This window comes from Azonexus sp. R2A61 (assembly GCF_021401135.1).
Classification (GTDB): domain Bacteria; phylum Pseudomonadota; class Gammaproteobacteria; order Burkholderiales; family Rhodocyclaceae; genus Azonexus.
The window spans coordinates 507,906-561,450 of the sequence record NZ_JACBFO010000001.1; the positions used below are offsets into that span (position 1 = coordinate 507,906).

At 63.8% G+C, this 53,545-nt stretch carries 59 protein-coding genes, 1 other RNA gene and 1 riboswitch (2 of these 61 only partly in view); of the genes, 39 read left to right on the top strand and 21 right to left on the bottom strand.

The annotated features are described in order from the left end of the window. The 4 genes in view from L0962_RS02515 to ruvB are tightly spaced (at most 2 nt apart) and all read left to right on the top strand, a layout consistent with a single transcriptional unit that may run on beyond the window. A protein-coding gene (locus L0962_RS02515) for a prenyltransferase (RefSeq protein WP_234083762.1) crosses the window boundary here: on the top strand, positions 1–715 show its 3' portion. 239 nt of this gene lie to the left of the window's left edge; only the last 715 of its 954 coding nucleotides appear in the window; its start codon lies beyond the left edge, outside the window; the stop codon is at positions 713–715. Then, a complete protein-coding gene (gene ruvA, locus L0962_RS02520; RefSeq protein ID WP_234083770.1) occupies positions 712–1,290 on the top strand; it encodes a Holliday junction branch migration protein RuvA in 579 nt (192 codons plus the stop codon). Before L0962_RS02515 ends, ruvA begins: the two co-directional genes overlap by 4 nt. A gap of 2 nt (positions 1,291–1,292) precedes the next feature. Further along, entirely contained in the window at positions 1,293–2,348 is a 1,056-nt protein-coding gene (locus L0962_RS02525) for an AI-2E family transporter (RefSeq protein WP_234083772.1), read from the top strand. Next, positions 2,345–3,403 (top strand): Holliday junction branch migration DNA helicase RuvB, encoded by a 1,059-nt coding sequence (gene ruvB, locus L0962_RS02530; RefSeq protein WP_234083774.1) that lies wholly within the window; start codon positions 2,345–2,347, stop codon positions 3,401–3,403. The genes L0962_RS02525 and ruvB overlap by 4 nt, the downstream gene beginning before the upstream one ends. Positions 3,404–3,405: 2 nt before the next feature. Here ruvB and L0962_RS02535 read toward each other — a convergent pair whose 3' ends face one another. Beyond that, entirely contained in the window at positions 3,406–4,875 is a 1,470-nt protein-coding gene (locus L0962_RS02535) for a sensor domain-containing diguanylate cyclase (RefSeq protein ID WP_234083776.1), read from the bottom strand. Positions 4,876–4,984: 109 nt separating this feature from the next. On the opposite strand from L0962_RS02535, the gene ybgC reads away from it, so the two are divergent. The 15 genes from ybgC to L0962_RS02610 all read left to right on the top strand — a co-directional run bounded on the left by ybgC (position 4,985) and on the right by L0962_RS02610 (position 16,939). Next, positions 4,985–5,407, top strand: a complete 423-nt coding sequence (ybgC, locus tag L0962_RS02540; protein WP_234083784.1) for a tol-pal system-associated acyl-CoA thioesterase — start codon at positions 4,985–4,987, stop codon at positions 5,405–5,407. Next, the gene (gene tolQ / locus L0962_RS02545; RefSeq protein WP_234083786.1) at positions 5,404–6,081 is read left to right on the top strand and encodes a protein TolQ; all 678 of its coding nucleotides are present in this window, start codon (positions 5,404–5,406) and stop codon (positions 6,079–6,081) included. The genes ybgC and tolQ overlap by 4 nt, the downstream gene beginning before the upstream one ends. Positions 6,082–6,084: 3 nt before the next feature. After that, on the top strand, positions 6,085–6,480 hold the full coding sequence (locus L0962_RS02550) for an ExbD/TolR family protein (protein WP_234083787.1): 396 nt from the start codon (positions 6,085–6,087) through the stop codon (positions 6,478–6,480). Positions 6,481–6,484: 4 nt separating this feature from the next. Then, positions 6,485–7,282, top strand: coding sequence for an energy transducer TonB (locus L0962_RS02555; protein WP_234083789.1), 798 nt, complete (start codon positions 6,485–6,487; stop codon positions 7,280–7,282). 32 nt (positions 7,283–7,314) lie between these two features. Next, positions 7,315–8,586 carry a Tol-Pal system beta propeller repeat protein TolB gene (gene tolB / locus L0962_RS02560; protein ID WP_234083791.1) on the top strand — a complete coding sequence of 424 codons (1,272 nt, stop codon included), beginning with the start codon at positions 7,315–7,317 and terminating at the stop codon, positions 8,584–8,586. A 29-nt stretch (positions 8,587–8,615) separates the two neighbouring features. Next, positions 8,616–9,161 (top strand): peptidoglycan-associated lipoprotein Pal, encoded by a 546-nt coding sequence (gene pal / locus L0962_RS02565; RefSeq protein ID WP_234083800.1) that lies wholly within the window; start codon positions 8,616–8,618, stop codon positions 9,159–9,161. Between the two features lie 2 nt (positions 9,162–9,163). Beyond that, positions 9,164–9,916 (top strand): tol-pal system protein YbgF, encoded by a 753-nt coding sequence (gene ybgF / locus L0962_RS02570; RefSeq protein ID WP_234083802.1) that lies wholly within the window; start codon positions 9,164–9,166, stop codon positions 9,914–9,916. Then, positions 9,917–10,555, top strand: a complete 639-nt coding sequence (gene queE / locus L0962_RS02575) for a 7-carboxy-7-deazaguanine synthase QueE (protein WP_234083804.1) — start codon at positions 9,917–9,919, stop codon at positions 10,553–10,555. Between the two features lie 16 nt (positions 10,556–10,571). Beyond that, complete coding sequence (locus L0962_RS02580; protein ID WP_234083806.1) at positions 10,572–10,931, top strand: PilZ domain-containing protein; 360 nt, start codon at positions 10,572–10,574, stop codon at positions 10,929–10,931. A 71-nt stretch (positions 10,932–11,002) separates the two neighbouring features. Beyond that, positions 11,003–11,680: a 7-cyano-7-deazaguanine synthase QueC gene (queC, locus tag L0962_RS02585; RefSeq protein WP_234083808.1), complete on the top strand. Its 678-nt coding sequence runs from the start codon at positions 11,003–11,005 to the stop codon at positions 11,678–11,680. A gap of 1 nt (position 11,681) precedes the next feature. After that, on the top strand, positions 11,682–12,782 hold the full coding sequence (locus tag L0962_RS02590; RefSeq protein WP_234083810.1) for a YeeE/YedE family protein: 1,101 nt from the start codon (positions 11,682–11,684) through the stop codon (positions 12,780–12,782). 23 nt (positions 12,783–12,805) lie between these two features. Then, positions 12,806–13,468 carry a response regulator transcription factor gene (locus L0962_RS02595; RefSeq protein ID WP_234083812.1) on the top strand — a complete coding sequence of 221 codons (663 nt, stop codon included), beginning with the start codon at positions 12,806–12,808 and terminating at the stop codon, positions 13,466–13,468. Further along, complete coding sequence (locus L0962_RS02600; protein ID WP_234083814.1) at positions 13,417–14,775, top strand: ATP-binding protein; 1,359 nt, start codon at positions 13,417–13,419, stop codon at positions 14,773–14,775. The genes L0962_RS02595 and L0962_RS02600 overlap by 52 nt, the downstream gene beginning before the upstream one ends. A gap of 95 nt (positions 14,776–14,870) precedes the next feature. Next, positions 14,871–15,179 carry a DUF485 domain-containing protein gene (locus L0962_RS02605; protein WP_234083816.1) on the top strand — a complete coding sequence of 103 codons (309 nt, stop codon included), beginning with the start codon at positions 14,871–14,873 and terminating at the stop codon, positions 15,177–15,179. Continuing rightward, positions 15,179–16,939: a cation acetate symporter gene (locus L0962_RS02610; protein ID WP_234083818.1), complete on the top strand. Its 1,761-nt coding sequence runs from the start codon at positions 15,179–15,181 to the stop codon at positions 16,937–16,939. The genes L0962_RS02605 and L0962_RS02610 overlap by 1 nt, the downstream gene beginning before the upstream one ends. A 46-nt stretch (positions 16,940–16,985) precedes the next feature. Here the strand turns inward: L0962_RS02610 and L0962_RS02615 are convergent, their stop codons facing one another. Further along, the gene (locus L0962_RS02615; protein WP_367398006.1) at positions 16,986–17,228 is read right to left on the bottom strand and encodes a hypothetical protein; all 243 of its coding nucleotides are present in this window, start codon (positions 17,226–17,228) and stop codon (positions 16,986–16,988) included. 46 nt (positions 17,229–17,274) lie between these two features. On the opposite strand from L0962_RS02615, the gene L0962_RS02620 reads away from it, so the two are divergent. After that, positions 17,275–18,285 (top strand): MBL fold metallo-hydrolase, encoded by a 1,011-nt coding sequence (locus L0962_RS02620; RefSeq protein ID WP_234083820.1) that lies wholly within the window; start codon positions 17,275–17,277, stop codon positions 18,283–18,285. Positions 18,286–18,343: 58 nt separating this feature from the next. Here L0962_RS02620 and L0962_RS02625 read toward each other — a convergent pair whose 3' ends face one another. The 6 genes from L0962_RS02625 to L0962_RS02650 all read right to left on the bottom strand — a co-directional run bounded on the left by L0962_RS02625 (position 18,344) and on the right by L0962_RS02650 (position 24,771). After that, complete coding sequence (locus L0962_RS02625; RefSeq protein ID WP_234083822.1) at positions 18,344–19,210, bottom strand: Tim44 domain-containing protein; 867 nt, start codon at positions 19,208–19,210, stop codon at positions 18,344–18,346. 100 nt (positions 19,211–19,310) lie between these two features. Next, positions 19,311–20,594 (bottom strand): cobyrinate a,c-diamide synthase, encoded by a 1,284-nt coding sequence (locus L0962_RS02630; protein ID WP_234083824.1) that lies wholly within the window; start codon positions 20,592–20,594, stop codon positions 19,311–19,313. 5 nt (positions 20,595–20,599) lie between these two features. Beyond that, positions 20,600–21,190, bottom strand: a complete 591-nt coding sequence (gene cobO / locus L0962_RS02635; RefSeq protein ID WP_234083826.1) for a cob(I)yrinic acid a,c-diamide adenosyltransferase — start codon at positions 21,188–21,190, stop codon at positions 20,600–20,602. Between the two features lie 3 nt (positions 21,191–21,193). Beyond that, positions 21,194–21,967: an ABC transporter ATP-binding protein gene (locus tag L0962_RS02640; RefSeq protein WP_234083828.1), complete on the bottom strand. Its 774-nt coding sequence runs from the start codon at positions 21,965–21,967 to the stop codon at positions 21,194–21,196. Continuing rightward, positions 21,964–22,938: an iron ABC transporter permease gene (locus L0962_RS02645; RefSeq protein WP_234083830.1), complete on the bottom strand. Its 975-nt coding sequence runs from the start codon at positions 22,936–22,938 to the stop codon at positions 21,964–21,966. Before L0962_RS02645 ends, L0962_RS02640 begins: the two co-directional genes overlap by 4 nt. A 3-nt stretch (positions 22,939–22,941) precedes the next feature. Further along, the gene (locus tag L0962_RS02650; protein ID WP_234083832.1) at positions 22,942–24,771 is read right to left on the bottom strand and encodes a TonB-dependent receptor; all 1,830 of its coding nucleotides are present in this window, start codon (positions 24,769–24,771) and stop codon (positions 22,942–22,944) included. Between the two features lie 103 nt (positions 24,772–24,874). Then, a riboswitch (cobalamin riboswitch) is annotated at positions 24,875–25,079 on the bottom strand. A gap of 114 nt (positions 25,080–25,193) precedes the next feature. Between L0962_RS02650 and L0962_RS02655 the strand changes: the two genes are divergently transcribed. The 5 genes from L0962_RS02655 (at position 25,194) to L0962_RS02675 (ending at position 27,256) form a co-directional block, all read left to right on the top strand. Beyond that, entirely contained in the window at positions 25,194–25,394 is a 201-nt protein-coding gene (locus L0962_RS02655; protein ID WP_234083834.1) for a hypothetical protein, read from the top strand. Then, complete coding sequence (locus L0962_RS02660; protein WP_234083836.1) at positions 25,391–25,714, top strand: cell division protein ZapA; 324 nt, start codon at positions 25,391–25,393, stop codon at positions 25,712–25,714. The genes L0962_RS02655 and L0962_RS02660 overlap by 4 nt, the downstream gene beginning before the upstream one ends. Positions 25,715–25,737: 23 nt before the next feature. Beyond that, positions 25,738–25,917: non-coding RNA, 6S RNA (gene ssrS, locus L0962_RS02665), on the top strand. 50 nt (positions 25,918–25,967) lie between these two features. Then, on the top strand, positions 25,968–26,447 hold the full coding sequence (locus L0962_RS02670; protein ID WP_234083838.1) for an EVE domain-containing protein: 480 nt from the start codon (positions 25,968–25,970) through the stop codon (positions 26,445–26,447). Positions 26,448–26,449: 2 nt separating this feature from the next. Beyond that, positions 26,450–27,256 (top strand): sulfite exporter TauE/SafE family protein, encoded by an 807-nt coding sequence (locus L0962_RS02675; RefSeq protein ID WP_234083840.1) that lies wholly within the window; start codon positions 26,450–26,452, stop codon positions 27,254–27,256. Here L0962_RS02675 and L0962_RS02680 read toward each other — a convergent pair whose 3' ends face one another. Beyond that, complete coding sequence (locus tag L0962_RS02680; protein ID WP_234083842.1) at positions 27,257–28,033, bottom strand: enoyl-CoA hydratase/isomerase family protein; 777 nt, start codon at positions 28,031–28,033, stop codon at positions 27,257–27,259. Between the two features lie 129 nt (positions 28,034–28,162). Between L0962_RS02680 and L0962_RS02685 the strand changes: the two genes are divergently transcribed. Beyond that, positions 28,163–28,483, top strand: a complete 321-nt coding sequence (locus L0962_RS02685) for a DUF485 domain-containing protein (protein WP_234083845.1) — start codon at positions 28,163–28,165, stop codon at positions 28,481–28,483. After that, positions 28,480–30,144, top strand: a complete 1,665-nt coding sequence (locus L0962_RS02690; RefSeq protein ID WP_234083848.1) for a cation acetate symporter — start codon at positions 28,480–28,482, stop codon at positions 30,142–30,144. The genes L0962_RS02685 and L0962_RS02690 overlap by 4 nt, the downstream gene beginning before the upstream one ends. Before the next feature lie 101 nt (positions 30,145–30,245). Here L0962_RS02690 and L0962_RS02695 read toward each other — a convergent pair whose 3' ends face one another. Further along, the gene (locus L0962_RS02695) at positions 30,246–30,911 is read right to left on the bottom strand and encodes a GntR family transcriptional regulator (RefSeq protein ID WP_234083850.1); all 666 of its coding nucleotides are present in this window, start codon (positions 30,909–30,911) and stop codon (positions 30,246–30,248) included. A gap of 166 nt (positions 30,912–31,077) precedes the next feature. Here L0962_RS02695 and scpA point away from each other — a divergent pair, with 166 nt between their 5' ends. The 4 genes from scpA to L0962_RS02715 are packed head-to-tail and all read left to right on the top strand — an operon-like array spanning position 31,078 to position 37,844. Further along, the gene (scpA, locus tag L0962_RS02700; RefSeq protein WP_234083852.1) at positions 31,078–33,228 is read left to right on the top strand and encodes a methylmalonyl-CoA mutase; all 2,151 of its coding nucleotides are present in this window, start codon (positions 31,078–31,080) and stop codon (positions 33,226–33,228) included. A gap of 7 nt (positions 33,229–33,235) precedes the next feature. Then, positions 33,236–34,246: a methylmalonyl Co-A mutase-associated GTPase MeaB gene (gene meaB / locus L0962_RS02705; protein ID WP_234083862.1), complete on the top strand. Its 1,011-nt coding sequence runs from the start codon at positions 33,236–33,238 to the stop codon at positions 34,244–34,246. Between the two features lie 28 nt (positions 34,247–34,274). Next, positions 34,275–35,810, top strand: coding sequence for an acyl-CoA carboxylase subunit beta (locus tag L0962_RS02710; RefSeq protein WP_234083864.1), 1,536 nt, complete (start codon positions 34,275–34,277; stop codon positions 35,808–35,810). A gap of 21 nt (positions 35,811–35,831) precedes the next feature. Beyond that, positions 35,832–37,844 carry an acetyl/propionyl/methylcrotonyl-CoA carboxylase subunit alpha gene (locus tag L0962_RS02715; protein ID WP_234083866.1) on the top strand — a complete coding sequence of 671 codons (2,013 nt, stop codon included), beginning with the start codon at positions 35,832–35,834 and terminating at the stop codon, positions 37,842–37,844. Positions 37,845–37,897: 53 nt separating this feature from the next. Here L0962_RS02715 and L0962_RS02720 read toward each other — a convergent pair whose 3' ends face one another. Next, positions 37,898–39,409, bottom strand: a complete 1,512-nt coding sequence (locus tag L0962_RS02720) for a hypothetical protein (RefSeq protein ID WP_234083868.1) — start codon at positions 39,407–39,409, stop codon at positions 37,898–37,900. A 23-nt stretch (positions 39,410–39,432) separates the two neighbouring features. On the opposite strand from L0962_RS02720, the gene L0962_RS02725 reads away from it, so the two are divergent. Then, positions 39,433–39,678: a hypothetical protein gene (locus L0962_RS02725; RefSeq protein ID WP_234083870.1), complete on the top strand. Its 246-nt coding sequence runs from the start codon at positions 39,433–39,435 to the stop codon at positions 39,676–39,678. Between the two features lie 119 nt (positions 39,679–39,797). Here the strand turns inward: L0962_RS02725 and ccmI are convergent, their stop codons facing one another. From ccmI to L0962_RS02775, 10 genes are all read right to left on the bottom strand, one after another. After that, positions 39,798–40,637, bottom strand: coding sequence for a c-type cytochrome biogenesis protein CcmI (gene ccmI / locus L0962_RS02730; protein ID WP_234083880.1), 840 nt, complete (start codon positions 40,635–40,637; stop codon positions 39,798–39,800). Beyond that, entirely contained in the window at positions 40,634–41,110 is a 477-nt protein-coding gene (locus L0962_RS02735; protein ID WP_234083882.1) for a cytochrome c-type biogenesis protein, read from the bottom strand. The genes ccmI and L0962_RS02735 overlap by 4 nt, the downstream gene beginning before the upstream one ends. Then, positions 41,107–41,691, bottom strand: a complete 585-nt coding sequence (locus tag L0962_RS02740; RefSeq protein WP_234083884.1) for a DsbE family thiol:disulfide interchange protein — start codon at positions 41,689–41,691, stop codon at positions 41,107–41,109. The genes L0962_RS02735 and L0962_RS02740 overlap by 4 nt, the downstream gene beginning before the upstream one ends. Beyond that, a complete protein-coding gene (locus L0962_RS02745) occupies positions 41,688–43,673 on the bottom strand; it encodes a heme lyase CcmF/NrfE family subunit (RefSeq protein ID WP_234083886.1) in 1,986 nt (661 codons plus the stop codon). The genes L0962_RS02740 and L0962_RS02745 overlap by 4 nt, the downstream gene beginning before the upstream one ends. A 2-nt stretch (positions 43,674–43,675) precedes the next feature. Continuing rightward, a complete protein-coding gene (ccmE, locus tag L0962_RS02750) occupies positions 43,676–44,164 on the bottom strand; it encodes a cytochrome c maturation protein CcmE (protein ID WP_234083887.1) in 489 nt (162 codons plus the stop codon). Next, positions 44,161–44,349 carry a heme exporter protein CcmD gene (gene ccmD / locus L0962_RS02755; protein ID WP_234083889.1) on the bottom strand — a complete coding sequence of 63 codons (189 nt, stop codon included), beginning with the start codon at positions 44,347–44,349 and terminating at the stop codon, positions 44,161–44,163. The genes ccmE and ccmD overlap by 4 nt, the downstream gene beginning before the upstream one ends. Continuing rightward, on the bottom strand, positions 44,346–45,092 hold the full coding sequence (ccmC, locus tag L0962_RS02760) for a heme ABC transporter permease CcmC (RefSeq protein WP_234083891.1): 747 nt from the start codon (positions 45,090–45,092) through the stop codon (positions 44,346–44,348). The genes ccmD and ccmC overlap by 4 nt, the downstream gene beginning before the upstream one ends. Next, positions 45,089–45,757 (bottom strand): heme exporter protein CcmB, encoded by a 669-nt coding sequence (ccmB, locus tag L0962_RS02765; protein WP_234083893.1) that lies wholly within the window; start codon positions 45,755–45,757, stop codon positions 45,089–45,091. The genes ccmC and ccmB overlap by 4 nt, the downstream gene beginning before the upstream one ends. A 7-nt stretch (positions 45,758–45,764) precedes the next feature. After that, positions 45,765–46,382, bottom strand: coding sequence for a cytochrome c biogenesis heme-transporting ATPase CcmA (ccmA, locus tag L0962_RS02770; RefSeq protein ID WP_234083895.1), 618 nt, complete (start codon positions 46,380–46,382; stop codon positions 45,765–45,767). Positions 46,383–46,509: 127 nt separating this feature from the next. Next, positions 46,510–47,514, bottom strand: coding sequence for a cytochrome-c peroxidase (locus L0962_RS02775; protein WP_234083897.1), 1,005 nt, complete (start codon positions 47,512–47,514; stop codon positions 46,510–46,512). Between the two features lie 163 nt (positions 47,515–47,677). On the opposite strand from L0962_RS02775, the gene L0962_RS02780 reads away from it, so the two are divergent. The 7 genes from L0962_RS02780 to L0962_RS02810 form a co-directional block, all read left to right on the top strand. Beyond that, positions 47,678–48,583: a hydrogen peroxide-inducible genes activator gene (locus L0962_RS02780; protein ID WP_234083899.1), complete on the top strand. Its 906-nt coding sequence runs from the start codon at positions 47,678–47,680 to the stop codon at positions 48,581–48,583. 228 nt (positions 48,584–48,811) lie between these two features. Continuing rightward, positions 48,812–49,906: a hydrogenase small subunit gene (locus L0962_RS02785; protein WP_234083901.1), complete on the top strand. Its 1,095-nt coding sequence runs from the start codon at positions 48,812–48,814 to the stop codon at positions 49,904–49,906. A gap of 1 nt (position 49,907) precedes the next feature. Further along, a complete protein-coding gene (locus L0962_RS02790) occupies positions 49,908–51,704 on the top strand; it encodes a nickel-dependent hydrogenase large subunit (RefSeq protein ID WP_234083903.1) in 1,797 nt (598 codons plus the stop codon). 22 nt (positions 51,705–51,726) lie between these two features. After that, positions 51,727–52,431 (top strand): Ni/Fe-hydrogenase, b-type cytochrome subunit, encoded by a 705-nt coding sequence (gene cybH, locus L0962_RS02795; protein ID WP_234083905.1) that lies wholly within the window; start codon positions 51,727–51,729, stop codon positions 52,429–52,431. A gap of 114 nt (positions 52,432–52,545) precedes the next feature. Further along, on the top strand, positions 52,546–53,169 hold the full coding sequence (locus L0962_RS02800; RefSeq protein WP_234083907.1) for a HyaD/HybD family hydrogenase maturation endopeptidase: 624 nt from the start codon (positions 52,546–52,548) through the stop codon (positions 53,167–53,169). Beyond that, on the top strand, positions 53,169–53,471 hold the full coding sequence (hypC, locus tag L0962_RS02805) for a HypC/HybG/HupF family hydrogenase formation chaperone (protein WP_234083909.1): 303 nt from the start codon (positions 53,169–53,171) through the stop codon (positions 53,469–53,471). The genes L0962_RS02800 and hypC overlap by 1 nt, the downstream gene beginning before the upstream one ends. Further along, a protein-coding gene (locus L0962_RS02810; RefSeq protein WP_234083912.1) for a hypothetical protein crosses the window boundary here: on the top strand, positions 53,468–53,545 show its 5' portion. It continues 381 nt past the right edge of the window; 78 of the gene's 459 nt are visible here — the first part of the coding sequence; the start codon lies at positions 53,468–53,470; its stop codon lies off the right edge, out of view. Before hypC ends, L0962_RS02810 begins: the two co-directional genes overlap by 4 nt.

The following is a 53,545-nucleotide window of genomic DNA, read 5'->3' on the forward strand; positions in this document are numbered from 1 at the left end:
TGCGGTGAATACCGAGCGCTTGTTTCCGTTTACCGGCGGTAGCCGTTTCATCCAGAACGGCGTGTTGACCGTGCGCGAGGTCGGCGTGTTCGGACACGCGCTGCTCGCTTCGGTGATTCCGCCCGGGCTGTGGCTGGCCTGGCAGTCGGCGCCGGGGCTGCTCGGCATCGGGCTGACCGGCCTGCTGATCGGCTGGGCCTACTCGGCACCACCGTTCAAGCTGATGGCGCGCGGCGTCGGCGAACTGGCGATTGCCGCCGGCTGGCTGCTGGTCGTCGTCGGCACCGACTACGTGCAGCGCGGCGCCTTCGCCTGGCTGCCGGTGCTGGCCGGGCTGCCGTTTGCGCTGCTGGTCGCCAACCTGCTGTTCATCAACCAGTTTCCCGACCGCGCCGCCGATGCGCAGGCCGGCAAGCGCACGCTGGTCGTCCGTCTTGGCACGCGGCGGGCGCGCTGGGGTTACTGGCTGATCGCCGCGCTGGCCTACGGTCAACTCGCCGCCGGCTGCATTTTTGCCGTGTTGCCGGCGTGGACCGCAGCCGGCCTGCTCACCGCGCCGTTGTCCTTTGCCGCCGGTCGCCGTTTGCTGGCCCATGCCGGCCAGCCGGCCGGGCTGACCGGGGCGATCAAGCTCACTATCCTCGCCGCCAACCTGCACGGTCTGCTGATCGCCGCCGCGCTGGCCAGCGTCGTGCTGTTTCAGGGAAACCCATGATCGGAAGACTGACCGGCCTGATCGCCGAAAAGAATCCCCCGCAGATCGTGCTCGACGTCAATGGCGTCGGCTACGAACTCGACGTGCCGATGAGCACGTTCTACAACCTGCCGTCGGCGGCCGAGCGGGTGACGCTGCTGACCCATTTCGCGGTGCGCGAGGACGGGCATTTCCTGTACGGCTTCCTCAGTGAGGCCGAGCGTTTCGCCTTCCGCCAGTTGCTGAAGATTTCCGGTATTGGTGCGCGGACTGCGTTGTCGGTGCTGTCCGGTCTGTCGGTCGGCGATCTGGCGGCGGCGGTGGCGCGTCAGGAAGTCGGCCGGCTGGTCAAGGTGCCGGGCATCGGCAAGAAGACCGCCGAGCGCCTGTTGCTCGAGCTCAAGGGCAAGCTGGCCGAGGCGTTGCCGGCCGGCACGCTGCCGGCGGTCGACGATGCTTCGCAGGACATTTTGAACGCCTTGCTGGCGCTCGGTTACAACGAGAAGGAAGCCGGCGCCGCGCTCAAGCAGTTGCCGCCCGATCTGTCCACGTCGGACGGCATCCGTCAGGCGCTGAAGTTGCTGTCGAAGGTCTGAACATGCTGACCGACAAGGATCACAAGTCGCTGGCGCAGATCGCGCTGGTCGTGTTGCTCATCGTCGGCTGCGTTGCGGTCCTGCTGCCTTTCGTCGGTGCGGTGCTGTTCGCCTTCGTGATCTGGATCTGCACCTGGGAACTGTACGCGACGCATGTGTTGCCGCGGATCGGCAACCGCGACATGGTCGGTGCCTCGCTGATGGTCTTGCTGCTGGTGCTGATCCTGCTGTTGCCGACGGTGTTCCTGGCCGGGGCGCTGGTCAGCGGGACCGATCGCCTGATCGAGGTGGTCAAGCCCTATGTCGAGCAGGGTCTGCCGACCGATCCACCATCATGGTTTGTCGGCGTGCCGTTGTTCGGCGATCTGATCGTCGATTTCTGGCATGAAGTGGCGAGCAGCCGCGAAGCGTTGAATGGTCTGCTGACCCAGGCGGTCGGCCCGGTCCGCCAGATGCTGCTGGCGGCCGGCGGGGTGGCGGCCAACGGCCTGCTGCAGTTGGCGCTGGTGCTGTTCGTCGTGTTTTTCCTGTATCGCGACGGGACAAGCTTGTCGAACGCACTCTATGTGGGGGCCCGCAAGCTCGGCGGCGATCTCGGCGAAGGCATGATCGAAAAGGCGCGTGGCACAGTGGTCGGCGTCATGCTCGGCATCGTCGGTACGGCGGTGGCGCAGGCCTCGGTCGCCATGCTCGGTTTCTTCATTGCCGGTACGCCAGCGCCGGTACTGCTGGGTGTGGCCACCTTCTTCCTGTCGATGGTGCCGGTCGGCCCGCCGCTGATCTGGGGCGGTGCCGCGGCCTGGCTGTACGGCGAGGGGCAGACCGGCTGGGCGATCTTCCTGGTGCTGTACGGCCTGTTCGTGATCAGCAGCATCGACAATCTGGTCAAACCCATCCTGATCGCCCGCGGTGCCGGCCTGTCCATCCTGCTGATCGGTCTCGGCGTGCTGGGTGGCGTCTGGGTCTTCGGCTTCATCGGCATCTTCCTCGGCCCGGTCCTGCTGGCCCTCGGGCAGATGCTCCTGACGCGCTGGTTGCGCGAGGAAACCTCCCAATGATCGAAACCGACAAGCTGGCTGCGGTCGACCGCGTCATCGCGCCACAATCCAAGTCGGCGCAGGAAGAAGCGCTTGAACGCGCGCTGCGCCCCAAGCGCCTGGCCGACTACACCGGCCAGCAGAAGATCCGCGAACAGCTGGAAATCTTCATCCAGGCGGCCAAGAAGCGCGGCGACGCGCTCGATCACGTGCTGCTGTTCGGTCCGCCGGGCCTGGGCAAGACGACGCTGGCCCACATCGTCGCCGCCGAGATGGGCGTCAATCTGCGCCAGACCTCCGGCCCGGTGCTGGAGCGGGCCGGCGACCTGGCCGCCATCCTGACCAACCTCGAACCGCACGACGTGCTGTTCATCGACGAAATCCACCGCCTGTCGCCCGTCGTCGAGGAAATCCTCTACCCGGCACTCGAAGACTTCCAGATCGACATCATGATCGGCGAAGGCCCGGCCGCCCGCTCGGTCAAGCTCGATCTGCCGCCGTTCACGCTGGTCGGTGCGACGACGCGCGCCGGCATGCTGACCAATCCGCTGCGCGATCGCTTCGGTATCGTCGCCCGCCTGGAGTTCTACAACGCCGAGGAACTGCAGAGCATCGTCAGCCGCTCGGCGACACTGCTCGGCGCGCCCATCGACCCGGCAGGCGCGCTGGAAATCGCCAAGCGCTCGCGCGGCACGCCGCGCATCGCCAACCGGCTGCTGCGCCGCGTGCGCGACTACGCCGAAGTGAAGGCCGACGGCGCCATCACCCGGGAAGTCGCCGACAAGGCGCTGCACATGCTTGACGTAGACCCGGCCGGCCTCGACCTGATGGATCGCAAGCTACTGTCGGCGGTGATCGACAAGTTCGGCGGCGGCCCGGTCGGTGTCGACAACCTGGCGGCGGCCATCGGCGAGGCGCGCGACACCATCGAGGATGTGCTCGAACCCTACCTGATCCAGCAGGGCTATCTGCAGCGCACGCTGCGCGGCCGCATCGCCACGCCGGCCATCTACCGCCATCTCGGTCTGCAGGAGCCGGCCGGCGCAGCGGTGCGCGACCTGCTGGCCGACGAGTAAATTCAGCCGTTCGCGGCCTCGGCGCGGCGGACCGTGTTGCGGCCGGACTGCTTGGCCGCGTACAGCGCCTTGTCGGCCCGGTTGATCGACTGGTCCGGGGTTTCTCCGTCGGCCAGTTCGGCGATGCCGATGCTGATCGTCACCCGTAATGCCGGGTTTTCGGGTTCGGGCTGGGCCTGGGCTACGGCAGCCCGCAGCTTTTCGGCCACGCTCAGGCCTTCGGCCGCGGTGCAACCGGGGAGCACGAGCAGGAACTCTTCGCCGCCCCAACGCACGGCAAAATCGGCTTCGCGCAGCGTTGACCGCAGGATGTCGGCGATCCGGGCGAGGACCTGATCGCCGACGCGGTGGCCGTGGCTGTCGTTGATCGATTTGAAGTGATCGATGTCGGCGAGCAGAAAGCTGATCGGTTGCGGATGGCGTCGAGCGGCTGCCAGCAATTTGTCGATCAGTACCGCGAAGGCGTGCCGGTTGAGCAGGCCGGTCAGCTTGTCGGTGACGGCCATTTTCTCGATCCGCGATTGATAGCGGGTCAGCGTGAAGTAGGTCAGCGACAGCACGACCAGCGTCACCGCGAAACTGATTGCCAGGTTGATGTAGAGCGTCCGGCGAATCCCGGCCAGCGCCTTGTCCTCGTTCTGCTCGACGAACAGGTGCCACTTCAGCTCGGGCAGGAAATTGACGTTCAGGATGTGGTTGTCGCCGCGGTCGACGAACTGGTACGAACCGCCGCTGCGGTCGCCCAGGATCGTGGCAAGCTGGGCGGAGAGTCCCGGGCGCTCGGCCGGATCGACGACCGGCTGCTCGGCGCCGCCGTACAGCACCACCCGTCCCCGATCGTCGACAAAGTAGATGGTGCGCTGGAACTGCGTCTGGTAATCCCGGATCAGCCGCCGCACCGAATCGACAGTCAGGCCGATGCCGGTGGCGCCGATGTAATGGCCGTCGAAATCGAAGACGCGGTAGTTGATGAAGATGGTCAGTGCGTCGCGGTTGGCGAGATCGGGGTCGACGTTGATCTCGTAGTCGTCCGCCATGGCGCGGACGCGGTAATACCAGGCGTCGCGCGGTTCCTGCTCGGAAACCTGCTTGAGGATGCCGTCGGCGGTGTAGTAGTTGCCGCTGTTCTCGGCGACGAAGAAGCTGGCGAACGCGCCGTGCCGATGCCTGACTTCGGCCAGGTAGCGAGCCATCTCGGCCACCGGCCGCTCGCCGCGCAGGATCCAGTCGCGAACGAAGGTGTCGTGGGCCATCGTCGATGAAATCAACACCGGTCGAACCAGGTCCTTCTGGATTTCGGAGTAGATGTTGCTCGACGTGAGCGGCAGGTCCTGGCCGATGATCGCGTCGCGGATCGCCTGTTTGGAAACGAAATAGCCGAATAGCGTCGTGGCGAAGAAGCCGCAACTGAGCAGCAGCGTGAGCAGGAACAGCAGCCGGTGACGGCTCGCGATCTGGATGGGGCCGAGCATGCGCGGAATTATGGGCCAGCGGCAGGCAAAGACCAAGCGATGAGCGGGATTGCCACGATGAAACACGTCGTTACAAAACAATTGCTGCGCCGCACGGTAGAATTCCGCAATGAAATACGAACCCAGCCCGCGTGCCTTCACCATTCCGGTTCGCGTCTATTACGAGGATACGGATGCGATCGGCGTCGTTTACTACGCCAATTACCTGCGTTTCTTCGAGCGCTGCCGGACGGAATGGATGCGTGCCGCCGGCCATGACCAGTCCCGGCTGGCCGATGAGGTCGGCGTCGGCTTCGTGGTGCGCAAGGCGACCTGCGAATATCTGCGACCGGCCCGGCTCGACGATGTGCTGACCGTCGGACTGGAAGTCGAGAAGCTGACCCGCGTGCGGGTCGTCTTCCGGCAACATGTCCGGCGGGGCGACGAGGAACTGGTGACCGGTACCGTCGAGATCGCCTGTGTCGACATGGCGACGATGCAGCCGGCGCCGATTCCCGATTTTCTCCATTCCCGACTCGAAACGCTGAAATGAACGTTACCCAGGACCTTTCCATCCTCCACCTGATCCTGCAGGCGAGCGCCGTCGTGCAGCTCGTCATGGCACTGCTGGCCAGCGTTTCCTTCATGTCCTGGTACTACATCGCGATGAAATGGTTCGCGGTGCGCCAGGCGCGCAGCAAGACCGAGGATTTCGAGCGTGATTTCTGGTCCGGCGGCGACCTCAACAACCTCTACAACAGCGCGGTCAACGACCGTCACCATGCCGGTTCGATGGAACGCATCTTCGAGGCCGGTTTCCGCGAATTCAGCAAGCTGCGCGGCCAGAAGAACCTGGATGCCAAGGACGTGGTCGACGGTTCGCGTCGTGCCATGCGCGCCACCTACCAGCGCGAGATGGATACGCTGGAATCGCACCTGGCCTTCCTCGCTTCGGTCGGTTCGGTATCGCCCTATGTCGGCCTGTTCGGTACCGTCTGGGGCATCATGCATGCCTTCCGCGGCCTGGCCAACGTCGGTCAGGCCACGCTGTCGACCGTCGCACCGGGCATTGCCGAAGCGCTGGTTGCTACCGCCATCGGCCTGTTCGCGGCGATTCCGGCGGTGCTCGCCTACAACCGCTTCTCCCACGACATCGACCGTCTTGCCGTGCGCTACGAGTCGTTCATGGAAGAGTTCTCCAACATCATCCAGCGTCAGCTGCGCTAAACCATGCGCCAGCGTCGTCTGAAAAACGAGATCAACGTCGTCCCCTACATCGACGTGATGCTGGTGCTGCTGGTCATCTTCATGGTGGCGACGCCGATGATGACGACCGGTTCGGTGGAGTTGCCGTCGACCGGCACGGCGCCGCAAAAACCGGAGAAGTACCTGAAGGTTCAGGTGACGGCGGACGGCGATCTTTCCGTGTTCGATGTCGATGGCAAGGAACGTCGCGTCGACGGCCTGCGTAGCCTGAAAAGCGAATTGAATGCGGCACAGCATGGCGAACTGCCGGTACTCGTCGCCGGTGACAAGGAAGCGCCCTACCGGCGTGTGATCGAAGTGCTCGACGAGGTCAAGAAGGCCGGATTTTCCAGGGTAGCCCTGGAGACCAGCATCAAGTGATCCGATGATTCCGGAAAGACCCGAGGAACCCGGCAAGAAGAAGGCGATCGCCTTTACGGCGTTCGTGCATCTGGCGCTGATCGGCGCGTTGTTCTTCGGCGTCCAGTGGAAACGCAGCGAGCCGGAGACGATGCAGGTCGAGTTGTGGTCGGCCGTGCCGGTCCAGGAAAAACGTGCGGCACCGCCATTGCCGCCACCGCCGCAACCGGAACCGCCCAAGGTGGAAGCGAAGCCGCAACCGCGGCCGGAGCCGAAGGTCGAACCGGCACCGAAGAAGCCGGATATCGCGATCAAGGAAGAAAAGAAAAAACCGGAGCCGCCGAAGCCCGAGCCGAAGAAGCCCGAACCCAAGCCGGAGCCGAAAAAGCCGGAAGCCAAGGTGGAGCCGAAGCCACAGCCGCAGCCGGCCAAGGATCCGTTCAAGGAAATGCTCGAGCGCGAGGATCGTCAGCGCCGGCAGAGCGAGATCGACGCCCGTCTGAAAGCCGGCGTCGAAGCCGAACAGCGTGCGGCGGCCGGCCGCAAGGGCCTGGAAAGCTACGCCGCGAAGATCCGCGGCAAGATTCGCGGCAACATCGTGCTGCCGCCCAACATCCAGGGTAATCCGGAAGCGGTTTTCGAGGTCACCCAGTTGCCGTCCGGCGAGGTGCTGAACATCCGCCTGAAGCGTTCGAGCGGCAATGCCGGCCTCGATGCGGCGATCGAGCGTGCGATCCACAAATCGTCGCCGTTGCCCAAACCGGACGACCCCAGCCTGTTCCAGCGTGTGCTGGAAATCAAATACAAACCGTTTGAAGAGTAGAATCGCGCTTCAATCCATTGAATATGAACGTAATGTCCAAAATTTCACGCCGCATTTTCCTGCTTGCCGGCCTGTTGACCGCAGGTTTCGCCCAGGCCCAGCTCTCCATCGAGATCACTGGCGCAGGTGCCAACCGGATTCCGGTGGCGATCGCCGATTTCGCCGGTGACCCGACGCTGGCCCGCATCGTGGTCGGTACGGCGCGTGCCGATCTGGAGCGCAGCGGCCTGTTCAAGATGATCGATGCGAGCGGTGCCACCCTCGACGAAAACAGCCCGGTCGATCATGCCGCCTGGCGTTCGCGCGGCGCCGATGCGCTGGCGGCCGGCAGTCTGGTGCGTTTGCCGGACGGCCGCATCGAGGCCCGCTTCCGGCTGAACGACACGCAGAAGGCGGTGGCGCTCGGTGGCGCGGCTTATGTGACCAACAACGCGCAACTGCGTCTGGCGGGTCACCGCATTGCCGATTTCATCTACGAGAAACTGACCGGCGAACCGGGTGTTTTCTCGACGCGCATCGCCTACGTCGTCAAGTCGCGCGGCCAGTACCTGTTGCAGATTGCCGATGCCGACGGTCAGGGCGCCGCGACCGCGTTGACTTCGAGCGAGCCGATCATTTCGCCGGTCTGGTCGCCGGATGGCGGTCGGCTGGCCTATGTGTCCTTCGAGAAGAAAAAACCGGTGATCTACGTGCATACGCTGTCCACCGGGCATCGCCACATTGTCGCCAACTTCAAGGGGTCGAACTCCGCGCCGGCCTGGTCGCCGGATGGCAACCGGCTGGCCGTCGTGCTGTCCAAGGACGGCAATTCGCAGATTTACTCGGTCAATGTCGATGGCAGCGGCCTGCGCCGCCTGACGCAGTCGGCCGGCATCGATACCGAGCCGCGCTTTGCGGCCGACGGTACGTCGATCTTCTTTACCTCCGACCGCGGCGGCAGTCCGCAAATCTACCGCGTCGATGCGGGTGGCGGTGCCGCCCAGCGGGTGACCTTCGAAGGCAGCTACAACGTGTCGCCGCGTCCGTCGCCGGACGGCCGCAGCCTGGCCTTCATCACCCGCCGCGAAGGTCGTTTCCAGCTCGCCATCATGGACCTGGCGAGCCGTCAGGTGCAGGTGCTGACCGATTCGAACAAGGACGAATCGCCCAGCTTTGCACCGAATAGCCGAATGATCCTGATCGCCACCGAAGTCGGCGGTCGCGGGCTGCTCTCAGCCGTCTCCAGCGACGGTCGGATCAAACAGCGCCTCTCGGTGTCCGCGGGCGACGTCCGCGAACCGGCCTGGGGGCCTTTCATCAAGTAAGCATGTCGTACCTCGTCGGAGAACAAATCATGAAAAAACTGCTTATCCCCGCCCTCCTCGCCGTCATGGTCGCTGCGTGCAGCACCACTCCGCTGCCGGAGGACAACAACGCACCGGTCGAAAACCGCACCGGCGGCAGCAATACCGGTGTGGCACCGGTGGTCGCCGGCGATCTGGACGCCAGCGGCCTGCCGCGCGAACTGACCGATCCGAAGAGCCAGCTGGCCCAGCGCAGCATCTACTTCGATCTCGACAAGTACGAGGTCAAGGGTGACTACCAGGCGCTGGTTGCTGCTCACGCCAAGTACCTGGTCGCCAACAAGGGCTTCAAGGTTCTGATCCAGGGCAACACCGACGAACGCGGCAGCCGCGAGTACAACCTGTCCCTCGGCCAGAAGCGTGCCGACGCCGTCAAGCGTGCGCTGATCCTGCTCGGCGTCAAGGAAGACCAGATCGAATCGGTCAGCCTGGGCGAGGAAAAGCCGAAGAACCCGGGGCACGACGAAGCCGCTTATGCTGAGAACCGTCGCGCCGACATCCTGTACCGCGCTCCTGACGGCCGCGGCGAGTTCTGATCATGCGCCGCCTGACCCTGGTGCTCCTGCTCGCCGGTCTGGGTTGCTCGGCAGCCCACGCCGGCGTGTTCGACGATGACGAGGCCCGGCGCCAGATCGCCGACCTGCGGATCAAGACCGAAGCCCGCTTCGATCAGCAGTCCCGCGCCCAGCTCGAACTGTCGGCGCAGATCCAGCGTCAGGCCGAGGAGATCGCCCAGTTGCGCGGTCTCCTCGAAACGCTGATGTACAAACAGGAAACCGGCGATAAGCGGGTCCAGGATTTCTACCTGGATCTCGACAGTCGCCTGCGCAAGCTCGAGCCCCAGGCACAGCCCGCGGCCGCGCCGGCGGACGGTGCCGACGTGCCGGGCGACGTCAAGACGGCCATCGGCACCGATCCGGCCAAGGAAAGCGCCGATTATGACGCTGCGCTGGTGCATTTCAAGGCCGGTCGCTACAAGGAGGCGGCCGCGGCGTTCGCCGCCTTCGTCGGCAAATATCCGAACGGTTCGCTGGCCGCCAACGCGCAATACTGGCTGGGCAACGCCTGGTACGCGCAGCGCAACTGCGCCAAGGCGATCGAGGCGCAGACCGTGGTCACCACCAAGTATGCGGCGACCCAGAAGGCGCCCGATGCCTGGCTGGCGATCTCGACCTGCCAGCAGGAAATGGGCAACCCGAAGGCTGCGAAGGCCTCACTGCAGACCCTGATCGACAAGTACCCGACCGCGCCGGCCGCCGAAACCGCCCGCGAACGCCTGAAGAAGAAATAATTGGCACTGCGTCTCACGGAAATCTTTTACTCGCTGCAGGGCGAGGCGTCCCGGGTCGGCCTGCCGACCGTGTTCGTGCGGCTCACCGGCTGCCCATTGCGCTGCGTCTGGTGCGACACGACTTACAGTTTCACCGGCGGCGAGCCGGCGACGGTGGAGGCGGTGCTTGCCGAAGTGGCGAAGTATCCGGCGCGTCAGGTCTGCGTGACCGGTGGCGAGCCGCTGTCGCAGAAGGCTTGCCCGGCCTTGCTCAGCGCCCTGTGCGATGCCGGCTACGAAGTGTCGCTGGAAACCTCGGGTGCGCTGGACATCGGCGGCGTCGACCCGCGCGTGTCGCGGATCATGGATCTGAAGGCGCCGGATTCCGGCGAGTGCGACAAGAATCGCTGGGAAAACCTGCCATTGCTGACGCCGCGCGACGAGGTGAAGATCGTCATCGCGTCGCGTGCCGATTACGAGTGGGCCCGGCAGATTCTGGCCGATCTTGCGGTCGACCGCAGATGTCCGGTACTTTTCTCGCCGGCCCAGGGCAGCCTGGCGCCTCGCGAGCTTGCCGAATGGATACTGGAAGACGGCCTGCCCGTGCGCTTTCAGCTGCAGTTGCACAAGCTGCTTTGGGGTAACATGCAAGGCAAATGACGCCGAGGAGTTGGCCATGCCAGAGAATCGCCGGCAATTCACCCGCATCCGTTTCGAAAGCCCTGCCCGCCTGTCGCTGAGCGACGGCGAGCACGCGGTCGAAATTCTCGACCTGTCGCTGCGCGGCGTCCTGCTGCGCCCGCTACAGCCGCTGTTCGTCGGCGTCGGCAACCGGGTCACCCTGCATCTGCCGCTGGCGGCGGATGGTGCCGAGATCGCGCTGTCGGCCGTGGTGGTGCATCACCGCGGCGAGCATTACGGCCTGGCGACCGAAGAACTCGATCTGGACAGCGCAACGCATCTGCGGCGTCTGGTCGAGCTGAATCTGGGCGACGAGGCGCTGCTCGAACGCGAGATCGGCATGTTGTTGCGCTAGGCGCATTTTCCGAATCGGAACAAATGGATAAGGGCGCGGTCGACGACCGATTTCAGGTATATTCGCGCCCCATGAATCGCAAAGCCATCGTCCTTCTCTCCGGCGGCCTGGACTCCGCCACCTGCCTCGCCATTGCGCGCGACCAGGGTTACAGCGGCTACTGTCTGTCCTTCGATTACGGCCAGCGTCACAGCGCCGAACTGCGTGCCGCGGAACGCGTGGCCAGGGCACTGGGCGCCGCCGAGCATCGGGTGCTCAATTTCGGCCTGGCCCAGTTTGGCGGCTCGGCCCTGACCGACACCTCGATCGCCGTGCCGACCGAAGGCGTCCAGCCCGGCATTCCGGTCACCTACGTGCCGGCGCGCAACACCATCATGCTGTCGCTGGCGATGGCCTGGGCCGAGGTCCTCGAATGCCGCGACATCTTCGTCGGCGTCAATGCAGTCGATTACTCCGGCTATCCGGATTGTCGCCCCGAATACATCGCCGCGTTCGAAACCATGGCCAACCTGGCGACCAAGGCCGGCGTCGAAGGCCATCGACTGCACATCCACGCCCCGCTGATGAATCTGTCCAAGGCCGACATCATCCGTACCGGTAGCGCGCTCGGCGTCGATTACGGGCTGACCGTTTCCTGCTACCAGGCCGACGACGCAGGCCATGCCTGCGGCGTTTGCGATTCCTGCCGCCTGCGCGCCGAAGGTTTTGCCGCCGCCGGCCTTGCCGATCCCACGCCCTATCGTCGCTGACATGGACAACTTCGTTTCCCCGACTACCGTGCTCTGGGCCGTCTTCGCCGTTGCCTTCGTCTTCGGCGCGATCGGCCAGAAAACCCATTTCTGCACCATGGGTGCCGTTTCCGACATCGTCAACATGGGCGACTGGAATCGCATGCGCATGTGGATGCTGGCCGTCGGCATCGCCATTCTGGGGGCCGGCAGTCTCGATCTGGCCGGCCTGATCGACCTCGACAAGTCGATCTATCGCGGCAGCAGTTTCACCTGGCTGTCCTATCTGGTCGGCGGTTTCTGTTTCGGCGTCGGCATGGTGCTGGCTTCCGGTTGCGGTTCGAAAACGCTGATCCGCATCGGTGCCGGCAATCTGAAGTCGCTGGTCGTCTTCATCGTTCTCGGCGTGGCGGCTTACATGACGATGCGCGGCCTGTTCGGCGTGTTTCGCGTCAATGTGCTCGAGAAGTTTGCGGTCGACCTGCCCGGCGGCCAGGATATTCCGGCCCTGCTGGTGGCCGGAGGGATGGACGAAAGCCTGGCGGCCCGGCTGGCGGTTTTCGGCATCGGCGGCGGGTTGACCGCATGGTGTCTGGCCAGGCGCGAGTTCTGGACGCTCGACAACCTGCTCGGCGGTCTGGGTACCGGTCTGCTGGTGGTTGCCGCCTGGTATGTCAGCGGTCATCTCGGCTATCTCGCCGAACATCCCGATACGCTGGAGGAGGCCTTCCTGACGACCAACAGCGGCCGCATGGAATCGCTGACCTTCGTTGCACCGGTCGCCTACTCGCTGGAACTGCTGATGCTGTGGTCCGACGCCAGCCGGGTCCTGAGCTTCGGCATTGCCAGCGTGCTCGGCGTGATCGCCGGTTCGCTGGCCTGGTCGCTGGCGACGCGTGGTTTCCGCTGGGAAGGCTTCGCCAGCGTCGAAGATACCGCCACGCATCTGCTTGGTGCCGTCCTGATGGGCTTCGGCGGCGTTGTCGCCATGGGCTGCACCATCGGTCAGGGGATCAGTGGCGTATCGACGCTGGCGTTGGGTTCTTTCGCCACCCTGGCGGCGATTGTCGGTGGCGCGGTGCTGGCGATGAAGGTCCAGTACTGGCGTATGATGCGCGACTAGCACGCTGCATCTCTGGGGGGAAAATGCGCATCCTGCTTGCCGAAGACGATCCGTTGATCGCGACCGCCATTGTTTCCGGTCTGCGCAAGTCGGGATTTTCGGTCGATTGGGTCCAGGACGGCCAGGCCGCGGCCAGCGCCCTGGCCCTCGAACGCTACGGTCTGCTGATCCTCGACCTCGGGCTGCCGAAGGTCGAAGGTCTCGAACTGCTGGCGCGCATCCGTCAGGAAGACAACCGGATTCCGGTACTGATCGTCACCGCACGCGGCGATCTCGAGGATCGGGTGACCGGACTCAACGAAGGCGCCGACGATTATCTGGTCAAGCCCTTCGACCTGGAAGAGTTGATCGCCCGCGTCTTTGCACTGGCCCGGCGTTTCCAGGGACGGGCCAGCAGCGAATTGCAGCTTGGCGGGCTGCTGGTCGATCCACGGGCACGCACGGTGCGCCTCGATGGCAAGGAGGTTGCGCTGTCCGACCGCGAATTCCGCCTGTTGCTCGCGCTGCTCGAAAACCCGGGGGCGGTGCTCAGCATCCAGCAACTGGAAGACAAGCTCTACGGCTGGGGTGAAGAAATCGCCAGCAATACCATCGAAGTGCAGTTGCATCGGCTGCGTCGCAAACTGGGCAAGGAATGGATAAGGAACATCCGGGGCGTCGGCTTCAAGATCGTCACTCCGTCCTGAGCACTTCGATCCGTCAGTGGCTGCTGGTCTGGCAGATCAGCGCGCTGATCGTGATCACGCTGGCGGTCACGCTGATCACTTACCACCTGGCCTGGGATGGGTTCAACCGGATTCGTGACCATTCGCTGGAGCAGATCGCCCACGCCATCCTGTTCCATCCCCAGTCGCACAATACGGTGGTCCTGATCAAGCCGGAGGAGACGGACAAGTTCGTCAGCCAGACCTGGAATACCGCCGGTGAGCTGATTTTCGCCTCGCGCCCGCAGGCCTTGCTGCCGCGTCAGCCGCCCGGTCTGTCCACGTTCGAGTGGGAAGGCGAGGAATGGCATGCGATGGTCCTCGAGAGCGATGGGCTGATCGTCCAGGTGGCCAACAGCCTGGACAGCCGCTATCGCCTGTTCAACACGCTGGGGCCCTGGCTGCTGCTGCCTTTTGCCGGAATGATCTTCGTCCTTGGCGGATTGATCCTGATTGCCGTCAATCGGGCCCTGGCACCGTTGATGCAGTTGCGCGCCGCGGTTCGCGAACGCAGCCCGGAAAATCTCGTGCCATTCCCCGAACGGGAATATCCGCAGGAACTCGGGCCGCTCGTCGATTCATTGAACGACCTGCTGCGCCGCCTGCGCCAGGCTTTCGTCATTCAGCAGCGCTTCATCGCCGATGCGGCGCATGAACTGCGCTCGCCGCTGACTGCCGTCCGGCTGCAGGCTCAGGTGGCCTCCCACGAGGAACGGGCGGATGTCCGGGAAGAGGCGCTGGGCCGCATGCGATTGAGCGTCGACCGGGCCTCTCATCTGGTCGATCAGTTGCTCAGCCTGGCCCGCTTCGATCCGCAGTTCGGCGTCTCCCGGCCCTTTGTCAGGGTCGACCTGCTGGCATTGGCAAAAACCGTCGTCGTCGAGAAATCGGTGTTGGCGGAAGCCGCCGGGCTCGACCTGGGATTGTTGGAAAGCGATTCCGCCTGGGTTTCCGGGGATGCCGAAGGCTTGCAGATCATGCTCGGCAACCTGGTCGACAATGCGATCCGCTATGCCGTCTCGGGCGAAACCATCGACGTTGCCGTGTCGACCGTGGACGGGTTGGCCGTCTGTCGTGTCATCGATCATGGGCCGGGCATTCCGGCCGAGGCCCGAGGCCGCGTGCTGGAACCCTTCTGCCGGCTTGCCGGCCAGGAACTGCCGGGCAGCGGACTGGGTCTGGCCATCGTCGCCGAGATCGTTTCGCTGCACGGCGGCCGGCTGGATCTCGAGGAAACACCGGGCGGCGGATTGACCGTCAGGCTGACTTTTCCAGCCCTGATTTCCTGACAAAACCGTTAAGTTGTTTGTAAGGCGGGGTCGACCACTATCCGCCGCACGCTGCCGTAATGGCAGCAATTACAACTATGTGAGGAGGTCAATCCATGGCTCAAGACGTTTACGCCCGCGTGCGGGCGAATCCGAAGTACGAGCAGCTCAAGCGCACTCGCAACAGCTACGGCTGGGTGATGACGATCCTGATGCTGGTCGTGTACTACGGCTACATCGCGCTGATCGCATTCGACAAGTCGTTCCTGGCGCAACCGCTGAGCAGCAGCGGTGTGACGACGCTCGGCATCCCCATCGGGGTTGGTGTCATTTTGTTCACCATCATCATCACCGGTATCTACGTTCGCCGTGCCAACAGCGAATTCGATGCCCTGAAGCAACAATTGATCGAGGAGTGCAAGTAATGATGCATTGGATCAAGCAAGCGGCAGGCGCGATCGCCCTGCTGGCAGTGGCGGGCGCAGCACTGGCCGCCGGTGCCGACCTCGGTCAGGCCGAAAAGCAGGCCACCAACTGGACGGCGATCACCATGTTCGCCATTTTCGTTGCCGGTACGCTGTACATCACCAAGTGGGCGGCGGCCAAAACCAAGTCGGCGGCTGACTTCTACACCGCTGGCGGCGGCATCACCGGCTTCCAGAACGGCCTCGCCATCGCCGGCGACTACATGTCGGCAGCCTCCTTCCTGGGGATTTCGGCGGCTGTGATGGCCAACGGCTACGATGGCCTGATCTTCTCGATCGGCTTCCTCGTCGGCTGGCCGATCATCACCTTCCTGATGGCCGAACGCCTGCGCAACCTCGGCAAGTTCACCTTCGCCGACGTCGCCGCGTATCGCTTCAAGCAGACCCCGATCCGCGCCTTCGCGGCAACGGGTACGCTGGTCGTCGTGGCCTTCTATCTGATCGCCCAGATGGTCGGTGCCGGTCAGCTGATCAAGCTGCTGTTCGGTCTGGAATACTGGATGGCCGTGGTCATCGTCGGCGTGCTGATGATGGTTTACGTGTTGTTCGGCGGCATGACCGCAACGACCTGGGTGCAGATCATCAAGGCCATCCTGCTGCTCTGCGGTGCTTCGTTCATGGCTTTCATGGTGCTGCTGCACTTCGGATTCAGCCCGGAAGCGATGTTCGCCGAAGCCGTCAAGATCAAGACCGAACTGGCTGCCAAGGGCCTGCTCGCCGAAGCCGTCAAGGCCGGTGCTGATCCGGCCACGGTTGATGTGGCTGCTGCCGCTGCTGCCAAGGGTCTGTCGATCATGGGCCCGGGCAACTTCGTCAAGGATCCGATCTCTGCCATCTCCTTCGGTATGGCGCTGATGTTCGGTACCGCCGGCCTGCCGCACATCCTGATGCGCTTCTTCACCGTGCCGGATGCCAAGGAAGCCCGCAAGTCGGTGTTCTGGGCGACCACCTGGATCGGCTACTTCTACATCCTGACCTTCATCATCGGCTTCGGTGCCATCACCTTCGTGCTGACCAATCCCGAGTTCCTGGACGCCAAGGGCGCCCTGCTCGGCGGCGGCAACATGGCGGCTATCCACCTGGCCAACGCGGTCGGCGGCAACATCTTCCTCGGCTTCATCTCCGCGGTTGCCTTCGCCACCATCCTCGCCGTGGTTGCCGGTCTGACGCTGTCGGGTGCATCCGCCGTGTCGCACGACCTGTACGCCACCGTCTTCAAGGATGGCAAGGCCGATTCCGCCGCCGAACTGCGCGTTTCCCGGATGACCACGATCGCCCTGGGCATCGTTGCCGTCGTGCTGGGTATCGCCTTCGAGAAGCAGAACATCGCCTTCATGGTCTCGCTGGCCTTCGCCATCGCCGCTTCGGCCAACTTCCCGGTGCTGTTCATGTCCGTGCTGTGGAAGAACTGCACGACCAAGGGTGCCGTGATCGGTGGTTTCCTCGGCCTGATTTCCTCGGTCGGGCTGACCGTGGTTTCGCCGTCGATCTGGGAAGCCGTGCTCGGCAACCCGAAGGGTTCCGCCTGGTTCCCCTACACCTCGCCGGCCCTGTTCTCGATGACCATCGGCTTCGTCGGCATCTGGCTGTTCTCCATCCTGGACAACAGCGCTCAGGCGGCCAAGGAACGCGAGGCTTACCTGGATCAGGAAACCCGTTCGGAAACCGGTATCGGTGCAGCTGGCGCTTCCGGTCACTAAGCCGGACGGCAGCACCCCCAAAAAGCCGGCCTGCGGGCCGGCTTTTTCATGCCTGCTCGTTTTCCTTCAATTTCTCGATGACCAACGGAAAAATGCCGGAGCCGACCAGGGCGATGGCCGATACGATGAAGGCCAGGCCGGCCATCGGATCGTCGAGCACCGGATGCAGCATGGCGCCGAATCCGGCCAGGCTGAGCAGACCCGGGATCGCGCAGGTGATGCCGAGTGCGGTGAGGATGAGGAATGAGGGTGGGTAGCGGCGCATGGCGGGAGTGTAGACGAGCGGCACGATCGGCGCGAAGATAACGGCTATTTTAATAATTCAGGAGACTCTTATGGATCGGCGGCAGTTCGTGCGTTCGGCGTTTGGGCTTTCGGCCCTGACAGCTGTTGAATTCGCCCCCTGGCAGGCTGTCGCGGCATTGGCCCAGGAAGTCGATAATTTTGTCCGCGGGCCGGCAGTCAAGGATCATCCGTTACGCCAGTTGTCGCCTCATGTCTGGATGATCTTCTCGCCGGATGGCTTTCCGACGCCGGAAAACCAGGGAATGATGTGTAACATTACCTGCATCGATACGCCCCAAGGGGTCGTCGTCGTCGATACCGGTGCTTCGGTGCAGATCGGCGAGATGGCTGTCCGCCAGATCAAGGCCGTGCTCGGCAAGCCGGTCGTTGCAGTGATCAACACCCACTATCACGGCGATCATTTCCTCGGTAATCAGGCCTTCGTCGAGGCCTACGGCGCAATGCCCATCTATGCCCATGCCGGCACCATCCGCGAAATCGCAGGTCTTGAAGGCAGCAGCTGGCGAACCCTGATGGAGCAATGGACCAACCAGGCGACGGTCGGCACGCGCGTGGTTGCGCCGAATACTGCGGTCGACCATGGTCAGGAACTGAAATTCGGCAGCCTGATCCTGCGCCTGCATCACTACGGCAAGGCGCATACCCCTTACGACATCTGCGTCGAAGTCGTCGGCGACAAACTGACCTGTATCGGCGATGTCGCGATGAACGGCCGGATTGCCAACATGGATCATGGTTCCTTTGCCGGCACGCTGAAGGCCTACGAGCAACTTGAGAAGAATGCGCCGTCGGCGATCTGGTTGCCCGGCCACGGCGAAGCCGGGCCCGGTGTACTGGCCTGGAACCGGGCCGTCTTCGAAGGCATCTACGAAAGTTGCGTCAAGGCGGTTGAAGCCGGACAGCCGCTGGAAGCAGCGAAGACCCTGGTGCTGCGCGACCCGCGGGTCGCCAGTCGGGCCAAGGCGACCAAGGGGTTCGAGAACAATATCGGGAAATACGTCAGCCTGGCTTATCTGGAGGCCGAAGCCGCCGCGTTCTGACGAAAAAAGGCCGAGGGCGAGCCCTCGGCCAAGGCGGGTTAAGCGACCGGACGGACGCTTACTGGACTTGCTGGATGCCGGCGATGACCCAGCCGCGGCTGCCATCCATCGGCTTGCTCATGTGCCAGATTTCCGAGAAGGCTTCGACCGGGCCGTTGCGCACTTCGCGAATCTGGCCGCTGAAATGCACGCTGACGATGTAGCGGCCGGCTTCTTCGGCGACGTCGATGACCTGGGCTTCAAGATTGACGACATCGGTTTCCTGGCTGGCGCCCTTGCGCTCCTCGATGGCCAGTCTGATCTCGGCGAACATCTCGGGCGACGTGAATTCGCGGATGTCGTCGAGGTTGGCAGCATCGTTGGCGGCCTGCAGGCGAATGAAATTCACCTTGGCGGTACGGGCAAACCCCTCGGCATCGAAGTCGGCCGGGATGCTTGCACTGGCGGCTTGCATGGCCGGGTTGGCCGCGCTGCCGTCGGCCGGCGTGAATTCACGAGCCGTGCCGGGCTGCCCGCCGAAAGGCGCGCCGGCCCCGGCGTACTGCATGCCTTGGGCGGGCGAAGTCGCCTTCTTGCGCATGAAATAGCCGATGGCCGCCATGGCCACGAAGGCCAGCAGGGCAATCATCATGAAGTTGGCCAGTTCTTCACCGAAACCGAAGTGCGAGGCCAGTGCAGCGAGGCCGAGACCGGCAGCGAGACCGGCGATCGGCCCCATCCAGGAACGCTTGGGCTGGGTTTGCGGCGTGGCGGCCGGGGTTGCCGGTCTGGCCGGCGTTGCCTGGGCGGCGTTGTTGGCTGGCGGGGTCGCCTGGCGTTTCATGCCGAGCGAACTGCCGCCGCCGAGGCGCTTGGCCTCGGCGTGGTCGATGTTGATGGTGAAGCCGATGATGACGGCTGCAGCCATGGCGAGCAGGTTTTTCATGGGATGTCTCCTTTCGGGGCGCTAAGTGTCGGCAACTTTAGCCCGGATCGGGGAATCGAAAAACCGGGTTGTTGCTGTTTTTTGCTTCGGAAAAAACGAATTATTCGTTGCCAAGAAGCCGGGCGATGGCCAACGGATTCGAAGGGAAGTAGAGATGCAGATAGGAAGCCGTCAGCCTTTGCTGGCGCCACACCGGCTCGCCGCTGCGACCATCCGGCGTTTGAGCATGGCAGAGGGGATCGAGCGTCGTGCTGCTGCGGGAGAAATGAAAGGTATGGCCGGCAAGGTTTCCTTCCGGAAGCGTCACGAACTGGGTGCCCAGGGCGCTCAGCCTCGGCTGCATGACGGCTCGTCCCGGGAGTAGTCCGGCGAAGGCATGTGTCCGGCCATCGACACCGACGATCTCCTCGAACAGGCTCATCATGCCACCGCACTCGGCGAGCATCGGCTTGCCGCGGGCAACATGGTTGCGCAACTGTTCCCACAAGGCGAAGCGTCGGCAAAGGATGTCGGCATGGACTTCCGGATAGCCGCCTGGCAGCCAGACGGCATCGCAGGCAGGTAGCGGCTCGTCGGCCAGCGGAGAAAAGAAGACAGGGTCAGCGCCCAGTGCCCGCAGTGTTTCCAGGTTCGCCGGATAGATGAAGCCGTAGGCCGCATCGTGGGCAATGCCTATGCGTTGTCCGGCGAGCAGCGGCGGTGTAACCGGCGGCGCGATGTCCGGAAAATCGATCGGTGCGGGCAGGTTGACCGTAGCCGTGGCGGCGAGTGCATCGGCCAATTGGTCCAGGCGCTGTGTCAGGTCGGAAATCTCGCTGGCCTGGAGCAGGCCGAGATGCCGCTCGGGCAGACTGTCGGCTTGTTTGGGCAAGGCGCCGAACCAGTCCATGCCATCGGGCAGACTGCTACGGAGGAAGTCGGCGTGACGGACGCTGGCGACCCGGTTGGCCAGCACGCCGGCAAAGGGCAGTTCCGGTCGGTAGCTGGCCAGGCCGTGGGCGACGGCACCGAAGGTCTGGGCCATCGATCCGGCATCGATCAGTGCCATCACCGGAATGCCGAAATGCATGGCAATGTCGGCGGCCGACGGTTTGCCGTCGAACAGGCCCATGACGCCCTCGATCAGGATCAGATCGGATTCTTGGGCGGCGCGCGCCAGCCGCCAGGCTGCGTCGGTTTCGCTGCACATGCCGAAATCGAGGTTCTGGCACGGTCGACCGGAGGCCAGGGCGTGAATCTGCGGATCGATGAAATCCGGCCCGCACTTGAATACCGTGACGCGCCGCCCCTGGCGGGCGTGCAGCCGGGCCAGCGCGGCGACGACGGTGGTCTTGCCCTGGCCCGAGGCGGGGGCGGCAACCAGCAGCGCGGGGCAACTCGCCATGGACTTCACCACTCCAGGCCGGGCATCGCCTTGACCCCGGCCTGGAAGGCATGTTTCTCCATCGCGATGTCGCTCACCGTGTCGGCAGCGTCGCGCAAGGCCTGCGGTGCCGCACGGCCGGTGATGATCACGTGCTGCATCGGCGGCCGGGCAAGCAGGCGGGTGATGACCGCTGCGAGGTCAAGCCAGCCGTACTTGAAGGCGTAGGTCATTTCGTCGAGAACGACCAGGTCGACCGCAGGATCGGCCAGATGGCCGCAGGCCACGTCCCAGGCCGCCTGGGCGGCGCGTGCGTCGCGTTCCTTGTCCTGGGTTTCCCAGGTGAAGCCTTCGCCGCCGGTGTGCCAGAGCACACCCTCCTGGCGCCGGAAAAAGGCTTGCTCGCCGGTATCCGAGCGCCCTTTCACGAACTGCACGACGCCGACCTTCATGCCGTGGCCGAGGGCCCGGGCAACGACGCCGAAAGCCGCCGACGACTTGCCCTTGCCGTTGCCGGTATGCACCACCAGCACCCCGCGTTCGGTCTGCGCCGCGGCGATCTTTTCATCGATCACCGCCTTCTTCCGTTGCATGCGGGTTTCGTGGGTCTGGGTCATGATTTACTCCGGAATGAAACAACGGTGGCCGGCGTCCTCGAGCTGACGCAGCTTGTGGCCGTAGAGTTCGGACAGCGTGCCGGCCGTCAGGATGTTGTCGACCGAACCGCTCAGGCTGCGCCCGTCGCCATGGACGAGCAGTGCGCGATTACAGAAACGGTGTGCCAGCGCCGGGTCGTGCAGGACCATGACGACACCGGCCTGCCGCGTTCGGGCAGTGGCGGCAAAGAGTTCGAGCACCGCCATCTGGTGATTGAGATCGAGATGGGAGAGTGGTTCGTCGAGCAGGTAGAGCGGCGCTTCCTGGGCCAGCAAGGTGGCAATCGCCAGACGCTGTCGTTCGCCTCCGGAAAGCGTGTGTACCTGGCGCGCTTCCATGCCGGCGAGCCCGACCGAGCGCAGGGCGTCGCGGGCGATCTGTGCGTCGTGTCGGCTTTCCCAGTCCCAGCGGCCGAGATGCGGGTGGCGTCCGGTGAGGGCGGTCTCGAGTACGCTCGAACCGAACGGGTCGGACTGGAACTGGCCGAGCCAGGCACGGCGCAGTGCCGCGCTGCGCGGTGCCAGCAGGCTGCCGTCCTCGCCGCCGAGCAGGATGGCGCCGGCGGCGGGGGGACGCAATCCGGCCAGCGTGGCGAGCAGGGTCGATTTGCCGGCGCCGTTGCGACCGAGAATGGCCAGTCGCTCACCGGGCGCCAGCGCCAGATCGATGCGGTCGACCACCGTTTTGCCGCCGATTTCAACCGACAACCGGCGGGCTTCGAGCAGCGGTACGCTCATTTCGGTTGCCTCGACAGCAGGAACAGGAAGACTGGCACGCCGATCAGCGCGGTGAGCACGCCGACCGGCAATTGCTGCGGTGCGATGAGGGTGCGGGCAGCGGTATCGGCAAACACCAGCAGGCTGCCGCCGGCCAGCGCCGAAGCCGGCAGCAGCAGGCGCTGGTCGTTGCCGATCGCCAGTCGTACCAGGTGCGGCACGATCAGGCCGATGAAACCGATCGATCCGGCAGTCGTCACCGATGCCGCGGTGGCCAGTGAGGCCAGCAGATAAATCACCAGGCGCAGCCGGTCGACCGCAACGCCGAGTGCCTGCGCCTGCATCTGGCCGCGCGCCAGCAGATTCATCTCGCGCGCGAAGGGCAGTGCACAGAGCAGGCTGGCGGCAAGCGCCAGCAGTGCCGGCCACCAGGTGAAAGTCTGCCCGAGATCGCCCATCAGCCAGAACAGCATGCCGTGCAGCTTGCCCTCCTCGGCGATTGCCAGCATCAGCGCGATCAGGGCGCCGCAGCCGGCGGCGACGATGACGCCGGTGAGCAGCAGCCGAGTCTGCGTCCAGCTGCCGTCGCCGTGCGCCAGTCCGAATACCAGGAAGGTCGCCCCGAGGGCGCCGGCGAAGGCCAGCGCATCGACGGCAAGCAACGGCAGGCCGAACAGGATGGCGAGCATGGCCCCGACGCCGGCGCCGCCGGAAATCCCCAGGACATAAGGGTCGGCCAGCGGGTTGCGCAGCAGCACCTGCATCAGCGCGCCGGCCAGTGCCAGGAGGCCGCCGCAGGCGAAGGCGGCGATCGCCCGCGGCAGCCGCAGTTGCAGGGCGATGTCGCCGCTGCCGCCCTGGCCGAGCAAGGCACCGAGCACTTCGCCCGGCGTTACCCGCAAACTGCCGGCCATCAGCGCCAGACTGAAGCCGGCCACGGTCGACAGGGTCAGTGCAGCAAGAATCAGCAGGGCGCGGCGGCGGGAAGGCATGGCTTATTTTGGCGTGTAACGCAGGCCGATGAAAGCGTTGATGCCTGCGGTGGCATAGCCTCGGACCAGTTCGTAGTCCTTGTCGAACAGGTTGTTGATGCGCCCTTCGATGGCCAGTTCCTTGTTGATCGCATAGCGCCCGGTCAAATTGACCAGACCATAACTGGCCAAGCGATTGCTCTGGTTGTTGTCGTCGTAGCGGCTTCCCACGCCGAGCATTTCGACGCCTGTTTCAAACGCGCCCCAGGATTTGGTGATGGCGAGCAGCGCCTTGTTTCTGGCCCGGCGGCCGAGACGCATCCCGGTATCGTCATTGGTCGCGTTCAGCCAATCGTAACTTGCGTGCACGGTCCAGTCGTCGAAACGCAGGTTGTAATCCAGCGTGATGCCCTGCAGCCGGGCGTTGGAAGTGTTCTGGTAGCGGAAAGTGCCCGCGTTCCAGTCGATCATGTTTTCGACCCGGTTCAGGTAGTAGGTTGCCGATACGCTCTGCTTGCCGTTATCCCAGACGAGCGCCGCTTCCCGGTTGCGCCCTTCTTCCGGTTTGAGTTGCGCGTTGCCGGACCATTGGTCGTAAAGCTGATACAGGGACGGCGCCTTGAACGACGTGCCGTAACTGAGCTGGGCCCTTAGTTGCGGCAGGATCTGGTAACCATAGGCGAGGGCATAGGTTCCCTTGTCACCGAATTGGGAATGGTTGTCGTGGCGGGCGCTCACCTGCCAGCGGTGGGCCCGCCAGTTGCCCGTCCAGCCGGCGAAGTAGGATTTGTTGTCGACTTCCTTGCCGTCGAATCCGCCTTCGTAAACCGCTTCCTGTTCCAGGCGTTCGGCACCGAGCAGCAGTTTGTTGCCGAATGGCAATGTGATGTCGTTTTGCCAGGAAAGCTGACGGTTTTCCGTTTCGAAATAGCTGCCCTGCGGCGCCCACGAGGCGAAATTCTTCTGCCAGTCGAGGGTGCGTCCGTACTGAAGTTTGCTGCTCCAGCGATCGCTCAGGCGATTGTTGGAAAACAACTGCCATTGCCTGGTCCGGAAATCGAGGTAGCTGTCGAAGGTACCGTTGGCCGGGATGTTGCCGCTGTCGTAGTGGGCGCGCCCTTCGTTCTGACGGTAGCTGAAACCGGCTTCATGTCCTTTCAACGGAATGATCGATGCCGACACTGCGCCGCTGCTGTTGCGGTAGGCATCCCTGTCCGCATCCTGGTTCGAAGCGTTCTTCTGGGCGGAAAAGCTCTGCGATTCATCGTGTCCGCCTTCGATACGGAAACGCCAGTGTTCGCCGCCGCCCGACAGGCCGGCATTGGCCTGAAAAGTGTCCTGGGTGCCGTAGCCGATGAAAGCGTCGCCCCGCAGTCCCGGGCTGCCCTGGCGCGTGAAAATCTGGATCACGCCTCCGACCGCATCGGCCCCGTACAGCGTCGATCCCGGTCCGCGCAAGATTTCGATGCGTTCGATATTGGCCAACGGGATGAAGCGCAACGGCGATCCCGCCAGATCGACCGAATTGATGGGCTGCCCGTCGATCAGGATCTTGGTCTGATCCGGACGTGCGCCGCGCAAGTACAAGCTGGACGTGGTTCCGGCCCCGCCACTGCTGGCGATTTGCACGCCAGCCTGACGGCCGAGCAGGTCGATGATCGTTCCACCGGCATTGCGTTCGATTTCTTCCCGTTCGATTACTGTGACATCGGAGAGGACTTCGGCGGTTCTGGCCGCCTGGCGGGTTGCGGTGACGGTGATCGTGTCGAGGGCGGCGAGTTGCTCGGCTGCGCCGGCAAGCGGCACGATGACGAAAGGCAGCAGCGCTGCGATGGGGGTGAGACGAAATTGCATGATTTCCCCTTTCCCGGCGGGCGTCCCCGCATGCCGGTAAGCATTGGACAGGAAGCGTCGGGAGGGAGTGTCTGGTCCAGGACCGGCGCCACCACCCCGTGGCACTTCCGCATGTGTCCCAGGCCGGTATCCGGGCTCGCAAGTCTTGACGCATCGCCTTCCCAGGTTTCCCCAGTGGCTTGTTGATGGTCCGCACTTGCTTACCGTTGCGGGGGCAGCAGCGGGATGATCTCGTGGGAGACGCACCGCTTTCCCGTTTAACCGCGCGTGGAGAATCCGTGCGCGGCACCTGACACGGCGCGCATTCTACATGTACCGACCGTTCCCGGCGAGGGATGGCGGTGATGTATGCGTATAAAACACTTTGAAAATAGCCGCTTAGTCCTTGACCATGCAGTATTTGTCCCTCTATAGTGCGCGCCATGAACAGCGAACTCGAAGCGCTCGAAGCCAAGATCGAACAGGTCGTCGCCCTGGTCCACCAGTTGCGCGCCGAGAACGATGTCTTGAAGAACCAGATGGCGGCTGCCGAGGCCGAACGCCTTCATCTGCGGGCCACGATGACAGCCGCCCGCGAGCGTCTTGAAGGCCTGGTCGACAAGATTCCCGAGGATGCGCAATGAGCGGCGAGCCGAACTTTCTCGACGTCAAGATCATGGGCCGCGAGTACCGTGTGGCCTGTCTGCCGGAAGAGCGCGACGCCCTGTTGTCGGCGGTCGATCTGGTGGACAACAAGATGCGCGAGATTGCCCAGCGCACGAAAAGCACGATAGCCGAGCGCGTTGCAGTGATGGCGGCGCTGAACATCGCGCATGAGCGTCTGGCCGTCCCGCAGGACGGCGTGCAGGAAACGGTTGCGTCGCCGGACGCAAAGCGTAGAATCGAAGACATGGGAGCACGGCTTGATGCCGTGCTGGCGTCCCAGCAGCAGCTCGATCTCTGAGTCGTTGCGGGGAACCCCGCCAGTGTTCCCTGCGGTGTTCGTTAAGGCCATATATTCCTTGAACCAATGCTGATTGGCATCGGTTGCGGACCAAAACCCCGCTGTTGTGCGCGTTCTTCGTCGAATGTGCCTGATGCGGATGGAAAGCAGCCACTCTGAACCCCGGTTCAGGATGCCGGCCTGACGGCACTCGCGGGGGCTTTATTCGACAGGTGGCAGCATTGCCACCTGTTTTCATTTCCGGAAGTGGCGAATGCAGTACTGGCTGATGAAATCGGAGCCGGACGAGGTGTCGATCGCGCATCTTGCTGCCGAACCCGATCGGTCCTTTCCGTGGACCGGTGTGCGCAATTACCAGGCGCGCAATTTCATGCGCGATGCGATGCACGTCGGCGACCTCGCCTTCTTCTATCACTCGAGCTGTGCCGAACCCGGTATCGCCGGCATCTGCGAGATCTGTTCGGCGGCTTATCCGGATCCGACGCAGTTTTCTGCGGTCGACAGGTATTACGACCCGAAATCGTCGCCGGACAAGCCGCGCTGGTGGTTGCGCGATGTTCGTTTCGTGGCTCGTACGCGTCTGCTGGGTTTGCCGGAAATGCGTGCTTGCAGTGCGTTGACCGCAATGCCCGTGCTGGCGCGGGGCAACCGTCTGTCGATCACGCCGGTGACGCCGGCGGAGTGGCAGTTCATCGCCGGTGGCCTGCTCGGGCTGAATCGGTTCAGGGGGTAGTCATGGCGGTCGAATGGTTGGCGGCATATCTTGCGCTTGGTGCGGTGGTCGGTTTCTTTGCCGGGCTGATGGGCGTCGGCGGTGGCGGCATCATGGTGCCCATCCTGGCCACGATGTTCGCGGCGCAAGGGTTTGCGCACGATCATCTGGTGCATCTGGCCCTTGGAACATCGATGGCGACCATCGTGCTGACGTCGCTGTCCAGTTTGCGCACCCATCATGCTCATGGCGCGGTGCGCTGGGATATCGTCCGCCGCATTGCCCCCGGGGTCTTGCTGGGGACCTTTGCCGGGACTTTCATCGCGGCCGGCGTGCCAACCCTGCCTCTGGCGATCTTCTTCGCCTGTTTCATGGCTTATGTGTCCTTGCAGATGATCCTCAATGCCAAACCCAAACCGTCGCGTGCCTTGCCGGGCCCGGTCGGCATGGCCGGCGTCGGCGGGGTGATCGGTATCATTTCGGCGCTGGTGGCGATCGGCGGCGGATCGCTGTCGGTTCCCTTCATGACCTGGTGCAATGTCAGGATGCAGAACGCGATCGGGACCTCGGCAGCGATCGGTTTGCCGATCGCACTGGCCGGAGCCGCGGGTTATCTGATCAACGGCTGGAGCGCGACCGGCCTCCCGGACGGGTCGCTCGGCTATGTTTATCTGCCCGCCCTGCTGATGATCAGCCTGGTATCGAGTTTCACCGCGCCGGTCGGTGCCCGGCTGGCCCATCGCCTGCCGGTCGCAACGCTGAAGAAGGTGTTTGCCGGCGTGCTGATCTTCCTGTCGGCGAAGATGTTGCACACCGTGCTGACGGGCTGATCAGCGGGCCTTGAAGACCGGTTTGCGTTTTTCCAGGAAGGCGGCGAGCCCTTCCCGGTAATCCTCGGTTTCCAGGAAGGCGAAGGAAGCGGCTTTTTCCTCGTCCGACAACGGTCGGCCGTCCTGCAGGCGGTGGATCCACTGCTTGTGCCAGCCGGCGACCAGCGGCGCGCCCTGGTCGATGCGCCGGGCGCAGGCCTGGGCTTCCGCAAATACCTGCGCATCGCCGACGATGCGCGTCAGCAGACCTTTTTCGTAGGCTTCGCGGGCGCCGAGAATCCGCCCTTCCAGCAGTATCTCCTTGAGCACCGCGGCGCCGGCGAGGCGCAACAGGCCTTCCATTTCGCCGGGATACATCGAGAAACCGAGCTTGTTGATCGGGGCGCCGAATTTGGCGCCCTCGCCGGCGATGCGCAGATCGCAGGCACCGGCGATTTCCAGCCCGCCGCCAATACAGGGGCCGAGGATGGCGGCGACTGTCGGGTGGGGGCAATCAGCAATGGCATGCAAGGCGGCGGCGACTTCGGCGTGGTAATGCAGGGCCTGTTCTAGTGTGGCGCGGGCGGTGACGAATTCCTCCAGATCGCCGCCGGCGGCGAACGCCTGTTCGCCGGCGCCGCGCAGGATGACGCAGCGAACGCTGCGGTCGACCGCCAGTTTCTGCATGTTTTCGCTCAGTTGGCGCCACATGGCCAGATCGATGGCGTTCAGCTTGCCCGGATTGTTCAGGCTGAGGGTGACGGTTTCGCCGTCGCGGGAGAGGTCGATGTTGCCCATGATGCTGTATTTCCTGAAGAAAATGATGAATCTGGCCGGCCGTGTACGCATGCCGTCAGGTTGCAATGTCTTATATAAGATATAATTACGCCGCCGTAATCATGTAATTATTAATTAGGGAGAACAAGCATGAGTAGCGCAATGTACGAAAGGATGCGGGGAAATCCCAAATTCGGGGAACTCGTCGCCAAGCGCGGGCGTTTCGCCTGGACGCTGGCGATCATCGTGCTGGCCATGTTCTATGGCTTCGTGATGGTCGTGGCCTTCAATCCGCTGTCGCTCGGACAGCCGGTCGCCGAAGGTTCGAGGCTGACGGTCGGCGTCGCCGTCGAACTCTTCATGTTCATTTTCTTCTGGGTGTTGACCGCCGTGTATGTGCGTCGCGCAAACACCGAATTCGATGCGCTCACGCAGCAGATCGTTCAAGAAGCCTGGAAGGAGAACAAATGATGCGCCAATGGATTTCCTTGCTCGGCCTGCTGGCCTTGAGCGGTGTGGCAATGGCCGCCGATGCGGTGGGCGCCACCGAAAAGCAGGCGACCAACTGGCACGCCATCATCATGTTCTGCCTGTTCGTCGCAATGACCATGGGCATCACCTACTGGGCGGCCAGCCGGACCAAGTCGACGGCTGACTTCTATACCGCCGGCGGCGGCATCACCGGCTTCCAGAACGGTCTGGCGATTGCCGGCGACTACATGTCCGCCGCCACGCTGCTCGGTCTGACCGCCATGGTCTTCGGCCAGGGCTACGACGGCTACATCTACATGATGGCCTTCTTCGCCGGCTGGCCGGTGATCCTGTTCCTGATGGCCGAACGCCTGCGCAACCTGGGCAAGTTCACCTTCTCCGACATCACCGCCTATCGCCTCGATCAGGGCAAGGTGCGCACGATGGCCGCGATCTCCTCGCTGACTGTCGTCTGCTTCTACCTGATCGCCCAGATGGTCGGCGCCGGTCAACTGATCAAATTGCTGTTCGGTCTCGACTACAACATCGCGATCTTTGCCGTCGGCATCCTGATGATGGTCTATGTCACCTTCGGCGGCATGGTCGCAACGACCTGGGTGCAGATCATCAAGGCCTGCATGCTGTTGTCCGGCGGTACGCTGGTGATGATCCTGGCGATGAGCCAGTTCGACTTCTCGTTCAGCAAGCTGATGGACAACGCGATGTCGGTGCACAAGCTGGGCGACAAGCTGATGTACCCGGGCGGCCTGCTCAAGGATCCGGTCACCGCGATCTCGCTTGGCCTTGGCCTGATGTTCGGCACGGCCGGCCTGCCGCACATCCTGATGCGTTTCTTCACCGTTACCGACGCCAAGGAAGCACGCAAGTCCGTGCTCTACGCGTCCGGTTTCGTCGCCTACTTCTTCAACGTGATTTTCCTGATGGGCCTCAGCGCGATCATCATCGTCGGCCAGAACCCGGAATTCTTCGAAGGCGGCGATATCGGCAAGAAGCTGATCGGCGGCGGCAACATGGTTGCCATGCACCTGGCCAAGGCGGTGGGCGGCGACATGCTGCTCGGCTTCCTCGCGGCGGTGGCCTTTGCGACCATCCTGGCCGTGGTCTCCGGTCTGGCGTTGGCCGGTGCGTCGGCCATCTCGCATGACCTCTATGCCCGCGTGATCATGAAGGGGCAGGCTTCCGAGGCTTCGGAAATCCGCGTCTCGAAGTTCGCCACCATCGTGCTTGGCGCGATCGCCATCGTCCTCGGCATCCTGTTCGAAACGCAGAACGTCGCCTTCATGGTTGGTCTGGCGTTCGGCGTGGCCGCCGCGGCCAACTTCCCGGTACTCATCCTGTCGATGTACTGGAAGGGGCTGACGACGCGCGGTGCCCTGTTTGGCGGCTACAGCGGCCTGATTTCTGCGGTCCTGTTCGTGGTCCTGTCGAAGTCGGTGTGGGTCGATGTCCTGCACAATGCTGCGCCGATCTTCCCCTACACGCAGCCTGCCCTGTTTGCCATGCCGATCGCCTTCCTGATGGCCTGGATCTTCTCGAAGAGCGACAGCAGCGTGCGCGCCAGTGCCGAGATCGAAGCTTTTGAGGATCAGTATGTTCGTGCGCAGACCGGTTACGGTGCTGCGGCGGCCTCCAACCACTGACCGGCGCTTGCAACGAAAAACCCCCGGTGCGGAAACACCGGGGGTTTTTTATGGTCTGGCTGCGGTCGACCGCAAGAATGGGCGGTTTTTCCCTTGAGGGGTCAGGCGGCCTTTTCGAGCTTGGCTTCCATTTTGGCTAGCGCTTCGCGTCCGGACAGCAAATGGTCATGCATCAGTTTTTCGGCTTCCTCGGCATTGCGTGTACTGAGGGCGGCAACGATGCGCCGGTGTTCGTCGAGCGACTGCTGCAGCCGGCCTTCCAGCGACAGCGAATGCAGTCGGGACAACTTCAGTACCTTGCGCAGATCCTGGATCACGCTGAGCAGCCAGCGATTGCCCGAGAGTTCCTGAATCTTCCGGTGGAACTCCTGATTGGCTTCGAAGAAGGCATCGATACGGCCGTCACGGGCGGCCGCCTCAAGCCGTTCGTGAATTTCCTTCAGCGCCTCGATATCGCCGGCACCGGCCTTGGCCACGGCTTCAGCGGCACAGCGTCCCTCGAGCATGGCCATCAGCGGGAAGATGTCGTCGAGGTCCTGGCGGGAAATCTCGGTCACGTAGCAGCCGCGACGCGGCTTCAACTCGACCAGTCCTTCCGAAGCCAGCACCTTGAGCGCTTCGCGCAGTGGCGTGCGCGAAATGCCGTACTGTTCGGCAAGCTTCTGCTCGTCGATCCAGGTGCCCGGCGTCAGTTCGTGGGCGAAGATGCGTTGCCGCAGGCGTTCTGCGACTTCTTGGTACAGCGCTGTAGGAGCAATGCGGTTCATTGTCTCGATGTCTTTGGTGTGAGCAATGCGGTGCTTGGCCGACTTGCTTCCATAATTATGGATACAGTATTATGTAGGGCTTGGTATGTCAAGCAGGGTCCAAGCGCGTAGAATTTTGAATTCTGCATCATCGGCCCGAAAAAATCGAATCGGCGAGAGGTGTTTCATGTCTGAAAAGTTCTTTGATTCCAACAACCTGGATGTCTGGGAAAAGGCCGCGGCCAAACAGTCCCCGGGTGGCGACGTCAACAACCTGGTGTGGAATACTCCCGAAGGCCTTGCCGTCAAGGCGCTGTACACGAAGCAGGACGTCGAGAACCTCGAATTCGCCGACACCCTGCCCGGCGTCGCGCCCTTCCTGCGCGGCCCGCAGCCGACGATGTACGCGGTCAAGCCGTGGACCATCCGCCAGTACGCCGGCTTCTCCACCGCCGAAGCCTCCAACGCCTTCTACCGCAAGGCGCTCGCCGCCGGCGGCCAGGGCGTTTCCGTGGCCTTCGACCTGGCCACGCACCGCGGCTACGACTCGGACAATGCCCGCGTCACCGGCGACGTCGGCAAAGCCGGCGTGGCCATCGACTCGGTCGAGGACATGAAGATCCTCTTCGACGGCATCCCGCTCGACAAGATTTCCGTGTCGATGACGATGAACGGCGCCGTGCTGCCGATCCTCGCCGGCTACATCGTCGCCGCCGAGGAGCAGGGCGTGAAGCAGGAGCAGCTCTCCGGCACGATCCAGAACGACATCCTCAAGGAATTCATGGTGCGGAACACCTACATCTATCCGCCCAAGCCGTCGATGAAGATCATCGCCGACATCTTCGCCTACACGGCGCAGAACATGCCGAAGTTCAACTCGATCTCGATTTCCGGCTATCACATCCAGGAAGCCGGCGCCAACCAGGCCATCGAACTGGCCTTCACGCTGGCCGACGGCATGGAATACGTGCGCACCGGCATCGCTTCCGGCATGGACGTCGACACCTTCGCCGGCCGCCTGTCCTTCTTCTGGGCGGTGGGCATGAACTTCTACCTGGAAATCGCCAAGATGCGCGCCGCCCGCCTGCTCTGGCACCGCATCATGTCGGGCTTCAACGCCAAGAGCCCGAAGTCGATGATGCTGCGCACGCACAGCCAGACTTCCGGCTGGTCGCTGACCGAGCAGGATCCGTACAACAACGTCGTCCGTACCACCATCGAAGCGATGGCTGCGGTTTTCGGCGGCACCCAGTCGCTGCACACCAACGCGCTCGACGAAGCGATTGCGCTGCCGACCGAGTTCTCGGCCCGCATCGCCCGCAACACGCAGCTGATCATCCAGGAAGAGACGCACATCACCAATGTGATCGACCCGTGGGCCGGTTCCTACATGATGGAAAAGCTGACCAACGACATGGCCGACAAGGCCTGGGGCATCATCCAGGAAATCGAGGCGATGGGCGGCATGACCAAGGCCGTCGAATCCGGCTGGGCCAAGATGCAGGTCGAAACCTGCGCCGCCGACAAGCAGGCGCGCATCGACTCGGGCAAGGACGTCATCGTCGGCGTGAACAAGTACAAGCTGGCCAAGGAAGACGCGATCGACATCCTCGATATCGACAACCACGCCGTGCGCGAAGCGCAGATCGCCCGCCTCAAGAGCATTCGCGCCAGCCGCGACAGCGCCGCCGTCAATGCCGCGCTCGACGCGCTGACCCAGGCTGCCGAAAGCGGCGAAGGCAACCTGCTCGACCTGACCGTCAAGGCGATCCGCCTGCGCGCCACGGTCGGCGAAGTGTCGGATGCGCTGGAAAAGGTCTTCGGCCGTTTCCGCGCCAACAACCAGACCATTTCCGGGGTTTACGGAGGCGTCGTCGAAGGTATGGAAAGCTGGGAAGAGATCAAGGCCGATGTCGCCAAATTCGCCGAAGAAGAAGGCCGTCGCCCGCGCATCATGATCGCCAAGCTCGGCCAGGACGGTCATGACCGCGGTGCCAAGGTCGTCGCCACAGCCTACGCCGACCTCGGCTTCGACATCGACATGGGCCCGCTGTTCCAGACGCCGGAAGAAGCCGCCCGCCAGGCCATCGAGAACGACGTCCATGCCATCGGCTGCTCGTCGCTGGCCGCCGGCCACAAGACGCTGGTACCGCAGATCATCCAGTCGCTGAAGGCGCAGGGCGCCGACGACATCATCGTCTTCGCCGGTGGCGTGATTCCGGCACAGGACTACGATGCGCTGTACGCGGCTGGCGCCAAGGCGATCTTCGGCCCGGGTACCCGGATCGAGGATTCGGCCAAGCGCGTGCTCGAAGAAATCCGCAAGGCGCGCGGCTAAGGCCGGGATGAGACTGGACGAGGCGCCGGTGCAGGCGAATCTCCTCTCGGACGCCGACCGGCAACTGGTCGATGGCGTCAGCCTTGGCCAGCGCCGGGCGCTGGCCAAGGCGATCACGCTGATCGAATCGACCCGCGCCGACCACCAGCGGCGTGCCCAGCAGGTGCTGACCGCGCTGCTGCCGAAGACCGGCAACGCGATCCGGGTCGGCATCTCGGGCGTGCCCGGGGCCGGCAAGTCGACCTTCATCGAGGCGCTCGGCGTCTGGTTGATCGAGCAGGGCAAGAAGCTGGCCGTGCTGGCTGTTGATCCGTCGTCGTCGGTCTCCGGCGGTTCCATCCTCGGCGACAAGACGCGCATGGAGTTGTTGAGCCAGCGCGAGGAAGCCTTCATCCGGCCGAGTCCGTCGGCCGGTTCGCTCGGCGGCGTCGCCGAGAAGACGCGCGAGGCCATGCTGCTCTGCGAAGCGGCCGGCTACGACGTGATCATCATCGAGACGGTCGGCGTCGGCCAGAGCGAAACCACGGTCGCCGGCATGGTCGACATGTTCTGCCTGCTGCAGTTGCCGAACGCCGGCGACGACCTGCAGGCGATCAAGAAGGGCATCGTCGAGATCGCCGACATGGTGGTCATCAACAAGGCCGACATCGACAAGCAGGCGACCGCCGTTGTCCGTGCCCAGTGGCGCAATGCGTTGCACATGCTGCGTCCGGCCTCGCCCAACTGGGCACCACCGGTGATCGCGCTGTCGGCGCTGCACAAGCAGGGGATCACCGAGTTCTGGGCCGAGGTCGAGAAATTCCGCGAAATCTTGCGGTCGACCGGTGAATTCGAGCAAAAACGCCAGCACCAGTCGCTGGCCTGGATGTGGCAACTGATCGACGCCGGCCTGCGTCAGCATTTCCGTCTCCATCCGCGCGTGCAGGAGAACCTGCCCGCGCTGACCCGTTCCGTCGAGTCGGGGCATACGACACCGGCCGCCGCCGCGTATGCGCTGCTCGACTATCTGAAACACTGATCACCCGTTCCATTGAGGGAGTTTTTCCATGCATGACATCATCCGCCAGCTTGAGAAGAAGCGCGAACTGGCCCGCCTCGGCGGTGGCCAGAAGCGCATCGACAGCCAGCACAAGAAGGGCAAGCTGACTGCCCGCGAACGCCTCGAACTGCTGCTCGATCCGGGCTCGTTCGAAGAATGGGACATGTTCAAGGAACACCGCTGCGTCGATTTCGGCATGGATCAGGCCGAAAAGACCCCGGGCGATGGTGTCGTTATCGGCTACGGCACCATCAACGGCCGTCTGGTCTTTGTCTTCTCGCAGGATTTCACCGTGTTCGGCGGCTCGCTGTCCGAGACCCACGCCGAGAAGATCTGCAAGGTCATGGACCAGGCGATGAAGGTCGGCGCTCCGGTGATCGGCCTCAATGACTCGGGCGGTGCCCGCATCCAGGAAGGCGTCGCTTCCCTGGGCGGCTACGCCGACGTTTTCCAGCGCAACGTGATGGCCTCCGGCGTCGTGCCGCAGATCTCGATGATCATGGGCCCCTGTGCCGGCGGCGCGGTGTACTCGCCGTCGATGACCGACTTCATCTTCATGGTCAAGGACTCGTCCTACATGTTCGTGACCGGTCCTGAAGTGGTCAAGACCGTCACCCACGAAGACGTGACCGCCGAGGAGCTGGGCGGCGCGGTGACCCACACCAGCAAGTCCGGCGTTGCCGACCTGGCCTTCGAGAACGACGTCGAGGCGCTGGCCATGCTGCGCCGCTTCATGAACTTCATCCCGGCCAACAACAAGGAAAAGCCGCCGGTCACGCCGACCAACGATCCGGTCGACCGCTTCGACTATTCGCTCGACACGCTGGTGCCGGACAACGCCAACAAGCCGTACGACATGAAGGAGCTGATCATCAAGGTGGTCGATGACAACGACTTCTTCGAGATTCAGCCCGACTACGCCAAGAACATCATCGTCGGCTTCGGCCGTATGGACGGCCATCCGGTCGGTATCGTCGCCAACCAGCCGCTGGTGCTGGCCGGCTGCCTGGACATCAAGTCGTCGATCAAGGCCGCCCGTTTCGTCCGCTTCTGCGACGCCTTCAACATCCCGGTCGTCACCTTCGTCGATGTCCCGGGCTTCATGCCGGGCACCACGCAGGAATACGGCGGCATCATCAAGCACGGCGCCAAGCTGCTCTACGCCTACGCCGAATGCACCGTGCCCAAGGTCACCATCATCACCCGCAAGGCCTACGGCGGCGCCTACGACGTGATGTCGTCCAAGCACCTGCGCGGCGACGTCAACCTCGCCTGGCCGTCGGCCGAAATCGCCGTCATGGGCCCGAAGGGGGCGGTCGAAATCATCTTCCGCGAGGAAAAGAACGATCCGGCCAAGCTCGCCCAGCGCGAAGCCGAGTACAAGGAAAAGTTCGCCAATCCGTTCGTCGCCGGCGCCCGCGGCTTCATCGACGACGTCATCATGCCGCACGCCACCCGCAAGCGGATCGCCCGCTCGCTGGCCATGCTGCGCGACAAGAAACTCGAAAACCCGTGGCGCAAGCACGGCAACATTCCTCTGTAAGCGTCAGGGAGAAAAAGGAACATGTTCAAGAAAATTCTGATCGCCAACCGCGGTGAAATTGCCTGCCGCGTCATCAAGACTGCCCGCAAGATGGGCATCAAGACCGTCGCCGTCTACTCCGAGGCCGACAAGGACGCGCTGTTCGTCGACCTGGCCGACGAAGGCGTCTGCATCGGTCCGGCCGCGTCGAAAGAGTCCTACCTGGTCGCCGACAAGATCATCGCCGCCTGCAAGCAGACCGGCGCCGAAGCGGTCCATCCGGGCTACGGCTTCCTGTCCGAGAACGCCGAGTTCTCGCGTCGTCTGGAAGAAGAAGGCATCAAGTTCATCGGGCCGAAGCATTACTCGATCGCCAAGATGGGCGATAAGATCGAGTCCAAGAAGCTGGCCATCGAAGCCAAGGTCAACACCATTCCCGGTCACAACGATGCCATCGACGGCCCCGACGCCGCCGTGGAAATCGCCCGGAAGATCGGCTACCCGGTGATGATCAAGGCCTCCGCCGGCGGCGGCGGCAAGGGTCTGCGCGTTGCCTACAACGACGCCGAAGCGCACGAAGGCTTTTCCTCCTGCGTCAACGAAGCCCGCAACTCCTTCGGCGACGACCGCGTCTTCATCGAGAAGTACGTGCTGGAACCGCGCCACATCGAAATCCAGGTGCTCGGCGACTCGCACGGCAACTACGTGTATCTGAACGAGCGTGACTGTTCGATCCAGCGTCGTCACCAGAAGGTCATCGAAGAGGCGCCGAGCCCCTTCGTCGATCCGGCAATGCGCAAGGCGATGGGTGAGCAGGCCGTGGCCCTGGCCCGTGCGGTGAACTACGAATCGGCCGGCACGGTCGAGTTCGTCGTCTCCGGTGCGACCAAGGAGTTCTACTTCCTGGAAATGAACACCCGCCTGCAGGTCGAACACCCGGTTACCGAACTGATCACCGGTCTCGACCTGGTCGAGCAGATGATCCGCGTCGCCTACGGCGAGAAGCTGCCGCTGACCCAGGCTGACGTCAAGATCAACGGCTGGTCGATGGAATGCCGGATCAACGCCGAAGACCCGTTCCGCGGCTTCCTGCCGTCCACCGGCCGTCTGGTCAAGTTCCTGCCGCCGGCCGAGACCAGCGACGCCCAGGGCACGACCCGCGTCGACACCGGTGTTTACGACGGCGGCGAGATCTCGATGTTCTACGACTCGATGATCGCCAAGCTGATCGTGCACGGTAAGGACCGCAATGCCGCCATCGCCCGCATGCGCGACGCGCTGAATGCCTTCGTGATCCGCGGCATTTCCTCGAACATCCCGTTCCAGGCCGCGCTGATGCAGCACCCGGTCTTCCATTCCGGCATCTTCGACACCGGCTTCATCCCCAAGCACTACCCGACCGGCTTCGACGCCTCGATGGTGCCGCACGACGATCCGGCCCTGCTGGTCTCGGTTGCCGCTTACGTCTATCGCGCCTTTACCGACCGTTCCGCTTCGATCACCGGCCAGCTGCAGGGCCACGAGCGCATCGTCGGCGACCAGTGGGTGGTGGTCCGTCTGAACGGTGAGCAGAAGGAAAACCATCCGGTGACCGCGCGTCCGGTCGAAGGCGGTTACGACATCGTATACAACGGCCAGTCCTACGAAATCCGTTCCGCCTGGAAGCTCGGCGAATCGCTGTTCAACGGCACGGTCAACGGCCAGCCCTTCACGCTGCAGGTCGAGCGTCACAAGACCAAGTACAGCCTGTTCCATTGGGGCACGCGCGCCGACTTCATGGTCATGAGCGCGCGCGCCGCCGAACTGCTGGCGCTGATGCCGGAAAAGCCGGCACCCGACCTGTCGAAGTTCCTGCTCTCCCCGATGCCGGGCCTGCTGCGCGACGTCGCCGTCAAGGTCGGCCAGGAGGTGAAGGCCGGCGAGAAGCTGGCGGTCATCGAAGCGATGAAGATGGAGAACATCCTCAAGGCCGAGCAGGACTGCAAGGTCAAGAAGATTTCGGCGGCTGTCGGCGAAAGCCTGTCGGTGGATCAGATCATCATCGAGTTCGAATGATTTTCCGATTTTTTCACGGTTGACCGCAGGGCCCGTCTCCGGACGGGCCTTTTTTATTGGGCGCTCACGGTGTGGCGGACGAAATCGACGCCGCGCTCGATAATCTCGCCGAGCAGCCAGCGTTCGCGGGACAGACCTTCGACGAGCAGCGAAACGCCCGGTCGCAAGCCGAGCGCGGCGGGCAGGATCGCCGAATTGCCGCTGGCTTCGAGAAAGAAGGCATGGCGTTGCCGACCGTTCAGCACCCCGGCCTGGATTGGCGCGGGCAGCCAGCGCAGTTCGGCGCTCAGCATGTCGTCGCCGGCGCATTGCAGGCCGTCGAGAATGCCCAGCCGGACAACGCCCTGCCGGTGACAGGCGATCAGGCACGGCGATTGGCGCCGCGGGAGCGCCTTGTCCGGCGAGCGCAACGCGATCCCGTCGAGCGATTGCCAGTCTTCGACGGGCACGTCGACGCGTCGTACGGCCGTATGCAGATTGGCGAGCCGGTCGAAACCGAAGGTGGCGATCCGCTGGTGTGCCAGGCTTGCGCTGTTGACGTCCAGATCGGCCGGCGGACGCAGCGGATGGCCGGTCAGCAGTTCGTAAGCGAGCACTTCGCCAAAGGCCAGGCTGAGTTTGCCGTCTTCCGGTGGCGTCCGGGCTTCCTGACCGGACAGGCGTCTTTCGAGTAATTGCAGCAGCCGCAGACAGGCGGCAGTGGACAGTTCCGGGCCAAGTTTCAGCGATTGCGGCGATTCTCCCTGCTGCAGCGCTTCGATCCGGGCCTGCAGCTTGCGCAGGACCCTGGAAAAGCTCAGCAACCGGGGAATATCGCTCGGCAGGTTGATGGCGAACTGCCGACCGAGGTCAATGCAGCCGGCCTGCGCTTCGCCGTCCGTCTGGATGATTTCGGCGAGATCCCGCCAGCGGCTGTAGGCCCGGTTGGCAACGCTCAACTGGGCGGCACTCAAGGCGTATGGATCGCTCAGCCGGAGCAGGAAAGTCCAGGTCAGTTGTCCGTTGATGGTCGATGCTTCGATGTGCGGAAAGTCCGGGTCGCTGACGACCTCCCGCAGGATGCCGGCCTGGCGGGCATGGGCAAGCACGGCAAATGGCAGGCGGTCCAGCCAGGGCGGCAGTTCGGCGGCGGCCTGAAAATGAACGTGCTGAGCCAGGCGGATCGCCGCAGCGGCATGATGCAGCGCCGGCAGGGCCTTGCCCGGTGGCAGGGCGCGTGCCAGCCGGATGCAGGCGATTGCCAGCGAGCGCCAGCAGCGTTGCGCGAGTTCGAAACAGCGTCGGTCCTCCCTGGCGAGGGGCAGGGCCTTGCGCAGGTAGCGGGCGTTCAGGGCCCGCTGCGGGTGGATGGACAGCGAGCGCAGCCGACAGAGCAGCGCGAATTTTTCGCTGCCCGGCAAATCGGCGGCATCGAGCGCTTCGATCTGGCGCAAAACCGCCAGCAGGGTTTCGAACGGGTCGGCCTGCGGCAATCGGGCAATCCAGGCGCTGGCGCCGGTTTGCTCGGTGAAGGCCGGGGAGTACGCGCTGCGCGCTTCCGGAAGTGCCAGCCAGTGCATGTTCATGGTGTTGGGCGTATGCTTTGCCCATGAGCGGATTCGAACATTACGAAAAGGAAGTCGCCGATCTCGATCACGAGATTCGACGCTATGCCGCGATCTGCGGCGTCAATCTCGACAGCCGGGCGGAGGTAGAAGCCTGCATGGCCGACCACCGAGCCGAGTCCGCCAGGGAATCCCTGCGAGGCCTGCTGGTGCTGCGCCTGAAGCTGGAGACCGAAATGCTTGAACTCGGCATGCGGCCGCCCAGTCTGGGGCAGATCGGCGGTGAATGACCGGTCGCCGGTGGTTTTTCGGCGACTGGCATGGTTGACCGTGGAAATCGTCACGTGATGCCCCGCTGCTGCTGACACCTGCAGCATACCGCCGAATCCGGCGCCGGGGCATGCGCCGCTTACTTTTTCTTCTTCAGCTGTTCGATGCCCTTGCGCAGCATCTGATCCAGTTCGCTGTCCGGTTCGACCTGCGGCAGCAGGGCCTCCCAGCGGGCGATGGCCGTTTTGCTGTCGCCGGCTTCCATGGCCACGGCACCGCCGAGGAACAGGCTGTGGGCATGCGTGGGATCAAGCTTGAGCGCCTTTTCCACCAAGGCCGCGGGCTTGCCGGCAAAACCCTTGCCGCCGCCCATGGCCAGGGTTTCGGCGTAGCTGGCGAGCAGTTCGGGGTCTTGTTCGATCAGCGGTTCGGCCTTGCCATAGGCGGCGATGGCTTCGTCGTAACGACCCAGCATCTTGTAGGAGCGGCCGAGCATGATCCAGCCCTGCATGTCGTCCGGGTTGGTCTTCATGCGTTCGGCCAGACGGCTCACCATGTTCTCGATGTCCTGGGCGGTCATCTGCTTTTGCGGTGCCGTGGCTGCCGGATCGAGTGCCTTCGGGTTGCCGAGCAGGAGGTAGCCGGCGAGTGCGGCGAGCGGCAGGAAAAGCAGTACGCCAAGCGCGGTTTTGCGGCTGGTGCCGGGCACGGCGGCGGGGGCGGTCTCCCCGTGATCCACTTCATCGATCAGGCGGCGCTGCAGTTCGCCGCGGGCGATCTCGAAATCCGCGGCGGCCAGTGTGCCGGCGGCCTGATCGCGTTCTAGTTCGGCCAGCTGGTCGCGAAAGATGGCGAGGTTGGCCGCCTTGCGGTCGGCGCTGGTGATCCGGCTGCGGGCACCGAACCACAGGGGCGGCAGGATGATGACCGCGACGGTGACGATGAGCAGGATGGCAAAGAGGGCAAACTGGAGATTCATTTCGGATCGGTTTCCTTGAGCAGTTCCGTGGCCCGGCGAGATTCCTCGGTGCTCAGCGGACGTTCGGCGGCGACAATGGCGTCGTTGCGCCGGCGCAGATAGCGGACCAGTGCGATCAACCCGATCACGAACAGGACCAGCGGTCCGCCCCACAGGAGCAGCGTGTTGGCCTGGACCGGCGGCCGGTAGAGCACGAAATCGCCGTAGCGGGCGACCAGGAACTCGACGATCTGCGCATCCGATCTGCCCTCGTGGATCATGCCGCGGATTTCGCGACGCAGATCGACGGCCAGTTCGGCATTCGAGTCGGCCAGTGTTTCGTTCTGGCAGACCAGGCAGCGCAGTTCCTTGGATAATGCCTGCAGGCGTTTTTCAGCCACCGGATCGGCGGCGACGGCGGCTTCGCCGGCCGACGAGGCGAAAGCTGCGGTCGACGCGACGAACAGCGCAAAAAGCAGGATAAAACGCTTCATTTCGACAACTCCCCGACCAGCGGCAGGATCTTGCCGGACAGCACGTCCGGCGAAATCGGGCCGGTGTGCTTCAGGCGGATCACGCCGGTCTTGTCGATCACGTAGGTCTCCGGCACGCCGTAAACGCCGTAGTCGATGCCGACCCGGCCATCGATGTCCATTGCGGTCAGCGTGTAGGGGTTGCCGTGGTCGTTCAGCCAGGCTTCGGCGCGCCGGCTGGCGAGCGGAACCTCCTGTTCGGCCGGGATGCGCCGCATGTCGATTTCGCCGTCACCGCGGACTTCCTTGTAGTTCAGGCCGATCACCGGCACGATCTGCTGCCTGGCCAGTTCGACCAGTACCGGGTGTTCCTGGCGACAGGAAACGCACCACGACGCCCAGACGTTGAGCAGCCAGACCTTGCCCTTCATGTCGGCCGGACTCAGTGTCTGCCCGGGTTGGCCGAGCACGGCCAGCTTGAAGTCGGGGGCGGGCTTGCCGACCAGCGGCGACGGCACCTCGCGCGGATTCAGGTTGAGCCCGACGGCGAGCAGCACGACGAGCGCCGCGAAGGCGCCCAGGATCCAGTAGTAGCGATTCATGACTTGGCCTCGACGGCGGTCTGCGGCTTGCCGGCGCGGCCGCTGCGGTAACGTCGATCGGACATCGCCAGCAGGCCGCCGAGCGCCATCACGACGCAGCCGCCCCAGATCCAGTCGACGAAGGGTTTGTAATAGACGCGGACGGCCCATTCGGCTTCCGGCTTGTCCGGATCGATGGGTTCGCCGAGCGACACATAAACGTCACGCAGGAAGCCGGTGTCGATCGCCGCTTCGGTCATCGGCATCGACGACGAGAAATAGTTGCGCTTTTCCGGGTCGAGCTTGCGCACCAGCCGGTCGCCGACGAACAGATCGAAATCGCCCTGCGCCGCCTGATAGTTCGGGCCCTGCACGGCGCGGACGCCGTTGAACAGGAAACGGTAACCGGCCACCTCGACCGTTTCGCCGGGCGCCATCTTGACGTCCTTTTCCTCTTCGAAACTGGAGACCATGGTGACCCCGACGACGAAGATCGCAACACCGATGTGGGCGACGTGCATGCCGAGAAAGCTGCCGGGCTGCGCAAACAGCGAGGCGGGCAGGCTGCGTCCCTGGCGGGTGGCGCTGGCGCGCTGGAACAGGTGGATCAACCCGCTGAGTACGATCCACGCGGCGAGCAGCAGGCCGAGTGCGGTCAACGCCTTCCACTGGCCATAAACCAGCGGCAGTGCGATGCCGACCAGTGCGGCGGCGGCAAAGGCCCACCGCAGCAGGCGCAGGGCTTCGGAGAAACTGGCCTGTTTCCAGCGGGCGAACGGGCCGAGGCCGACCAGGAACAGGATGGGGACGACCAGCGGCACGAAGACGGCGTCGAAGTACGGCGGACCGACCGAAATCTTGCCGGCGCCCAGCGCGTCGATGAGCAGCGGGTAGAGGGTGCCGAGCAGTACGGTGGCGCAGGCCACGACCAGCAGTACGTTGTTGGTGAGCAGCAGCGATTCGCGAGAGATCAGTCCGAAGCGGCCGCCGAGGCCGACACTGGGCGCCCGCCAGGCAAACAGTGCCAGCGAGGCGCCGATCACCACGACCAGGAAAGCCAGGATGAAGATGCCGCGGGTCGGGTCGGTGGCGAAGGCATGCACCGAGGTCAGCACGCCGGAGCGGACCAGGAAGGTGCCGAGCAGCGACAGCGAAAACGCCGAGATCGCCAGCAACACCGTCCAGTTCTTGAAGCTGCCGCGCTTTTCGGTCACCGCCAGCGAGTGGATCAGCGCCGTGCCGACCAGCCAGGGCATGAACGAGGCGTTCTCGACCGGGTCCCAGAACCACCAGCCGCCCCAGCCCAGTTCGTAGTAGGCCCACCAGGAGCCCATCGCGATGCCCAGCGTCAGGAAGATCCAGGCGATCGTCGTCCAGGGCCGCGACCAGCGGGCCCAGGCGGCGTCGAGCTTGCCCGAGAGCAGTGCGGCGACGGCAAAAGCATAGGCCACCGAAAAACCGACGTAGCCCATGTACAGCAGCGGCGGGTGAATGATCAGGCCGGGATCCTGCAGCAGCGGATTGAGGTCGCGTCCCTCGGCTGCGCCCGGCAGCAGGCGCTCGAACGGATTGGAGGTAAACAGGATGAACAGCAGGAAGCCGAACGAGACCAGGCCGAGCGTGCCGAGAACGCGGGCCACCATGGCGTCGGGCAGGCGGCGCGAGAACAGCCGGACGGCAAAAGCCCACCAGCTGAGCATCAGCATCCACAGCAACAGGGAGCCTTCGTGGCCGCCCCAGACAGCGGACATCCGGTACTCCAGCGGCAGCAGGCTGTTCGAATGCTGAGCCACATAAACCACGGAAAAATCGTTGGCGACGAAAGCCCAGGTCAGGCAGGCGAACGACACGGTGACCAGCAGCGCAAGCGCCGATGCGGCCGGACGGGCGAAGGCAATCCACGCCGGGGCATCGCGATGGGCGCCGATCAACGGCAGGACGCCGAGCAGCAGCGCAACGACGGCGGAGAGGATCAGCGAGAAATGGCCAAGTTCGGGAATCATGCTCAGTAGGTCTTCTTCGGTTGGGCGGTGGCGGCGGCTTCCTGCTCGGCCTGTTTCTGGACACCGCGGGCATGGGCGTCGTTCAGGGCCTTGGCGGCTTCCGGCGGCATGTAGTTTTCGTCGTGCTTGGCCAGGACTTCCTGGGCCTTGAAGGTGCCGTCCGGCTGCAGTCGGCCCTGGGCGACGGCGCCCTTGCCCTCCTTGAACAGGTCGGGAAGGATGCCGACGTAATCGACCGGGATGTCGTGTTCGGTGTCGGTGACGATGAAACGGATGGTCACGCCGTCGGCCTGGCGCTGGATGCTGCCTTCCTTGACCAGTCCGCCGATGCGGAACAACTGGTCCTTCGGATAATGGCCGGCAGCGACTTCGGTCGGCGACTTGAACAATGCAATGTTGCTGTTCAGCGCGTTGAGCACCAGTCCGACGATGATGCCGAACACGGCGATGGCCCCGGCGATCAGGGCAAGTTTCTTGTGGCGGGATTTCATGCGTCGGTTGTCCTGGATTCAGCGCGAAGCTGGCGTTTCAATCGGGCGATGGTGGCCTTGCGGCGTCTGGCGACAAGCAGCGGTTCGCTCGCCATGATCAGTGCCGTGACACCGAAGGAGCCCCAGACATAGAGGCCGTAACCGCCCATGGCGAGAAAGTCGGAAAAGCTGTTCCAGTAGATCATGGGCGGTCTCCGGCGAGTTCGGCCTTGACCCAGTCGGCGTTGCGTTCCCGCTCGAGGATCAGCGTCCGGACGCGGGCGAAAGCGACGGCGATCGAGTACATCCAGAACGACAGCGCGACCAGCAGCATGGCCCACAGCATGACCTCGGCCATCGACGACTTGGCCAGATTGACGCTCGAGCCCTGGTGCAGGGTGTTCCACCATTTGACCGAAAAGTAGATGATCGGCACGTTAACCACGCCCACCAGCAGCAGCAGGCCGCCAGCCTTGTCGCCGCGGCGCGGATCGTCGATGGCGGCGACCAGGGCCATGTAGCCGATGTACAGGAAGAGCAGGATCAGTTCGGAGGTCAGCCGGGCATCCCAGACCCACCAGGTACCCCACATCGGCTTGCCCCACAGCGCGCCGGTCCACAGCGACAGGAAGGCCATCAGCGCGCCGGTCGGTGCCAGCGCCCGCGCCATCATGCCCGACAGCCGGGTGTTGAAGGCCAGGCCGATGGCCGCCCAGAAAGCCATCACCAGATAGATGAACATCGACATCCAGGAGGCCGGGACATGGATGAAGATGATCCGGTAACCCTCGCCCTGCTGGAAGTCGGTCGGCGCGACCAGCATGCCGATGTACAGCCCGATCAGGCCGAAAATCGCAGCCAGTGCGGCAAACCAGGGAATCAGGCGGCCGGCCAGCGGATAGAAGGTGGCCGGCGAGGCGTAGTGGTAGAGGTTGAAGCGGTCTGTCATTCGAGGGCGATCTTCAGGGCCGCGGCCGACGCCCAGGGGGCGAAACCGATTGCGGCGATGGTCATGGCAGCGAGCAGGGAAAGGTGTCCTTCTCCCCCGAGTCCGGACACCGTCGCATCAACTGCGCCAGCGCCGAATATTAGCACCGGAATATAGAGCGGGAGAACCAGCAGGGACAAAAGCACGCCGCCGCCGCGCAGGCCGAGGGTCAAGGCCGCACCGATCGCGCCGATGCCGGACAGCGCCGGCGTGCCGAGCAGGATGGCGCCGGTCAGCACGAGCAGTGCATCGGCGGTCAGGTCGAACTGGATGCCGAGCACCGGCGCGATCAGCGCCAGCGGCAGGCCGGAGATCAGCCAGTGAGCAATCACTTTTCCGGTGACGACCAGTCCGAGCGGGTGGGGGGCCAGGGCCAGTTGTTCGAGCGTGCCGTCGCGATGGTCGTCGGCGAACAGGCGCGGCAGCGACAGCATGGTCGCCAGCAATGCGGCGACCCATAGCACGCCGGGCGCCAGCTTGCGCAGCAGGTCGACTTCGGGACCGATGCCGAGCGGAAAGAGGCTGACCACGATGACGAAGAAGAACACGGCCGACGCGATATCGGCCGGGCGACGCAGCGCCAGACGCAGGTCGCGGGCGATGACGGCGAAGACGATGTTGTGCATGTTCGCGTCAGGCTCCGAGGCGCAGCTGGCGAACGGTGCCGGCGGGAATGTCCACCGGCTGGTGCGTCGTCATCACGGCCAGTCCGCCGCGCTGCAGGTGGGCGGAAATGATGCCGGCCAGCCAGTCGACCGCAGCAACGTCGAGTGCGACGAAGGGTTCGTCGAGAATCCACAGGGCGCGCCGGTCGACCACCAGGCGGGCCAGTGCGACCCGCCGTTTCTGACCTTGCGACAGGTATTTGCAGGCCAGGTCCTCGCGTCCGGCCAGGCCGACCTGCTCCAGCGCATCGAGCGCGGCGTCCTCGGACAGATCGGTCGCGGCGAGGCGGGCGGCCGCGAGCAGGTTTTCGAGCGGCGTCAGTTCTTCCTTGATCGCGTTGAGGTGGCCGAGATAGCAGAGTTCGGCGCGAAATTCGTCGCCCAGTGCGCGGATCGGTTCGCCACGCCAGCGGATTTCGCCGGTTTCCGGCGGCAGAAGACCGATCAGCATGCGCAGCAGGCTGGTCTTGCCGGCACCGTTGCGGCCCTGCAGATAGAGCAGTTCGCCGGCTTCCAGCTTGAAGCCGAGGCCTGCGAACAGGCGGCGCTCGCCGCGCACGCATTCCAGATTGTCAGCTTCCAGCATCGAAAAACCAGGGAAAGGGGACCCGGCGCAAATTATGGACGCGCCAGTGTACCGGCAGATTGAGGCGGATCAAAACGGGCAGCAAAACGGGGGCCGAAGCCCCCGCATGAAGACGACCGGTCGGCGCTTACTTGGCGAACGGCGTCGGACGCGGCGTCTTGTCGGACGATGGTGGCAGGATCGGCAGCGTGAAGTTCGGCTGATCGCCGGTCAGCGTCTTCAGGAAGGCGACGATCTTGGCGTTTTCATCCTTGGTGAACTTCTTGCCGAGTTGCAGGCGTCCCATCGTGTCGACCGCTTCGGTCAGCGTGTTGGCGGCGCCGTCGTGGAAGTACGGATAGGTCATTTCGACGTTGCGCAAGGTCGGTACCTTGAAGTTGAAGCGATCCGCGTCCTTGCCGGTCACCGCCGAGCGTCCTTCGGCCGGGCTGTTGGCCTTGTACGGCTCGACCAGACCCATTTTCTGGAAGGAGTTGCCGCCGACGGCCTCGCCATTGTGGCAGGCGATGCAGCCGCTATCCTTGAACAACTTGTAGCCGGCCAGTTCGTCGGTGGTCAGCGCGTCCTTCTTGCCCAGCAGCCACTGGTCGAAACGCGAGTTCGGCGTGACCAGCGTCTTTTCGAATTCGGCGATGGCCAGCGTCACCTGCTCGATGTCGATCTTGTCCTTGCCGAAGACCTGCTTGAATTCGCGGACGTAGCCCGGAATCGATTCCAGCACGTTGATCGCCAGCGTGTGGGTGAAGGCCATTTCGCCCGGGTTGGCGATCGGACCGCCGGCCTGCGCCTTGAGGTCGGCGGCGCGGCCGTCCCAGAACTGGGCCAGGTTCAGGCTCGAATTGAGCACGGTCGGCGCGTTGATCGGGCCTTGCTGCCATTTGTCGCCGATCGACGTCGGGATGTTGTCGGTGCCGCCCATCGACAGGTTGTGGCACGAGTTGCAGGAAATGAAGCCGGATTTCGACAGGCGCGGATCGAAATACAGTTTCTTGCCCAGTTCGACCAGGCCCAGATTGATGTTGGCAGGCGGCTTGATCGGCTGGATCGGTTCGTCGCTGGCCAGCGCGCTGCCTTGCATGGCAAAGCCGGCAAGCACCGCGATGGCGCCGGCGAGAATGGTGCGTTTCATCATTGTTCTCCCTCGTTGAAAAAGCTCGGTCCGGCCATTGTCCTCGGGAGGCTTGTGTTAACATTGATCCAAGTCAATGATTTTTATGGACTTTGTCTATAGCTGCTATAGTTATTCCCTATAGTGGCAAGGGCCATTAGAGCCCATCGTCACCGAGGAGAACCGCATGACCCTGACCGAACTGCGCTATATCGTCGCGCTGGCCCAGGAAGGTAATTTCAGTCGGGCGGCAGAGCGCTGCTCGGTCAGTCAGCCGACGTTGAGCGTCGCCATCGCCCGTCTCGAAGACGAACTCGGCGTGCAGTTGTTCGAGCGCGGCAAGGGCTTCGTCAGCCCCAGTGACGTCGAGCGCCAGGTGGTGCTGCAGGCGCAGCATGCGCTGGACGAGGCGGAGAAGGTCCGGCAGATCGCGCAGCGTGGGCGCGACCAGCTCGAGGGGGTGCTGCGTCTGGGGATCATTCATACCATCGGCCCCTATTTGCTGCCGCAACTGATTCATTCCCTGAAGGCGGTGGCGCCCGGGATGCCGCTGGCCATCGAGGAAAACATGACGGCGAATCTCGCCGACATGCTGCGCGACAATGATCTCGACGTGGTCATCGTGGCCCTGCCCTTCGACCTGCCGGGCGTGTTGACCCGGCCGCTCTACGACGAGTCCTTCAAGGTTGTCGTGCCGCTGGGGCATCCCTGGGAGAGCAAGACAGCCATCGCGCCCGAGGATGTGGCGGGCGACGAGGTTCTGCTGCTGAAGGCCGGCAACTGTTTCCGGGATCAGGTGCTGGGCGCCTGCCCGCAGGTCAGCAGCCCGGAAACCGATATCCGGCTCGGTCATTCGATCGGTACCATCCGCTGCATGGTGGCCTCCGGCCTGGGCGTCTCGGTGCTGCCCGAAGGGGCGCTGCAGCATCCTTATTCGAACGATCTGATCCGCGTCCTGCCGTTCGTCGAGCCGGCGCCGTCGCGGCGCATCGCGCTGGCCTGGCGTTCCGGCTTTGTCCGGCCGAAGGCGATCGAAGCGCTGCTCGAGGCCGTGCGCCGGCTTGAGGTGCCGGCCTACCGCCTGCTGGTCTGAGCGCGACCGGCGGGCCGGAAAAATCCCGATTTCCTGCGGTCGACCGTAGGTGGAAAGCAATTTTCCACTATGGAATCGATGTATTCGGTTTTGTGTCGCCAGCCCCGTGGTCGAGTATGCCGGTGACTACCAAAGTCCATGAATTGACAGCATAAATCCCGTATCCCGGAGGGTGGCACGCGCTTTGCGTTGATGCCCGGCAGAACCATACCAACGGGGGATACGGAAGTGACCGAAACATTTTATGAAGTGCTGCGTCGCCAGGGCATCACTCGGCGCAGCTTCCTGAAGTTCTGCAGTCTGACCGCCACGTCGCTGGGCCTCGGCAGTGCCGCTGCACCGCGTATCGCCCACGCGCTCGAAAACAAGCCACGCACGCCGGTGATCTGGCTGCATGGTCTGGAATGCACCTGTTGCTCCGAATCCTTCATCCGCTCGGCGCATCCGCTGACCAAGGATGTCGTGCTGTCGATGCTGTCGCTCGATTACGACGACACGCTGATGGCCGCTGCCGGCCACCAGGCCGAGGCGATCATCGAAGAGGTCAAGAAGAAGTACAAGGGCAATTACATCGTCGCCGTCGAGGGCAACCCGCCGCTCAACGAGGATGGCATGTTCTGCATCCACGGCGGCCGTCCCTTCGTCGAAGTGCTGAAGGAAACCTGCGCCGACGCCAAGGCCATCATCAGCTGGGGCGCCTGCGCTTCCTACGGCTGCGTGCAGGCCGCCAAGCCGAATCCGACGCGCGCCACGCCGGTGCACAAAGTCATTTCCGGCAAGCCGATCATCAACGTGCCGGGCTGCCCGCCGATCGCCGAAGTCATGACCGGCGTCGTCACCTACATGCTGACCTTCGACCGCATTCCCGAGCTCGACCGCCAGGGCCGGCCGAAGATGTTCTACGGTCAACGCATCCACGACAAGTGTTATCGCCGCGGCCACTTCGATGCCGGCCAGTTCGCCGAAGCCTGGGACGACGAGGGTTCGCGCAAGGGCTACTGCCTGTACAAGATGGGCTGCAAGGGGCCGACCACCTACAACGCCTGTTCGTCGATGCGCTGGAACGGCGGCGTCAGCTGGCCGGTGCAGTCCGGTCACGGTTGTATCGGCTGCTCGGAAGACGGTTTCTGGGACAAGGGCAGCTTCTACGACCGCGTCACCGACATCAAGGCCTTCGGTGTCGAAGCCAACGCCGACACCATCGGCAAGGCCGCCGCCGGCACCGTGGGTGCCGCGATCGCCGCGCATGCTGCCGTCACCGCACTCGCCCGCGCCCGTCAGAAGGCCGGTGAGTCCACGAGCGAAAAACAGGGGGAAAACTGAGATGGGCGTCTACGAAACCCAGGGCTTCAAGCTCGACAACACCGGCAAGCGCGTCGTCGTCGACCCGGTCTGCCGCATCGAGGGCCACATGCGCGTCGAGGTCAACCTCGACAGCAACAACGTGATCCGCAACGCCGTGTCCACCGGCACCATGTGGCGCGGTCTCGAAGTCATCCTCAAGGGCCGCGATCCGCGCGATGCCTGGGCCTTCGTCGAGCGCATCTGCGGCGTGTGCACCGGCACCCATGCGCTGACCTCGGTGCGTGCGGTCGAGGACGCGCTGTCGATCAAAATCCCCGACAACGCCAACATCATCCGCAACCTGATGCAGCTGAATCTCTACATTCACGACCATCTGGTGCATTTCTACCACCTGCACGCGCTCGACTGGGTCGATGTCGTGTCGGCGCTGAAGGCCGATCCGAAGGCGACCTCGACGCTGGCCCAGAGCATTTCCAGCTGGCCGCTGTCATCGCCAGGCTACTTCCGCGACATCCAGAACCGCCTGAAGAAGTTCGTCGAATCCGGCCAGCTCGGCCCGTTCATGAACGGCTACTGGGGTAACCCGGCCTACAAGCTGCCGCCGGAAGCCAACCTGATGGCCGTCGCGCATTACCTCGAAGCCCTCGATTTCCAGAAGGAAATCGTCAAGGTGCACACCATCTTCGGCGGCAAGAATCCGCACCCGAACTGGCTGGTCGGTGGCGTGCCCTGCGCCATCAACCTCGAGGGCACGGGCGCGGTCGGCGCCATCAACATGGAGCGCCTGAACCTGGTCAAGAGCATCATCGACCGCTGCACCGAGTTCGTCGAGCAGGTCTACATTCCCGACCTGCTGGCCATCGGTTCCTTCTACAAGGGCTGGCTGTACGGCGGCGGCATTTCGTCGAAGAACCTGCTCTCCTACGGCGACATCCCGAACATCGCCAACGACTATTCGACCAACAGCCTGCTGTTGCCGCGCGGCGCGATCATCGACGGCAAGCTCGACGAGATCCACCCGGTCGACCTGCGTGACCCGGAACAGGTCCAGGAATTCGTTGCCCACTCTTGGTACAAGTACCCGGACGAGAGCAAGGGCCTGCATCCCTTCGACGGCGTCACCGAACCGAATTTCGTGCTCGGCCCGAACACCAAGGGCAGCAAGACCAACATCCAGGAACTCGACGAGGGCGCCAAGTACTCGTGGATCAAGGCGCCGCGCTGGCGCGGCCATGCCATGGAAGTCGGCCCGCTGGCCCGGATGGTGATGGGCTACCTGCAGCCGAAGCAGTTCCCGGAAATCCACGGTCTGGTCGACGGTGCGCTGAAGAAGCTCGACGTGCCGGTCACCGCACTGTTCTCGACGCTCGGCCGGACCGCCGCGCGCGGCCTGGAAACGGCGTACTGCGTCAAGCTGCAGCGCGAGCAGTTCGACAAGCTGATGACCAATCTGAAGAACGGCGACCTCAACACCGCCAACATCGAGAAATGGGAACCGGCAACCTGGCCGAAGGAAGCCCGGGGCGTCGGCTTCACCGAGGCGCCGCGCGGCGCGCTCGGCCACTGGGTGACGATCAAGGACACCAAGATCGACAACTACCAGTGCGTCGTGCCGACCACCTGGAACGGCGGTCCGCGTGACCACAAGGGCCAGATCGGTGCCTTCGAGGCGTCGCTGATGGACACCCCGGTGGCCAAGGCCGACGAGCCGCTGGAAATCCTGCGCACGCTGCATTCCTTCGATCCCTGCCTGGCCTGCTCGACGCACGTGATGAGCCCGGACGGCCAGGAAATGACGTCGGTCAAGGTCCGCTGAGCGGTCCGGAAAGGAGGCTGAAATGCTTTCACAACAGGACATGCTGGAGGCCGAGCGGCACGGTCGGCAGGTACGTTCGATCTACGTCTACGAGGCGCCGGTGCGCCTCTGGCACTGGATCAACGCGCTGGCCATGGTGGTGCTGGCGGTGACCGGCTACTTCATCGGCAAGCCCTTGCCGACGGTGCCCGGCGAGGCGGCGGAGAACTTCCTGATGGGCTACATCCGTTTCGCCCATTTTGCCGCCGCCTACATCTTCGCCGTCGGCCTGCTCGGGCGCATCTACTGGGCCGCGGTCGGCAACCACCACGCCAAGCAGATCTTCAAGCTGCCGATCTTCAATCGCCACTGGTGGGCGGAAGTCTTCTTCGAACTGCGCTGGTATCTTTTCCTGGAAAAGACGCCGAAGAAATACGTCGGCCACAATCCGATGGCGCAGTTGATGATGTTCTTCTTCTTCACGGTGCTGTCCGTCGGCATGGTGTTTACCGGCTTTGCGCTGTACAGCGAGGGCGCCGGTCTCGGCCATTGGAGCGACCTGCTGTTCGGCTGGGTGATCCCGGCGCTCGGCGGCTCGATGCAGGTGCACAACCTGCACCGGCTGGGCATGTGGATCATGATGACCTTCGCCGTCGTGCATATCTATGCCGCCATTCGTGAAGACATCATGAGCCGGCAGTCGCTGATCTCGACGATGATCAGCGGTTGGCGGATGTTCAAGGACTGATGGCGATGCCTGCCGCCGCGCGGCCTGGTCATCAGTAAAGTTTAGGCGTCTTACCTTGCGTTTGCCCCGTGCTGCGGTCCACGCGGCCGGGGCGTCTTTTTCGAAGGCACGACAATGAACTCAAAACGCGTCCTGGTACTCGGCATCGGCAATCTGCTGTGGGCCGACGAAGGTTTCGGCGTGCGTTGCGTCGAGGCGCTCAACGCCGGCTGGCAGTTTCCGCCGCAGGTACGGCTGATGGATGGCGGCACGCAGGGGCTCTACCTGCTGCCCTACGTGCAGGAGGCCGATGCCCTGCTGGTGTTCGATGCGGTCGATTACGGCGATACGCCGGGCGACCTGCGCGAAGTGCTCGGCGAGCAGGTGCCGCGCTTCATGGGCGCCAAGAAGATGAGCCTGCACCAGACCGGTTTCCAGGAAGTGCTGATGGCCGCCGAACTGACCGGCAAGCTGCCGGCCGAACTGGTACTGATCGGCGTTCAGCCGGAAGAACTCGAAGACTACGGCGGCAGCCTGCGCGACGTGGTCAAGGCGCAACTGGCGCCGGCGCTGCAACTGGCGCTGAACTGGCTCGACCGCTGGGGGGCGCCCGGTGTGCCGCGCGACGGCCGGCTTGCCGGTGCCGAAGCGATCACCGATGCGGCGCTGGCCATCGACGTCTACGAAGGCGAGCGGCCGTCGGCCGAACAGGCTTATCGCCTGGGCGACACCCGCTTCCTGAACCTGGAGCCGACCTGATGTGCCTCGGCATTCCCGTCCAGGTCCTCGACTGCGGCGAGCACTTCGCACGCTGCCGGAGCCGGGTCGGCGAAGTCGTCATCGACATCCGGCTGGTCGGCGCCCAGCCGCCGGGTGCCTGGCTGCTGTGCTTCCTCGATGCCGCGCGCGAAGTGATCGATGCCGAACGCGCCGCGGCGATCGGTGCGGCACTCGATGCCCTGGCTGCGGTCGACAGCGGTGAAAGCGATCTTTCCGCCTTTTTCGCCGATCTTGACCGCGAACCCCAACTTCCCGAATTCCTCAGGACGAAAACCGCATGAGCCTCGAACTGAAAGCCGGCCCGACCTCGCTCGAACGCCTGGAAACGGCCATCGCCCGGATGACGCAAAAACAC

What these genes read in the sequence shown, in the direction of transcription:
- L0962_RS02550 (WP_234083787.1), top strand. Translation starts at nt 6,085, where the DNA reads ATGCGCCAGCGTCGTCTGAAAAACGAGATCAACGTCGTCCCCTACATC.
- L0962_RS02800 (WP_234083907.1), top strand. Translation starts at nt 52,546, where the DNA reads ATGAACTCAAAACGCGTCCTGGTACTCGGCATCGGCAATCTGCTGTGG.
- L0962_RS02535 (WP_234083776.1), bottom strand. Translation starts at nt 4,875, where the DNA reads ATGCTCGGCCCCATCCAGATCGCGAGCCGTCACCGGCTGCTGTTCCTG.
- L0962_RS02555 (WP_234083789.1), top strand. Translation starts at nt 6,485, where the DNA reads ATGATTCCGGAAAGACCCGAGGAACCCGGCAAGAAGAAGGCGATCGCC.
- L0962_RS02580 (WP_234083806.1), top strand. Translation starts at nt 10,572, where the DNA reads ATGCCAGAGAATCGCCGGCAATTCACCCGCATCCGTTTCGAAAGCCCT.
- L0962_RS02525 (WP_234083772.1), top strand. Translation starts at nt 1,293, where the DNA reads ATGCTGACCGACAAGGATCACAAGTCGCTGGCGCAGATCGCGCTGGTC.
- L0962_RS02625 (WP_234083822.1), bottom strand. Translation starts at nt 19,210, where the DNA reads ATGAAAAACCTGCTCGCCATGGCTGCAGCCGTCATCATCGGCTTCACC.
- L0962_RS02630 (WP_234083824.1), bottom strand. Translation starts at nt 20,594, where the DNA reads ATGGCGAGTTGCCCCGCGCTGCTGGTTGCCGCCCCCGCCTCGGGCCAG.
- ccmA (WP_234083895.1), bottom strand. Translation starts at nt 46,382, where the DNA reads ATGCTGGAAGCTGACAATCTGGAATGCGTGCGCGGCGAGCGCCGCCTG.
- ccmD (WP_234083889.1), bottom strand. Translation starts at nt 44,349, where the DNA reads ATGATCTACTGGAACAGCTTTTCCGACTTTCTCGCCATGGGCGGTTAC.
- ybgF (WP_234083802.1), top strand. Translation starts at nt 9,164, where the DNA reads ATGCGCCGCCTGACCCTGGTGCTCCTGCTCGCCGGTCTGGGTTGCTCG.
- tolQ (WP_234083786.1), top strand. Translation starts at nt 5,404, where the DNA reads ATGAACGTTACCCAGGACCTTTCCATCCTCCACCTGATCCTGCAGGCG.
- L0962_RS02735 (WP_234083882.1), bottom strand. Translation starts at nt 41,110, where the DNA reads ATGAAGCGTTTTATCCTGCTTTTTGCGCTGTTCGTCGCGTCGACCGCA.
- L0962_RS02725 (WP_234083870.1), top strand. Translation starts at nt 39,433, where the DNA reads ATGAGCGGATTCGAACATTACGAAAAGGAAGTCGCCGATCTCGATCAC.
- ccmB (WP_234083893.1), bottom strand. Translation starts at nt 45,757, where the DNA reads ATGCACAACATCGTCTTCGCCGTCATCGCCCGCGACCTGCGTCTGGCG.
- L0962_RS02690 (WP_234083848.1), top strand. Translation starts at nt 28,480, where the DNA reads ATGATGCGCCAATGGATTTCCTTGCTCGGCCTGCTGGCCTTGAGCGGT.
- hypC (WP_234083909.1), top strand. Translation starts at nt 53,169, where the DNA reads ATGTGCCTCGGCATTCCCGTCCAGGTCCTCGACTGCGGCGAGCACTTC.
- L0962_RS02650 (WP_234083832.1), bottom strand. Translation starts at nt 24,771, where the DNA reads ATGCAATTTCGTCTCACCCCCATCGCAGCGCTGCTGCCTTTCGTCATC.
- L0962_RS02645 (WP_234083830.1), bottom strand. Translation starts at nt 22,938, where the DNA reads ATGCCTTCCCGCCGCCGCGCCCTGCTGATTCTTGCTGCACTGACCCTG.
- L0962_RS02715 (WP_234083866.1), top strand. Translation starts at nt 35,832, where the DNA reads ATGTTCAAGAAAATTCTGATCGCCAACCGCGGTGAAATTGCCTGCCGC.
- L0962_RS02695 (WP_234083850.1), bottom strand. Translation starts at nt 30,911, where the DNA reads ATGAACCGCATTGCTCCTACAGCGCTGTACCAAGAAGTCGCAGAACGC.
- cobO (WP_234083826.1), bottom strand. Translation starts at nt 21,190, where the DNA reads ATGACCCAGACCCACGAAACCCGCATGCAACGGAAGAAGGCGGTGATC.
- scpA (WP_234083852.1), top strand. Translation starts at nt 31,078, where the DNA reads ATGTCTGAAAAGTTCTTTGATTCCAACAACCTGGATGTCTGGGAAAAG.
- L0962_RS02790 (WP_234083903.1), top strand. Translation starts at nt 49,908, where the DNA reads ATGGGCGTCTACGAAACCCAGGGCTTCAAGCTCGACAACACCGGCAAG.
- L0962_RS02620 (WP_234083820.1), top strand. Translation starts at nt 17,275, where the DNA reads ATGGATCGGCGGCAGTTCGTGCGTTCGGCGTTTGGGCTTTCGGCCCTG.
- L0962_RS02675 (WP_234083840.1), top strand. Translation starts at nt 26,450, where the DNA reads ATGGCGGTCGAATGGTTGGCGGCATATCTTGCGCTTGGTGCGGTGGTC.
- L0962_RS02600 (WP_234083814.1), top strand. Translation starts at nt 13,417, where the DNA reads ATGGATAAGGAACATCCGGGGCGTCGGCTTCAAGATCGTCACTCCGTC.
- L0962_RS02590 (WP_234083810.1), top strand. Translation starts at nt 11,682, where the DNA reads ATGGACAACTTCGTTTCCCCGACTACCGTGCTCTGGGCCGTCTTCGCC.
- meaB (WP_234083862.1), top strand. Translation starts at nt 33,236, where the DNA reads ATGAGACTGGACGAGGCGCCGGTGCAGGCGAATCTCCTCTCGGACGCC.
- L0962_RS02710 (WP_234083864.1), top strand. Translation starts at nt 34,275, where the DNA reads ATGCATGACATCATCCGCCAGCTTGAGAAGAAGCGCGAACTGGCCCGC.
- ruvA (WP_234083770.1), top strand. Translation starts at nt 712, where the DNA reads ATGATCGGAAGACTGACCGGCCTGATCGCCGAAAAGAATCCCCCGCAG.
- tolB (WP_234083791.1), top strand. Translation starts at nt 7,315, where the DNA reads ATGTCCAAAATTTCACGCCGCATTTTCCTGCTTGCCGGCCTGTTGACC.
- L0962_RS02610 (WP_234083818.1), top strand. Translation starts at nt 15,179, where the DNA reads ATGATGCATTGGATCAAGCAAGCGGCAGGCGCGATCGCCCTGCTGGCA.
- L0962_RS02605 (WP_234083816.1), top strand. Translation starts at nt 14,871, where the DNA reads ATGGCTCAAGACGTTTACGCCCGCGTGCGGGCGAATCCGAAGTACGAG.
- L0962_RS02775 (WP_234083897.1), bottom strand. Translation starts at nt 47,514, where the DNA reads ATGATGAAACGCACCATTCTCGCCGGCGCCATCGCGGTGCTTGCCGGC.
- L0962_RS02745 (WP_234083886.1), bottom strand. Translation starts at nt 43,673, where the DNA reads ATGATTCCCGAACTTGGCCATTTCTCGCTGATCCTCTCCGCCGTCGTT.
- L0962_RS02685 (WP_234083845.1), top strand. Translation starts at nt 28,163, where the DNA reads ATGAGTAGCGCAATGTACGAAAGGATGCGGGGAAATCCCAAATTCGGG.
- ruvB (WP_234083774.1), top strand. Translation starts at nt 2,345, where the DNA reads ATGATCGAAACCGACAAGCTGGCTGCGGTCGACCGCGTCATCGCGCCA.
- L0962_RS02740 (WP_234083884.1), bottom strand. Translation starts at nt 41,691, where the DNA reads ATGAATCGCTACTACTGGATCCTGGGCGCCTTCGCGGCGCTCGTCGTG.
- ccmI (WP_234083880.1), bottom strand. Translation starts at nt 40,637, where the DNA reads ATGAATCTCCAGTTTGCCCTCTTTGCCATCCTGCTCATCGTCACCGTC.
- L0962_RS02595 (WP_234083812.1), top strand. Translation starts at nt 12,806, where the DNA reads ATGCGCATCCTGCTTGCCGAAGACGATCCGTTGATCGCGACCGCCATT.
- L0962_RS02670 (WP_234083838.1), top strand. Translation starts at nt 25,968, where the DNA reads ATGCAGTACTGGCTGATGAAATCGGAGCCGGACGAGGTGTCGATCGCG.
- ccmC (WP_234083891.1), bottom strand. Translation starts at nt 45,092, where the DNA reads ATGACAGACCGCTTCAACCTCTACCACTACGCCTCGCCGGCCACCTTC.
- L0962_RS02720 (WP_234083868.1), bottom strand. Translation starts at nt 39,409, where the DNA reads ATGAACATGCACTGGCTGGCACTTCCGGAAGCGCGCAGCGCGTACTCC.
- ybgC (WP_234083784.1), top strand. Translation starts at nt 4,985, where the DNA reads ATGAAATACGAACCCAGCCCGCGTGCCTTCACCATTCCGGTTCGCGTC.
- L0962_RS02780 (WP_234083899.1), top strand. Translation starts at nt 47,678, where the DNA reads ATGACCCTGACCGAACTGCGCTATATCGTCGCGCTGGCCCAGGAAGGT.
- L0962_RS02655 (WP_234083834.1), top strand. Translation starts at nt 25,194, where the DNA reads ATGAACAGCGAACTCGAAGCGCTCGAAGCCAAGATCGAACAGGTCGTC.
- L0962_RS02660 (WP_234083836.1), top strand. Translation starts at nt 25,391, where the DNA reads ATGAGCGGCGAGCCGAACTTTCTCGACGTCAAGATCATGGGCCGCGAG.
- pal (WP_234083800.1), top strand. Translation starts at nt 8,616, where the DNA reads ATGAAAAAACTGCTTATCCCCGCCCTCCTCGCCGTCATGGTCGCTGCG.
- queC (WP_234083808.1), top strand. Translation starts at nt 11,003, where the DNA reads ATGAATCGCAAAGCCATCGTCCTTCTCTCCGGCGGCCTGGACTCCGCC.
- ccmE (WP_234083887.1), bottom strand. Translation starts at nt 44,164, where the DNA reads ATGAAATCCCGCCACAAGAAACTTGCCCTGATCGCCGGGGCCATCGCC.
- L0962_RS02640 (WP_234083828.1), bottom strand. Translation starts at nt 21,967, where the DNA reads ATGAGCGTACCGCTGCTCGAAGCCCGCCGGTTGTCGGTTGAAATCGGC.
- L0962_RS02680 (WP_234083842.1), bottom strand. Translation starts at nt 28,033, where the DNA reads ATGGGCAACATCGACCTCTCCCGCGACGGCGAAACCGTCACCCTCAGC.
- cybH (WP_234083905.1), top strand. Translation starts at nt 51,727, where the DNA reads ATGCTTTCACAACAGGACATGCTGGAGGCCGAGCGGCACGGTCGGCAG.